Source organism: Alkalibacter mobilis, from assembly GCF_015594845.1.
Lineage (GTDB): Bacteria > Bacillota > Clostridia > Eubacteriales > Alkalibacteraceae > Alkalibacter > Alkalibacter mobilis.
On the sequence record NZ_JADNRK010000005.1, the window covers coordinates 57,197 to 114,867 of the forward strand.

The 57,671-nt window shown below is 40.1% G+C and carries 52 protein-coding genes, 1 tRNA gene and 2 riboswitches (2 of these 55 running past the window's edge); of the genes, 8 read left to right on the plus strand and 45 right to left on the minus strand.

What is annotated here, in order from left to right:
* The 7 genes from IWB18_RS04350 to IWB18_RS04380 form a co-directional block, all read right to left on the minus strand.
* A protein-coding gene (locus IWB18_RS04350; RefSeq protein WP_195682386.1) for an MATE family efflux transporter crosses the window boundary here: on the minus strand, positions 1–991 show its 5' portion. Its footprint begins 431 nt before the window's first position; 991 of the gene's 1,422 nt are visible here — the first part of the coding sequence; the start codon lies at positions 989–991; the stop codon falls past the left edge of the window.
* A 170-nt stretch (positions 992–1,161) separates the two neighbouring features.
* Positions 1,162–2,994 carry a FapA family protein gene (locus IWB18_RS04355; protein ID WP_195682387.1) on the minus strand — a complete coding sequence of 611 codons (1,833 nt, stop codon included), beginning with the start codon at positions 2,992–2,994 and terminating at the stop codon, positions 1,162–1,164.
* Positions 2,995–3,046: 52 nt separating this feature from the next.
* A riboswitch (cyclic di-GMP riboswitch) is annotated at positions 3,047–3,131 on the minus strand.
* Positions 3,132–3,141: 10 nt separating this feature from the next.
* The gene (locus tag IWB18_RS04360; RefSeq protein ID WP_195682388.1) at positions 3,142–5,127 is read right to left on the minus strand and encodes a methyl-accepting chemotaxis protein; all 1,986 of its coding nucleotides are present in this window, start codon (positions 5,125–5,127) and stop codon (positions 3,142–3,144) included.
* Between the two features lie 175 nt (positions 5,128–5,302).
* Complete coding sequence (locus tag IWB18_RS04365) at positions 5,303–8,086, minus strand: InlB B-repeat-containing protein (protein WP_195682389.1); 2,784 nt, start codon at positions 8,084–8,086, stop codon at positions 5,303–5,305.
* A 53-nt stretch (positions 8,087–8,139) separates the two neighbouring features.
* A riboswitch (cyclic di-GMP riboswitch) is annotated at positions 8,140–8,224 on the minus strand.
* Between the two features lie 150 nt (positions 8,225–8,374).
* Complete coding sequence (locus tag IWB18_RS04370; RefSeq protein WP_195682390.1) at positions 8,375–9,334, minus strand: GGDEF domain-containing protein; 960 nt, start codon at positions 9,332–9,334, stop codon at positions 8,375–8,377.
* A gap of 77 nt (positions 9,335–9,411) precedes the next feature.
* Complete coding sequence (locus tag IWB18_RS04375) at positions 9,412–11,253, minus strand: polysaccharide biosynthesis protein (RefSeq protein WP_195682391.1); 1,842 nt, start codon at positions 11,251–11,253, stop codon at positions 9,412–9,414.
* A 129-nt stretch (positions 11,254–11,382) separates the two neighbouring features.
* Entirely contained in the window at positions 11,383–12,468 is a 1,086-nt protein-coding gene (locus IWB18_RS04380) for a hypothetical protein (protein ID WP_195682392.1), read from the minus strand.
* 158 nt (positions 12,469–12,626) lie between these two features.
* Between IWB18_RS04380 and IWB18_RS04385 the strand changes: the two genes are divergently transcribed.
* Positions 12,627–13,628 (plus strand): potassium channel family protein, encoded by a 1,002-nt coding sequence (locus IWB18_RS04385; RefSeq protein WP_195682393.1) that lies wholly within the window; start codon positions 12,627–12,629, stop codon positions 13,626–13,628.
* 51 nt (positions 13,629–13,679) lie between these two features.
* On the opposite strand, the gene IWB18_RS04390 is transcribed toward IWB18_RS04385, so the two are convergent.
* From IWB18_RS04390 to IWB18_RS04415, 6 genes are all read right to left on the minus strand, one after another.
* On the minus strand, positions 13,680–14,846 hold the full coding sequence (locus IWB18_RS04390) for a cohesin domain-containing protein (RefSeq protein WP_195682394.1): 1,167 nt from the start codon (positions 14,844–14,846) through the stop codon (positions 13,680–13,682).
* Between the two features lie 24 nt (positions 14,847–14,870).
* Entirely contained in the window at positions 14,871–16,985 is a 2,115-nt protein-coding gene (locus tag IWB18_RS04395; RefSeq protein WP_195682395.1) for a SpoIID/LytB domain-containing protein, read from the minus strand.
* A 183-nt stretch (positions 16,986–17,168) separates the two neighbouring features.
* Positions 17,169–18,191, minus strand: a complete 1,023-nt coding sequence (locus tag IWB18_RS04400; protein WP_195682396.1) for a calcium/sodium antiporter — start codon at positions 18,189–18,191, stop codon at positions 17,169–17,171.
* Positions 18,192–18,402: 211 nt separating this feature from the next.
* Complete coding sequence (locus tag IWB18_RS04405) at positions 18,403–19,782, minus strand: MATE family efflux transporter (protein WP_195682397.1); 1,380 nt, start codon at positions 19,780–19,782, stop codon at positions 18,403–18,405.
* A complete protein-coding gene (locus IWB18_RS04410) occupies positions 19,779–20,228 on the minus strand; it encodes a MarR family winged helix-turn-helix transcriptional regulator (protein ID WP_195682398.1) in 450 nt (149 codons plus the stop codon). Before IWB18_RS04410 ends, IWB18_RS04405 begins: the two co-directional genes overlap by 4 nt.
* Before the next feature lie 149 nt (positions 20,229–20,377).
* A tRNA-Arg gene (locus IWB18_RS04415) sits at positions 20,378–20,453 on the minus strand.
* An 84-nt stretch (positions 20,454–20,537) separates the two neighbouring features.
* On the opposite strand from IWB18_RS04415, the gene IWB18_RS04420 reads away from it, so the two are divergent.
* Together IWB18_RS04420 and gdhA are read left to right on the plus strand one after the other, a co-directional pair.
* Positions 20,538–21,551 (plus strand): M15 family metallopeptidase, encoded by a 1,014-nt coding sequence (locus IWB18_RS04420; protein ID WP_207740747.1) that lies wholly within the window; start codon positions 20,538–20,540, stop codon positions 21,549–21,551.
* Between the two features lie 148 nt (positions 21,552–21,699).
* A complete protein-coding gene (gene gdhA, locus IWB18_RS04425) occupies positions 21,700–23,046 on the plus strand; it encodes an NADP-specific glutamate dehydrogenase (RefSeq protein ID WP_195682399.1) in 1,347 nt (448 codons plus the stop codon).
* Positions 23,047–23,092: 46 nt separating this feature from the next.
* On the opposite strand, the gene IWB18_RS04430 is transcribed toward gdhA, so the two are convergent.
* The 18 genes from IWB18_RS04430 to IWB18_RS04515 all read right to left on the minus strand — a co-directional run bounded on the left by IWB18_RS04430 (position 23,093) and on the right by IWB18_RS04515 (position 41,776).
* Entirely contained in the window at positions 23,093–23,767 is a 675-nt protein-coding gene (locus tag IWB18_RS04430; protein ID WP_195682400.1) for a DUF1638 domain-containing protein, read from the minus strand.
* A gap of 27 nt (positions 23,768–23,794) precedes the next feature.
* Positions 23,795–25,258: a glycine betaine uptake BCCT transporter gene (locus IWB18_RS04435; protein WP_195682401.1), complete on the minus strand. Its 1,464-nt coding sequence runs from the start codon at positions 25,256–25,258 to the stop codon at positions 23,795–23,797.
* A gap of 84 nt (positions 25,259–25,342) precedes the next feature.
* Positions 25,343–25,987, minus strand: coding sequence for a glycine betaine-specific corrinoid protein MtgC (gene mtgC / locus IWB18_RS04440; RefSeq protein WP_195682402.1), 645 nt, complete (start codon positions 25,985–25,987; stop codon positions 25,343–25,345).
* 22 nt (positions 25,988–26,009) lie between these two features.
* A complete protein-coding gene (gene mtgB, locus IWB18_RS04445) occupies positions 26,010–27,446 on the minus strand; it encodes a glycine betaine--corrinoid protein methyltransferase (protein WP_195682403.1) in 1,437 nt (478 codons plus the stop codon).
* A gap of 35 nt (positions 27,447–27,481) precedes the next feature.
* A complete protein-coding gene (locus IWB18_RS04450) occupies positions 27,482–28,987 on the minus strand; it encodes a glycine betaine uptake BCCT transporter (protein ID WP_195682404.1) in 1,506 nt (501 codons plus the stop codon).
* A gap of 28 nt (positions 28,988–29,015) precedes the next feature.
* Positions 29,016–29,939, minus strand: a complete 924-nt coding sequence (mtgA, locus tag IWB18_RS04455; RefSeq protein WP_195682405.1) for a [methyl-Co(III) glycine betaine-specific corrinoid protein]--tetrahydrofolate methyltransferase MtgA — start codon at positions 29,937–29,939, stop codon at positions 29,016–29,018.
* A 35-nt stretch (positions 29,940–29,974) separates the two neighbouring features.
* Positions 29,975–30,349 carry a B12-binding domain-containing protein gene (locus IWB18_RS04460; RefSeq protein ID WP_195682406.1) on the minus strand — a complete coding sequence of 125 codons (375 nt, stop codon included), beginning with the start codon at positions 30,347–30,349 and terminating at the stop codon, positions 29,975–29,977.
* 229 nt (positions 30,350–30,578) lie between these two features.
* Positions 30,579–31,217 (minus strand): glycine betaine-specific corrinoid protein MtgC, encoded by a 639-nt coding sequence (gene mtgC / locus IWB18_RS04465; RefSeq protein ID WP_195682407.1) that lies wholly within the window; start codon positions 31,215–31,217, stop codon positions 30,579–30,581.
* Between the two features lie 15 nt (positions 31,218–31,232).
* Complete coding sequence (locus IWB18_RS04470) at positions 31,233–32,522, minus strand: PocR ligand-binding domain-containing protein (protein ID WP_195682408.1); 1,290 nt, start codon at positions 32,520–32,522, stop codon at positions 31,233–31,235.
* A 149-nt stretch (positions 32,523–32,671) separates the two neighbouring features.
* Positions 32,672–35,221, minus strand: a complete 2,550-nt coding sequence (locus IWB18_RS04475) for a PEP/pyruvate-binding domain-containing protein (RefSeq protein ID WP_195682409.1) — start codon at positions 35,219–35,221, stop codon at positions 32,672–32,674.
* A 129-nt stretch (positions 35,222–35,350) separates the two neighbouring features.
* Positions 35,351–36,634 carry an O-acetylhomoserine aminocarboxypropyltransferase/cysteine synthase family protein gene (locus IWB18_RS04480; protein WP_195682410.1) on the minus strand — a complete coding sequence of 428 codons (1,284 nt, stop codon included), beginning with the start codon at positions 36,632–36,634 and terminating at the stop codon, positions 35,351–35,353.
* Positions 36,635–36,662: 28 nt separating this feature from the next.
* Positions 36,663–37,580, minus strand: coding sequence for a homoserine O-acetyltransferase MetA (gene metA, locus IWB18_RS04485; RefSeq protein ID WP_195682411.1), 918 nt, complete (start codon positions 37,578–37,580; stop codon positions 36,663–36,665).
* Positions 37,581–37,739: 159 nt separating this feature from the next.
* Positions 37,740–37,928: a CooT family nickel-binding protein gene (locus IWB18_RS04490; protein ID WP_195682412.1), complete on the minus strand. Its 189-nt coding sequence runs from the start codon at positions 37,926–37,928 to the stop codon at positions 37,740–37,742.
* A gap of 1 nt (position 37,929) precedes the next feature.
* A complete protein-coding gene (locus IWB18_RS04495; RefSeq protein ID WP_195682413.1) occupies positions 37,930–38,346 on the minus strand; it encodes a DUF3842 family protein in 417 nt (138 codons plus the stop codon).
* A 51-nt stretch (positions 38,347–38,397) separates the two neighbouring features.
* Positions 38,398–39,138, minus strand: coding sequence for an energy-coupling factor ABC transporter ATP-binding protein (locus IWB18_RS04500; RefSeq protein ID WP_195682414.1), 741 nt, complete (start codon positions 39,136–39,138; stop codon positions 38,398–38,400).
* Between the two features lie 13 nt (positions 39,139–39,151).
* Positions 39,152–39,949, minus strand: a complete 798-nt coding sequence (gene cbiQ / locus IWB18_RS04505; RefSeq protein WP_195682415.1) for a cobalt ECF transporter T component CbiQ — start codon at positions 39,947–39,949, stop codon at positions 39,152–39,154.
* A gap of 17 nt (positions 39,950–39,966) precedes the next feature.
* Positions 39,967–40,968 (minus strand): energy-coupling factor ABC transporter permease, encoded by a 1,002-nt coding sequence (locus IWB18_RS04510; protein WP_195682416.1) that lies wholly within the window; start codon positions 40,966–40,968, stop codon positions 39,967–39,969.
* A 172-nt stretch (positions 40,969–41,140) separates the two neighbouring features.
* Positions 41,141–41,776, minus strand: a complete 636-nt coding sequence (locus IWB18_RS04515; protein ID WP_195682417.1) for a DUF3786 domain-containing protein — start codon at positions 41,774–41,776, stop codon at positions 41,141–41,143.
* A gap of 143 nt (positions 41,777–41,919) precedes the next feature.
* Here IWB18_RS04515 and IWB18_RS04520 point away from each other — a divergent pair, with 143 nt between their 5' ends.
* Together IWB18_RS04520 and rbr are read left to right on the plus strand one after the other, a co-directional pair.
* On the plus strand, positions 41,920–42,174 hold the full coding sequence (locus IWB18_RS04520; protein ID WP_195682418.1) for a glutaredoxin domain-containing protein: 255 nt from the start codon (positions 41,920–41,922) through the stop codon (positions 42,172–42,174).
* Positions 42,175–42,231: 57 nt separating this feature from the next.
* Complete coding sequence (gene rbr / locus IWB18_RS04525; RefSeq protein WP_195682419.1) at positions 42,232–42,768, plus strand: rubrerythrin; 537 nt, start codon at positions 42,232–42,234, stop codon at positions 42,766–42,768.
* A 31-nt stretch (positions 42,769–42,799) separates the two neighbouring features.
* Here rbr and IWB18_RS04530 read toward each other — a convergent pair whose 3' ends face one another.
* Positions 42,800–43,246 carry a MarR family winged helix-turn-helix transcriptional regulator gene (locus tag IWB18_RS04530; protein ID WP_195682420.1) on the minus strand — a complete coding sequence of 149 codons (447 nt, stop codon included), beginning with the start codon at positions 43,244–43,246 and terminating at the stop codon, positions 42,800–42,802.
* 137 nt (positions 43,247–43,383) lie between these two features.
* Between IWB18_RS04530 and mltG the strand changes: the two genes are divergently transcribed.
* Positions 43,384–44,433, plus strand: a complete 1,050-nt coding sequence (mltG, locus tag IWB18_RS04535) for an endolytic transglycosylase MltG (RefSeq protein WP_195682421.1) — start codon at positions 43,384–43,386, stop codon at positions 44,431–44,433.
* Positions 44,434–44,448: 15 nt separating this feature from the next.
* Here mltG and IWB18_RS04540 read toward each other — a convergent pair whose 3' ends face one another.
* The gene (locus IWB18_RS04540; RefSeq protein ID WP_195682422.1) at positions 44,449–45,267 is read right to left on the minus strand and encodes a class I SAM-dependent methyltransferase; all 819 of its coding nucleotides are present in this window, start codon (positions 45,265–45,267) and stop codon (positions 44,449–44,451) included.
* A gap of 15 nt (positions 45,268–45,282) precedes the next feature.
* Entirely contained in the window at positions 45,283–45,975 is a 693-nt protein-coding gene (locus tag IWB18_RS04545) for a Crp/Fnr family transcriptional regulator (protein WP_195682423.1), read from the minus strand.
* 149 nt (positions 45,976–46,124) lie between these two features.
* On the opposite strand from IWB18_RS04545, the gene IWB18_RS04550 reads away from it, so the two are divergent.
* Positions 46,125–46,445 carry a cupin domain-containing protein gene (locus IWB18_RS04550; protein ID WP_195682424.1) on the plus strand — a complete coding sequence of 107 codons (321 nt, stop codon included), beginning with the start codon at positions 46,125–46,127 and terminating at the stop codon, positions 46,443–46,445.
* Positions 46,446–46,484: 39 nt separating this feature from the next.
* Here the strand turns inward: IWB18_RS04550 and IWB18_RS04555 are convergent, their stop codons facing one another.
* The 7 genes from IWB18_RS04555 to IWB18_RS04585 form a co-directional block, all read right to left on the minus strand.
* On the minus strand, positions 46,485–47,288 hold the full coding sequence (locus IWB18_RS04555; RefSeq protein WP_195682425.1) for a tryptophan-rich sensory protein: 804 nt from the start codon (positions 47,286–47,288) through the stop codon (positions 46,485–46,487).
* Between the two features lie 4 nt (positions 47,289–47,292).
* On the minus strand, positions 47,293–48,111 hold the full coding sequence (locus IWB18_RS04560) for a metal ABC transporter permease (RefSeq protein WP_195682426.1): 819 nt from the start codon (positions 48,109–48,111) through the stop codon (positions 47,293–47,295).
* 4 nt (positions 48,112–48,115) lie between these two features.
* Entirely contained in the window at positions 48,116–48,796 is a 681-nt protein-coding gene (locus IWB18_RS04565) for a metal ABC transporter ATP-binding protein (RefSeq protein WP_195682427.1), read from the minus strand.
* On the minus strand, positions 48,793–49,749 hold the full coding sequence (locus tag IWB18_RS04570) for a metal ABC transporter solute-binding protein, Zn/Mn family (protein WP_195682428.1): 957 nt from the start codon (positions 49,747–49,749) through the stop codon (positions 48,793–48,795). Before IWB18_RS04570 ends, IWB18_RS04565 begins: the two co-directional genes overlap by 4 nt.
* A 141-nt stretch (positions 49,750–49,890) precedes the next feature.
* Positions 49,891–50,229, minus strand: a complete 339-nt coding sequence (locus IWB18_RS04575) for a DsrE family protein (protein WP_195682429.1) — start codon at positions 50,227–50,229, stop codon at positions 49,891–49,893.
* A gap of 12 nt (positions 50,230–50,241) precedes the next feature.
* Entirely contained in the window at positions 50,242–51,192 is a 951-nt protein-coding gene (locus IWB18_RS04580; protein ID WP_195682430.1) for a DUF523 domain-containing protein, read from the minus strand.
* Between the two features lie 26 nt (positions 51,193–51,218).
* Positions 51,219–52,061, minus strand: a complete 843-nt coding sequence (locus tag IWB18_RS04585) for a pirin family protein (protein ID WP_195682431.1) — start codon at positions 52,059–52,061, stop codon at positions 51,219–51,221.
* 193 nt (positions 52,062–52,254) lie between these two features.
* Between IWB18_RS04585 and IWB18_RS04590 the strand changes: the two genes are divergently transcribed.
* A complete protein-coding gene (locus IWB18_RS04590) occupies positions 52,255–52,872 on the plus strand; it encodes a C40 family peptidase (protein ID WP_195682432.1) in 618 nt (205 codons plus the stop codon).
* 36 nt (positions 52,873–52,908) lie between these two features.
* Here the strand turns inward: IWB18_RS04590 and IWB18_RS04595 are convergent, their stop codons facing one another.
* The 4 genes from IWB18_RS04595 to IWB18_RS04610 all read right to left on the minus strand — a co-directional run.
* Complete coding sequence (locus IWB18_RS04595; RefSeq protein ID WP_195682433.1) at positions 52,909–53,658, minus strand: exodeoxyribonuclease III; 750 nt, start codon at positions 53,656–53,658, stop codon at positions 52,909–52,911.
* A gap of 228 nt (positions 53,659–53,886) precedes the next feature.
* Positions 53,887–54,996 (minus strand): O-antigen ligase family protein, encoded by a 1,110-nt coding sequence (locus IWB18_RS04600; RefSeq protein WP_195682434.1) that lies wholly within the window; start codon positions 54,994–54,996, stop codon positions 53,887–53,889.
* Positions 54,997–55,124: 128 nt separating this feature from the next.
* Positions 55,125–56,102 (minus strand): biotin--[acetyl-CoA-carboxylase] ligase, encoded by a 978-nt coding sequence (locus IWB18_RS04605; protein WP_195682435.1) that lies wholly within the window; start codon positions 56,100–56,102, stop codon positions 55,125–55,127.
* 89 nt (positions 56,103–56,191) lie between these two features.
* On the minus strand, positions 56,192–57,671 hold the 3' portion of the coding sequence (locus IWB18_RS04610; RefSeq protein WP_332310662.1) for an ATP-dependent Clp protease ATP-binding subunit. It continues 953 nt past the right edge of the window; only the last 1,480 of its 2,433 coding nucleotides appear in the window; the start codon falls outside the window, past its right edge; it ends in the stop codon at positions 56,192–56,194.

Genomic DNA, 57,671 nt, shown 5'->3' on the forward strand with positions numbered 1-57,671 from the left:
AGCCAATTACTCCTATAGCTACAGCTGCGCTGATAGCCAATTTAAGTGCCTCTTTTACACGATCGTACTTTTGTGCTCCGTAATTGAATCCGATGATAGGTTGAGCGCCTTGATTTATACCTATCATGGGCATAAATATCAAAGTCATGACACTCATGGTTACACCCATTGCACTAATGGCTATATCCCCGCCATATTTGATAAGGCTTTGGTTCATTATCATATTTTGAAAGCTGGTTGCCAATTGCATTGCAAATGGGGCAAACCCCAAAGCCGCAATCATTTTAACATTTTGAGACTTTAATCTGAAGTTCTTGGCATGAACCTTTAGCAAGCTCTTCCCTCCAAGAAAATATCTCAAAACCCATGCCATTGAAATGGCCTGTGACAGCACTGTAGCAACTGCCGCTCCTGTCATACCCCATCCAAAAACAAATATGAATACAGGATCGAGCACAATGTTCGAACCTGCTCCTATAAGCATGGTTTTCATGGCTATTTGTGGATTTCCTTCAGCTCTGATAAAATTATTCATTCCAAAACTTACAGTCATGAAAATATTCCCAAGGAGGATCACAAACATATAATCTTTGGCGTATGGCAAAATGGCTTCGGTTGCACCGAAAAGTTTCAACATTGGTTCCAAAAATACCACACCAACAACCGTAAGGCTTAGCGCCGAAACTATGAAAAGCGTTAGTGCATTACCGAGCAGTTCCTCAGCTTCATCCCTCTTATTCTGTCCAAGTCTTATGGAAATCAATGAATTGGCACCAAATCCTATAAGCATTGAAAATGCCATGGTTATAAGCATTACGGGAAATGCCACAGTTGTTCCCCCGATACCCAAAGATCCTACACCGTTTCCTATATATATCCTGTCTACTATGTTGTAAATTGCATTTACTACCATGCCAACTATGGCAGGCACTGAAAATTTAACGAGAAGTTTAGAAATTTTAACCTCTCCCAGTTGTGTTGCATTATCCATATCTTTTCTCCTTGATTTAATTGAAATTCAAATGATTAGCACTCTAATGAATCTTTACTTTTATATGATACTCGTAATGGAACATTAAATCAAGCAGTATTTTTATTTTATTAAAAAACCAAGAACAGAACATGATTTTTTTCATTCCCCTGCGGGTCTTAACGATACAATTAGACTTCGATCGCCGTATAATCTTTTTGTCTGTCCTTTATTATCAACGTTGTTCCCTTATGGAATCTTCCGGTTATATCACCTTCATTTGACAAAACTTTGCAGTATGTCTCTATCTCTCCCGGTGTTCCCACGATCCCCGCTCTGATCTTGTTGACTGCAATCAAAGCGCCTCCCTTGACAACACTTGTAGGTTTTTGAAATAAAATGTTTCCGCCTGCGGTAATTTTTGACTGGTAGGAACCTTCTCCCGTAATAATTACATCACCGCTGGAATTTAAGACGGCACTTTGGGCATATGTGACCTTGATAGTCTTGGAATCTGAAACTTCTTCCTTCATCATTTTTATGTCATCCAATAATCCAATGTAGATCCCATTGAGCTCTTGAAATCCCTCTTGATGCAATAATTTGATTTCTATGAAAGAATGCCTGATATCATTTTTTAACTTGTTGATCTTGGACAACTGTGAATCATTTAATGATTTGGCGGTTCTTTCTATCTCAGAAATGCATTTTTCCAGATTATCTTTTCCATTGTTGATGGTTTCCAACAAATTGCGGACATTTTTCCCATCGAAGGTGTGTAGTCCGGTAAATATTTTTTCCATTTCCTCTACCATGGTTTCCATGTACGGAATCAATATTCTAAATGCTGAACTTTCGTCCCCTGCGCTGATCCTGCCACCGATCACTTTTCCATTGACTTCCACATTTTGTTGAGCAATCAAATTCGAATGATATACAGATCCTATAACGGCAATATTTCCCGTTGCCCTTATAAACATGTTGTCCTGCACATTCCCTTTCACGACTACGTCTCCGTCAAAGTCTATATCATCCGATTCCTTGTCCAAGTCTCCAATGACAGTCAACAGGGGCACTACGCCGATTTTATCCCTTTTGATGTAAGGCCTTCCATCTATCAGTGCATAGACTTTTTCACCCTGAATGATTGCTCCGTCCAAAATACCAAGATTCTTGTCTACTACAGGTTTTACTTTAATTTCATTTCCTTTGACATCCTCCCCGGGAATGCCTACCACTGCTGCCGAAACTTTTTGAGCCAAAAGTTTGCCCCGCATTACCACGGGTTCCAAACCCCTTAAAATTTCTTTTACAAAAATTTCTTCGCAATATTCAAATACAGCTTCTGCACTCACTACGGGTGCTTTACCCCTGGCAGCCGTTACCTTTATAGTATCATTGCTTTCACATGCCCTTTTTATTTCTGACCGATCTATCTTTTCTTCAAGTATACCGTAGTCGAGCAAAACTCTTTTGCACTCTTCGATCGTCAATTCTTCGGGAAAAACAATTTCTTCATTCGGATCGAATACTGTTTTTGAGGTCTTGCCAATGTCTTTCATGCTGAACCTCTTACCATTTATTCTTTCAACAGTAAGATAAGCTTCGACCATTTCATCCGAGAAATCAACGATCAGTCGCCTGGAAGGTAAAATGTCTTCGTATTCAAATTCCAGCTCGTCACCCTTGTAAAGCAGGACTGTGCCTTTAACTTCATTTCCGTTTATTTTCACGCTCATTTGGGGATGCTTGAAGAATACTGATGCAGCAACACCTTTTCCCTTTGGATTGGTTATTATGATTTCCCCATTTTTGACCTCGATAGAACCATTTTCATTTTCCGCATCAACTACTTCGTTTTCGGGCTTTTTTTCTATGCTGAATTTTCCTGTCTTTTTTATCAAGCCCATCATCTTAGAGCTGGGCTCTTCCAAAACAGTGACTTTTAATTTGTCTGCACTGCATTTGAAATGCTCTACAGCTTTTTCCAAGGCATCCTCATAACAAAATGTTTCGAATATCATCGTTTCCCTCCAATCAAAAGGCACCCCTTAGGGTGCCGGTTGCAGGTTACTTTCAGGCAACCCGACTATCATATCCGCATGGACTTAGATTCGTAGCTTTGCGTCACCGTTTTTCAACGGTTTTGCCGATCATTATTTTATTTTTGCTTATATGTTGAACTTTGCTATGATGCTCTGAAGTTCTTGGGCTAGTTTTGCCAATCCGTCACTTGATCCGGCGATTTCCTGAATCGATGCGGATTGTTCTTCCATTGAAGCAGAAGCCTCTTCCGTCGATGCTGAATTCTCTTCGGCTATTGCGGTCAGATTCTGAAGGGTCTCCAATATGGCCTCCTTCATATTCATCATTATTTTTCCGCTATCATTAAGTTTATCGGTGGACTTCATTGCCAACTTCATGGCATCTTCGATATCACTGTATTTTTCTCTGCTTGCAGACACGCTTTCCGCTTGCTCTGAAACGATTGCTGTTACCCTTTCCATGGTCTTTACAGCATTATTGGCATTTGTCTGCAATTCACTGACAGTCTTGTCAATGGCCATTGTGGATTTAGAAGACTGTTCCGCCAATGTTCTGATTTCTTCTGCGACAACAGCAAATCCTTTTCCAGCCTCTCCTGCTCTTGCCGCTTCAATTGCAGCATTCAGTGCCAATAGATTTGTCTGGTCGGCAATACTGGAGATCACAGCGCTGGCTTCGCCTATATCGTTGGCGCTTTTGTTTGTCAATTGAATGATTTGGCCTATTTCAGAAACTGAGTTTGAGCTCTCTCTGGTTTTGTCGAGAAGGTTCATCATTTCCTTTATGCCTTCCTCCACGATTTCAGCTACTTTTAGAGACGCTTCATTGACTTCGATCAAAAATCTGCTGTTATCTTCGATACTTTCTCCGAGTGCAGCTGCTTTTTCGGTTCCTTCTTCAGTATTTTTTGCCTGCTCTGAAGCACCCTTGGCGATTTCTTCAACTGTTTTCGATACTTCCTCAGATGTTACGGCAGACTGTTCTGCACTTGCGGTAAGTTGTTGAGAAGAAGCCGCAACCTGCTGGGAGGAGTCATTCACCTGAGTTATAACTTCTCTGAAGCTCTCCAACAAGGACTGTAATGCTCTGGAGAGATCGCCTGTCTCGTCTTTTGATTTTAAGGCTTTTTCATCTAAATCTTCTCTCAAGTCCAGAGTTGCAATTGTTTTTGCTTTTTCTACAACCGGAATGATGGGTTTAATAATGGCGCTACCAATAAAAAATGTAACTAGCATGGCAGCAACTAGTGCTACGAAAGCAATCAACAAAATGTTGTTTCGCAATTTATCAACGGCACTTAAAACTTCATCCCGCTCAGCCGCCACGGACAGGCTCCAAGGCGTTCCTTCAATGGTGGAGTACGCTGATATCAGGTCCTTGCCGTTGAATTTGTATTCCTGAAATCCTTCATTGTTCTCTATAATATTTGTGAAAAGTTCCGCTACACTCTTCAGACTTTGATCTTCTTTTGATTCTTCTATTGGATTGAATTCACCGTAAACCTTTTCCCTGTCGGGATGAGCTATGACAGTTCCTGAAGCATCGACTATATATGAATACCCGTTTTCTCCATACTTGATTCCATCTGTAAGCTGACTGATGGCATCACCGTCGTATCTGCCGAGGATCGCTCCAACTATATTTCCATCTCTATAAATTGGTGTGGAATAAATCAGTACGATTTCTCCGGTTGCAGGACTTATCCCAAAGTTCAATGCATCTTGATTTCCTTTCAACGCATCGAGAGCGGGATCTCCTGGAGGAAGATTTACTACTTTACCCGAAGCGTAATGCAATGCACCGTCCAGTTGGATTATGCCGATTTCAGCAAAGCTGAGGCTGGTCATTTGTTTCGTTATTATCGGCATCTGTTCTTCAAGATCCATGGATTGCATTTTATCAAGCAATGCAAGCACCTTCAAAGCCTGTCTTTGAGTTTCGATTTCGCTGGCTACGAGGCTTGCTCCCTCATGTGCCATAGATCTCATATTTGTTTCTGCTTCGTCTTGTACTATGCTTCCAGCTGTCAATATAGAAACTATGCCGATGGCAAGTGAAAGTACTACGATCAGAGCTGTAAAGCTGAGAATCATTTTAGTTCTAATTTTCATGTCATCACCCTTCCTATTTCTTCATATCTTTTTTATCGGCTGGTAGCATGAAAATTTAATAGATCCTGTATAAAAAATCTTTTTGACATTATATCTTACTCGTCTCAAAATAATTCTTCCATGTCAAAAAAGAAAGAAGGAGGATATAAAATCCCCCCTCCATAGAAATCTACATTCAGTTCATCTTCTTAAGTTCTTCCAATACGTCCGCCAATGCTTTTTTTCTCTTGATGTTCCATTGAATTTTGGCATCTTTATTTACTATTGTCTTGAATACATTTTCATGTCTTCCTCTTTCGAATTCGACAGGAGGTTCTTCTCCTTTGATCAGATTTCCTGAAAGTACGCTGATCTCAGAATCTTCTCTGTCAAATTTCACATCTTTAATCTTTTTATTGTCATACCCCCATGTTACAGTGTATGTTCCGTCCATGTTGTCGGATACTCCTTCGACCACCGGTATTACTCTGTTTTTCCATAACAGGAAGAAGAAAAACGGCAGTAGAAGCAACAGTAACAACCACCACATATCAAAACCTTCATCCACCGGTGCTTCCGGAAGGGGTTCCTCGTCAACTTCATCGATTTCCACTTGGCTTTCTTCCTGATCTACAGGAGCCTGAGCCAAGTCTTCCTCCTCGACTTCTACCAATTGTCCTTCAGTCTCCGGAGCCGGTTCAGGTTCTGCTTCTGTTGTTGCTACAGGAGCTGCAGGGGTTGTGGGCGTTTCCACTTCTTCCTCTTCGGCTTCCGTTTCAGGCCCATCCACCGGAATCTGAGTATAAGTCACAGTTACTTCAGTGTTTTCTGTAATATTGAACGGCAACTCCAAATCCAAATCGAATGTATACCCCTCAACTTCTTCGATCCCCAGATTCTCCTGATTTACTTCATCGCCGTAATTATAGGTCATAGTTCTAATTGTGGTCGTTTCACCAACTATTTCCGTGATGGTTGCGATCACTGTCTGTATTTGGTATTGAGCGGTTACAGTCGTATCTTCAACTATTTGAGTAAAGTCCGTATCCCAACCTGTAAATGCGAATCCTTCTCTATCGGGATCGTCAGGTGCTGTGGCGCCTTCGTTATAATCTACTGTTTGAGTGTCAATTACCGATCCATCATAATCTACGAAGGCTACCGTAAATGAATCGACTATCCACATTGCGTATACCGTTACATCTCCCGTACTTCCAGTCGGTATCCCTTCCACCGGGCTTCCATCTTCAGCCCCATCGTACCAGCCGTCAAATGCGTATCCTGTTTTTGTGGGCTCTCCAAATATTATGTCATCTGATTCAATGGTGTATGCTGTCGGCGCTCCCGTGTAGTTTGTTCCTCCGTCAAGAACGTAGGTTATGTCGTATTCTGTGGGCGTCCACTGAGCCGTGGCTGTCATGTCGTTTGCAGGCATTGTACCGCTTAAGTCAATGTCCCATCCACTGAAATCGTACCCTTCTCTCGTTGGATCTTCAGGCGCTGAAATCGTATCTCCATATTCCAGATTCAACGGATCTATTTCGCTTCCACCATTAGTAACAAATGATATATTGTAGTCGTTTCTTGTGTAGTATATTTCAACTGCTGTAGAACCGTCTGCCGATATTTCTTCCTGTGTTACATCCCCTGCCGTAAAACCCGGGTAAACATTGGCCGATGCTACAGTCTGGTCTCCAGTTGTTCCCATAAGTTCTTCGTCTTCTTCAAGGGTATATGTGTCGGCATTAAGGTCTTCCAGATAATGCTCCACTTTGTATGCGGTGTTGCCGTTTGGTGTAAAGTAGCCTGTGGATGTCAAATTGTTTGCCGGCATTGTCACTGGCAATTCCGACCACCCGCCGAAAGTATATCCTGCTTGAACAGGCGCTGCTTCCGATGTTATGGTCTGGCCGTACTCATAAGTTTGCGTTGAGTATCCTGCCTGGGCAAAGTAATCACCGGTAATGTCATATGTCACCGTGTAACTATTGACGGTCCACATTGCGTATACCGTTACATCTCCCGTACTTCCAGTCGGTATCCCTTCCACCGGGCTTCCATCTTCAGCCCCATCGTACCAGCCGTCAAATGTGTATCCTGTTTTTGTGGGCTCTCCAAATATTATGTCATCTGATTCTATGGTGTATGCTGTCGGCGCTCCCGTGTAGTTTGTTCCTCCGTCAAGAACGTAGGTTATGTCGTAGTTTTGAGGTCCCCACTGTGCAGTTACCGTCAATTCATTTGCGGGCATGGTTGTCGGCAGACTTGGATCCCACCCGATAAAGTCGTAATTCTCTTTTGTCGGATCTACTGGTGGTGCAACTGTTTCTTCAAATTCGTAAGTCATTCTATCTACCGGACTTCCTCCATTGCTGTTAAAAATTATGTCGTAGTTGTTTCTTGTGTAGTAAAGTTGCAGGACCAGATTTTGATTCTGCTTTATAGTTCCGGATATTATATTCTTTTCATTGTTTTCATCAAATGTGAATCCTTCAAAAGATAATGGTTCTGCGGTCACATTTAAATTTTTGCTACCGGTGTTGTACTCGGTATGACCTAATGTATATTCATCGGTGCCCAGATTTTCAAAATAATGCTCAATTGAATAATCGATGTCATCACCGAATTTTACATTGATCCAGAAATCTTGGTCTGCTCTTACATTTAAAGGATTTTGTGTTGCTAATTCGTCACTCAATGAGAGACTGCTGACCCACCTGTTAAAATCCTTTCCAGGTACATCCGAAATCGCTGTTAATGTTACCATGCTTCCCTTCACAACATCCCTGGTTTGTCCGTGGTCCAATCTCACACCGTTCACCAATACGTGTCCGTTGTAATTTTTGTGCATCGTTATGGTCACATACTCGGTCTCATCAGTTATGTCCATTGCTGTTCCTATATTTGCCGGGATCATTGTCATTATCATCATGATCACCAAAAACATGGACAGCGTCCTGGTTACTCTCGTTTGTTTCATGTTGTATCCCCCCCTCATGAAAATGAGAAATAAAAAAGGCTGCCAAATTAAACATTGGCAGCCGAACCGTCATAGCTAAATAGCCTTAGACTTCACGCTTTGCGACCCGAGCTTTCACTCGGTTTGCTTTTTTCAACTTAAATCATATTATTTTAATCTATTATATTTTCAAAACCAGATATTGTCAATATAAACTATTTTAATCTGTTTTGTTATAATATATATACACCGGCTTTAAAAATTCAAACGCTAAAATTTACTGTTTTAGCAATTATATTATTAATATTATCATTTTACTATATTTTTACCTTCACTTTTAGCCTTTAACAAAAAACTATCGGCACAATTTACCACATCCAAATAGCTTTTCTCTTCTGTATGCCCAACCGTACACAATCCAAAAGATGCGGTGACTTTGAAAGTTCTTCCTCCACTTTCAAATACTTCCCTTTCCATGGTGCTTCTTATCCGTTCGGCAACCTTCATGGCTTGTTCCCGGTTTGTTTCTACAAGACATATCAAGAATTCTTCTCCGCCGTATCTTGCCGCCCAGTCAAAATCACGTCTTATCGACTTTAGAATTATTTCTGAAAACTTTTTGATAACCTTGTCACCCGCCGGATGTCCGTACGTATCATTTATTTCCTTGAAATCATCTATGTCTGTCATTATTACAGTCAATTCCTTTTGGGCACCTCTTGCATTTTGTATTTCCACGGGAAGATTGGTTTCTATATATCTTCTGTTAAACAAGTCCGTCAAACCGTCTTTTACTACTATGCTTTGAAGGGTTTCTGCAATTGTCTTGATTTGTTCAGGACTTTTTTCATCCAACTGACCTTCAATGGCAAGTGAAGCCGTAATATTTTTGATCATTTCGATCACCAGTTTTCTGTCCTTGATTTTGATGGGAACAGATGTGACCAAGTATACCTGGGACTTGGTGTATTTGATTTTGACGAATGTATCCTCATTTTCATATGCTCTCATTGATACGCAATCATCGCACATCTTATTTTGACCCCAAAATTTATAACAGCTTACGTCCTCTTCTTCAACTTCATTTCCCACAGTATATATGACCTTGTTGGCTACAGGGTCTACAACACGGATCTTATCGTATAATTTTTCCAAAAAATCGTATCTTGCCATGATACTCGAAAATTCTTCAAATTTACTTTCATCTCTAGTATTTATTTTCATTTCTTCCTTTCTTCCGTAATCCTTGATCTGAATCCCATTCTGCATGAGGTTCCCCATGCATATAATAAAAAATCCATATGCCAAAAACAGACCCATGATAGAGTCTGCTTAGCTTTGCAAATTTATACTTCTCTGTACACCTTGTAAGTATGAACTATCTCGCTCATTTTTTCCTTTACATCCACATTCTTGTTTTTCATTGCCTCATCCAGTGAATTTAGATGTTCAAGGATTTTGCTGTAATCCGTAAAAATCGGCTTCCCAACAAAAATTTTGTCATGGACAGTATCGCTTATTCCTTCTTCATCAAGCAATAGCTCTTCATATAATTTTTCACCAGGTCGCAATCCGGTTACTTTTATGGCGATATCTATATCTGGTTCAAATCCGGAAAGTTTTATCAAATCTCTAGCCAAATCGACTATCTTTACAGGTTCGCCCATATCCAAAATAAATATTTCCCCGCCTTTTGCCATTGCTCCCGCTTGAAGCACCAGCTGGCTCGCCTCCGGGATGCTCATAAAGTATCTTATTATGTCCTCATGGGTAATGGTTACCGGTCCCCCTTGAGCTATTTGCTTTTTAAACAAGGGAATGACGCTACCATTGCTCCCCAGAACATTGCCGAACCTTACTGCTGCAAATTCGGTTTCACTGGTTCTGTCTATCGATTGAACGATCATCTCGCACAATCTTTTTGTAGCGCCCATTATGTTTGTCGGATTCACCGCCTTGTCGGTAGATATCAGTACAAACTTTGAAACCCCGTGTTTATTAGCCATCTGAGCCATATTCAGAGTCCCGAACACATTGTTCTTGATGGCCTCATTTGGATTTGCCTCCATAAGGGGAACGTGCTTGTGTGCTGCTGCGTGAAAAATTACATCAGGTTTATATTCACCTATTATTTCATCTATCCTGTCCCTGTCTCTTACAGAACCGATTATCACTTTCAAATTCAAATCTTCATAGCGACTTCTAAGTTCATGTTCAAGATCGTAAACGCTGTTTTCATAAATATCGAGTAAAATCAATTTTGATGGCTGGTATAAAACTATTTGTCTGCAAAGTTCCGATCCAATCGATCCTCCCGCTCCAGTTACCATTACAGTCTTGTACTTCAAAAATTCACGAATCTCATCCGTGTCCAACTTGATCTGTTCCCTACCCAATAGATCCTCAATTTGCACATCTCTAATTTGGCTGACTTTTACCTTGCCTCCGATTATCTCAAAGATTCCGGGAAGTATCTTCAATTTAACTTTTGTCTTTTTGCAAACTGCTACAATATTTTGGATCTGGGTTTTGCCGGCTGATGGAATTGCTATTACAATCTCATCAATTTGATATTTTTTAACCAACTTTGGAATATCTTGACTACCGCCAACCACGGGTATTCCATTTATTCTCAATCCTTTTTTTCTTATGTCATCATCAACGAAAGCCACTACTTTGCTGTTCAAATCCGTATGGTTGTTGATTTCTTTGGTAAGCATGGCTCCGGCGTCTCCTGCGCCAACTATCAATACTCTCTTTTTTGTTTTATAACTTTGATATTTCCTAAATTTTGCAGGTATTACCCTATACGCTATCCTTACTCCGCCAACTAGGAAGATATCGATTATTCCAGAGATCACATAGATGCTGCGTGGTAGATTTATGTTGAAAATATCAGCTGTAAAATATACGTATGCTACCACTGCTGCATTTGCGAAAGCTATGGTCAAGATTATTTGTACCAATTCTGTAATGCTGGCATATCGCCAAAGGCTGTGATACATCCTACCCAAAACAAAGACAAGTATTTCTATACCTACAAATATCCCGATGTTTTTTATTAGCATGTCCATGGAAATCTGGGGTATTATATAATCAAATCTCAAAGCCAAGGCTGCGAAAAAAGAAAAGCCCAAAAGTAATGTATCCATAATTATTAAAATCAATATTTTAAGTTGTCGAGGCATCATATCACTCCAATATATGGTAACCGGATCATATATCTGAACATCTCCGGAATCACAAATTTACTCACGTCTTTTAATCATACTATTGATAAAAAGATTTGTAAATATAAAACGAATTTCCTTCTAATTTTACTTTCTCAATTTTAGAAACAACACAGATATCAAGAGAACCATGAAGATCGATCCCATAATAATAAATATGATTTTTACCCCTTTGTCCACCGGGGCAATATTTTGTGTTTCTGATGTGCTTTCAATATAATTTAGGGATATGCGTTGTAATGTCCCTTCTTTTTCATCGTATGAATAGTAATTTTCCTCCCACTTTGAATTATACGCTTTGAGTAGATAAAACCCTTCACTATTGGGATATTTCAACGCCTGGATCTGGCTTTGGCCTATGGTCAAGGTGACATTTTCAAATTCGATCAGTTCAATGTCCATTGGCAGCAAATAATATTCGCCACCTGCTTTCACAGGATGAAAAGCAGAAAAGACGTCTGCCACATCATCATAAATATAGTATTCAAACCCCAGACCATCATCCATCAGATAAAGCAAATGCAAATCGCTCCCCGGATTTTCAGCTGCTTGAATATCCTCTCCCTTGTAGAGGTAATCTATTTTTCGAAAATTTTCCGGCATGGTCGACTCATCGATCTCCCGCCTTATATAAAAAGCTTTCCCGTCGATTTCAACAGGTATATATTCTTCCACCGGAATCGGATCTTCCACCGTCACTTCCTCTTGGGGATTTTCTTCCATAACTTCTTCAGAGATCTTGTTGATTTCCATATTGATGCCTGCTTTTGGATTCCCCAAAAGCTCACCTGTTTCAAGACCGATAAGTTCGCTGTCTGTCACTCTGAAGTTTGCCGTTCCTGATTTTTGTGCCTTGAAGGTTATTGTATAAACCGCATCATCAAATCCCCCCAAATTAAAATCCGAAATAATGCCTCTTCCACTGTCAACGGAAATTGCGTTCCCACTTCCCGATTGATAAGCCAACAGTGACTGATCGTATTCAAATCCTGCAGTAAGGCTACCCATTGATTCTCCAGCCTCAAATCTCAATTCTACATCCACATAATCCCCCACTTCCAAATATGCGGGATTAGAAGTTAATTTAATCGTGGCGTCAGCCGCCAGTACCGGTTCAAACTTCATTAAAAAAACAACCGTTATCAAGATAAATATTTTGCCGTATTTGATCATGATCTTCCACCTTTTATTGTCATGCAGGATCTCGGGCCGTGGCTTGACTACATTATTTCCAGCTAATCAAGTGGACTAAAATTTCCAAAACCTGTTATACTTAGTATAAGCTTTTCGAATAAATTTTTCATCAATAATTATGGGAAACAGGTGATAATATGGACAGCAGAAGAAAATTTGCTGTAATAATAATTACTTTCGTCGTAATAATAACCATAGGGATAATCGGATATATGAACCTGTTGCAGGTAAATTTTATCGACGCCCTGTATATGACTGCCATAACCATTTCAACCGTTGGGTATGGTGAAGTGGCTCAAATGACCACGGCTGCAAAACTGTTTTCAATAGGCATCATTTTTGCAGGTTTGAGCGTAGCCGGATATGGGGTGACAAGTTTGGTTGCTCTGTTCTTTGAAGGAGAATTGAAAGATGCTTGGAGGAAAAAACAAATGGAAAGTAAAATCAAATCATTAAGGGATCACTACATCGTCTGCGGCGCTGGTGAAATCGGTCATACTGTGATCAAAAGTTTTCAGGAAAGCAATGTCCCTTTTGTTGTGATCGAAAAAAACATCAAAAGAGCCGATGAACTGGAGAAGGAAGGCTACCTTACCATCCTTGGTGATGCTACCAACGAGGATACTCTTGAACAGGCGGGGATCGCTTATTCAAAAGGTCTGGTTTCGACACTTTCAAATGATGCCGACAATGTATTTACAGTACTTACGGCCAGGCAAATGAACGACAATGTATACATAGTTTCAAAAGCGATCGACAAAAATGCCCATAATAAACTTAAAAAGGCGGGAGCGGACAACACCATTTCAGCGAACGAAATAGGCGGCAGGCGTATGGCATCGTTGGTTTTAAGACCTTCTGTAATGTCTTTTCTGGATGTTATAACCCAAGCCGGAGATGTTACACTTGACCTGGAAGAAGTGACCATAGGTGAAGAATCAAATCTTATAGGCCAAAAACTTTTCGAAGCCAAGATACCGGAAAGTACCGGCCTGATAGTCCTGGCACTGAAGAGGAGTGGAAAAACAAAGCTCACATTCAACCCCAGTTCAAGCGAAACATTGGAAGTCGGAGATACCATGATCGTATTGGGCAAGGAAGAACAGGTGACCAAACTTCGACAGCTTGCCAAGCGATAAAAATATTTACAAAAGGCGGTATATCTTATGATATGATCCGCCTTTTTAAATTCACGCTTTATTCTTTTGTATCAACATGATCAATGCTGCCGCCAGTCCGGCTGATAAAAGCCCCAATCCGGCAAAGATGCCTGACAGAACAGGATTTCCAAAAATGGTTTCCATGGGGCCTAAAGGTTCGGGTTCTACTTCAACTTCCACCTCAACTTCCACAGTCCTGTCGCTGAATCTCTGCATGGTCCCTTCGATGGTATCGTATATGTAGAAACTTTTCTCGCCCTGGTCATTCATAGCATAAACCAGAGGAAATTCTGAATTTTCTCCACTTTCCATGGCCCATGAATCATATGTTTTATCGTCTATGGTCAAAACCGTTTGTTCCACGTATCCTTCCGGTACGACCACTGTGTCATCGGGTTTTAAAATAACATATGTCTTTTGGCTGGATAATTTCGTATAGGTATAAAACGACTGACTGGCTTTGTCATAAACGTAAAATTCTCCGTTCTTGCCGTCTTGGTCCGTAAAATAAGCAAGCTCGAGATCGATTTTTTCATTTTTGTTTGATGCCACGTCTATTTTATCTTCTTTATAATCAACTTCCACTTTTTCAAAACCATCGGGCAGTTTCACCTTGTCAAGTTCAGGCCATAGAAAGAATGTCTTGCCGTCGACGCTGACTTCAATAGCCTTTTCCATTGGATCCGGCTCTGGTTCTTTCTCCACAACCGGAGCAGTAGGTTTTGGTGTGGATGTTGTCGGTTTAGGCTTGGGTGTAGGTGTTGTTGGGGCTGTTGGTGCTTTAACGGTTATTGTTGTGCTTGTGCTTGCCGAAGATAAAGGATTCATCTCAAAATCCAAAATATCCGAACCTGAAATGCTTACTTTATGACTACCTGCTTTTAAAGTTTTAAATTCCATGGTAGCTGTTAGTGAAGTGGCTCCCTCTGATCCAGCAACTATAGCGATTTTCCCATTTGATGTGTTATTCCCTTTTACATATTGCAAGGAACTAGAATCATATGAAAACGTTCCAGAAGCTGCGCCAATATTTGTGTCTTTAAATGTTACTGTTACAGTGACTGTCTTTCCAACATCAGTTGAAGAAGGGCTTGCTGATGCTGAAGCCGATGCTGCTAAAGCCTGTGATGGCGTTAAACTTAAAAACAAAACCATCATTAAAAGATATACCATTGTTTTTTTGATTTTAAAGTTCATAAATTACTCCTCATGTTGTATGAATTATTGTGCTATCTTTGAAACATCGAGCAAGTGTCTTTGAATTCTTAATAAGTCTGCTATTGTCACTGCATTATCCTTTGATACATCTGCAGCAGAAGAATAAACACCTGGCAGTTTACTCACATCCAAAAGATGCCTTTGAACTTTAAGCAAATCTGCGATTGTTATAGCTCCATCTCCATTTGTGTCCCCATAAATAACTACAGTATAACTTTTGGTTATTTTTCCGGTTGGATCCTTGATGTGCACCACGTCCCCAGTACCTACGGCTCCTGATATTTTGGCTTTATTTGCTGCCGTAACAAGGGATGCGGTTCCGTTGGTTACCTTCAGCCCGCTCATAAAAACGCTGACTTCCGTTTTTTCACTCACTCCGGTTATGCTGTTTGCCTGTATTTTAAGAGTAGTGGATGCTACTGTTGGCACAGGTGTTGTAGAAGGTGCGGTTCCTCTGTTAGGCAACTCCGGAACAGATGTCTCAAATGTAGTGAGTTTTGTACCAACATAGTAAAATGACAGAATTTCCTGATACGTCTTTCCCTCTACAGCCATTTGCTGGGCCCCTCTTTGGCTCATACCTATCCCGTGACCAAATCTGGCATTGGTTACTTCAAATCCTTCAATGCCATCTCTAGAAGCAGCTCTAACACCTCTCATGCGGAGGTTCGCATTTAGGTAATGGTGAGAATATACGTATTTATCATCGTCGTTCTTGTTCATTAAATCGATGGTTACATCTTTGACTGTAACAGGATCACTTAAAGATTTATCGGGCTTCTCGTATTGTAGGATCAGTTCAGCCTTTGCCGTAACAAAGCTTCTGCTTCCTTCATTGGACCATCTTGGTTGTCCATTTACCAGACTTGTTATGGTAATTATTTTGATTTGAGTGGCTGCCGTGACATCGTAGCTGCCTTTCATATTTTCATACGCACGGGTTTGAAGATCCTTAAGTACCGGATCGCTGTATATGAAGTGACCATTCAAGACTTTTTCAGAATAATTGTTGCTCACATATCCCTCAACCAAGCCTCCGTCTTTAGGGTATTTGATTTTATGCCAACCAGTCTGCTCATCAGTAGACACCCATTCAAAAATTTCATCTGGACCGGCCTTGCCAATTATTTCATAATCTGTGGTCGGTCCACTTCTAACATTTAAGTTGGACGTCTCGGTAGTTATCCTTACTATATACTCAGAAACCTCATCGCTGACCAACGCCTTATAATCAGATTCTTCCACCGCCTTTGGCACAAAAAATTCCTCAGTCCAGCTACTCGTATTTTTTACATCGTAGGGATCGTCCTTTTGAACGATATACGGGTAACTTGCATCACTTGCTCCCCAAACGTTAGAGATCCACTCGGTCTGACCCCCATTGGAAGCTGCATAATAGGTTTGGGCTATGGACCCACCATAAGTGACAACCTGACCTTTTGTTCCGTCTACTGCTCCTATTACGTTCGTATAGTTAGATTTGAACCCAACATAAGCTTGTTCATTCGATCTATCTCCAATGTCAAAGTCTTTCGAAGTCGAGGCTTGGATTTTTCTTATGGCATATCCTCTCGCGCAAACTGCTTGCGCTTTTAAAGCCTCAATATACTTTTCAGCCCAATTTCCCATTTCAGCAGAAACAACACCGTAGAGATATTGTTCCAGAGGAATATGATTTGTTATCAAAATATTACCCGAGGATATATGAAATCTCATATTCCCCAAATAATCTAGATAATCATTTACAGACACGTAGTGATCTTTATAAACAGTATTTTTTATTGATAGTGTACTAACTGTGGAACTACTGTATTTTAGCCTCACAAAAGTGGCATCTGGCCCTATGACCTGGTCGATTCCCTGACCCTTTAACCTTAGGTTGGCATTGTCAGGTTCTACCGCCACTGTATAGTCTCCCTGGGGCAGGACCAGTTCCGGCGCTGTAGAGAGCATATAATCTCCGTTGAGTTTGATGGAAGCTGTTTTTATATTTGCCGGATCCATGGTGATCCTGACTCTTATGGTTTTGTAATCATCGGCTGCAAAAGTTGTAGGCAAAAGATTGAAAATAAAAATAATAATGACCGTGAACACTGCAAACTTCCTGGAAGATTTCATTTTATACAAACCTTTCTATAAAAAAGAGATAAGTTCTTGATATTGATCCAACTAATTTAAATAATATAAGATAGAAGCCTTAAAGTCAATGAAACCAAGGCTTAAAGCCACAAAAAAACCCGATTTGGACACCGGGTTTTTCTGTAATTTTCAAATTATTACAGTTAATACATTTATACACATTTAAATCCATAAATAATTCAGAGCAAGATAAACAAAATAGATTCCCATCAGGAAAAGTCCTTCTTTTTTTGTAATGGTGTCGCCCTTCTTCATGGTAAAAAATCTAAAGGCCAGCAAGATAATGATCATGGTCGGGATCTGAAGCTTGTAGTAATTTGTAGGAACGTTGAGCCCACCGGCAGTTACTGCAGCGGCACTTCCTACAACAAACAAAACATTCAATATGTCGGCACCGACAATGTTTCCTACCGCCAATTCTCCGTGACCTTTTCTTACAGCATTCACTGCAGTTATCAACTCCGGCAGACTGGTGCCAAATGCTATCAGCGTGGCTGCTATGACACTTTGAGGTATTCCTACCCGGATAGCAGTGATCTCTACCGATTGAATAAGTATCTTGGATGAGACAATTACCAGTGTAATAGCTGCAAAAATCTTTACGATCTGAAGGACTATATTACCATTGCCATTACCATTGTCATCACTTGAATCCTCATCGGTTTCAATAAAATCTGTGATCCTCGACCATTTGATAGAGACATAAACGTATATTGCCAGCAAAATCAAAAATATGATACCAGCTATTCTGCTTATGTTACCCCCAGGACCGGGAGATAAAAAAGGCAACGATACTACCGCCAAGAGCAGACCTGCCGCAACTTGAATTTTTCCCTGACGTTCCACTACCAGCTGGTCTACCGGCAAGGTTCCTATGATCGCCGCCAAGCCTATTATAAGTCCCGTATCCGCTATTATGGATCCTATGGCATTTCCCAAAGCCATATCCGCATTTCCTTCTATTGCAGCCAACACCGAAACGCTTACTTCCGGCAATGTTGTTCCCAAGGATACGATAGTGGCACCGATGATCATCTTGGGCACTCCCCATCTGATGGACAAATCGACTGCTTGATCTACCAGTACATCCGCTCCTTTGCTCAAGGTAACCAAAGACACTCCGATAATCAACACCAACACAAGGGTGGGTAATACCGTCAAATAACTAAATAACAATTCTTCCATGTTTTCCTCCCAAATTTAAGTTTGATAATTACAAATAAAAAAACCCTGCAGCAACAAGAACGTACAAAAGTACGCCTTTATTGGTGCAGAGTCTCGCCTGACAATTGCCATTAAAGCCGGAAACCTTTCAAGTTTCGTATTGACGACTTTAATCCCTTACGGTTAGCTACTCCCTCTAACTGCTTTATTTTAAATCAATTATATATTTCTGTCAATTTTTATTTGCTTTAAGATTTTTGTTTTCATTCTCAGCAGTTTCAAGACTCTTCATGGCCAATATAAACCAAATTACAGTTACAATGAAAGATACCAAATCGGCAAATGGCGTTGAGTACAAGATACCATCCATCCTCCAAAATATCGGAAAAATCAAAAGTGCTGGTATCAATAGGATCACCTGTCTGGTCAAGGTTAGAAACATGGCAATTTTTGCTTTCCCAATGGCTTGGAAATAGCTGGATCCTATTATCTGAATACCGATCAACGGCATAAACAAAAACCAATAGTTGAGAGCCTTGACTCCGAATTCCAAAAGCTGCGGATCCTGATTAAAAAATCCGATAAGTTGCTCAGGAAAGAGCCTTGTTATAATGAAGCTGAAGGTAGATATGGCCGTTGCTGCAGTTACCCCCAAATTTGCTGCTTTTTTTACCCTAAGGTACTTTTTGGCTCCATAATTAAAGCCGACTATGGGCTGTAATCCCTGTCTTAGTCCAATTATGGGAAGTAACAACAACATTTTTAAACTGTTTATTATGCCCATTGCCGAAACCGCTATATCCCCGCCGTAAAGCAATAATCCCTTGTTGAGTATAACATTCAGAAAGCTGTTGGCAAACTGCAGTGAAGCTGCGGGTATCCCCAGAACGATTATGTGCCTTACCAGTTTCGGATCAGGCTTCAGATTTTCACGTTTTATTTTGACATTGCTTCTTTTGCCCAAGAAGTACGCCATAACCCATGCAAATGCCATCGCTTGAGCGATGATTGTTGCAAGAGCGGCTCCCGCCATGCCCAACTTGAATCCATAAATAAAGATTGGATCCAGGATTATGTTGACTCCTGCTCCAAAAAACATGGTTATCATGGCAACTTTGGGATTTCCGTCCGCTCTAATGAAATTATTCATTCCCATGCTTCCCGTTTGAAATACCGATCCTATAAAAATTATGCGCATATACTCAACCGCATATGGCAGTACAGTTTCGCTTGCTCCAAAAGCCAGCAATATCGGTCTTAAAAAAATCTGTCCCGTTGTAACCAGCACCAGCCCCGTCAAAACTAACATAGCCAGAGAATTTCCTAGAGCTTTTTCAGCAACCGCTCTGTTACCTTCTCCCATTTTCAGAGAAAAGAGAGTAGCTCCGCCCATTCCATACAGAATTCCCATAGACATCAAAATTATCATAATAGGAAATGCAATTGTGATTCCCGCCAATCCATTGGCTCCCAGATCAGGTGCATTTCCTATAAAAATCCTGTCAACTACATTATATAGTGAATTGACTATCATCCCAACCATTGCAGGAACAGAAAATTTTATCAGCAATTTATGTATTTTTTCCACACCCAGTTGATTTTCCTGATTCATCTCTTGTCCTCCGTCTTATTTCTTATATTTCTCTTTTCTACTTTATTGACCATCTCTTCCAGTATTTGTGTCATTTCCTCGATAGACTCACCGCTCATTCCTTCAGTAAGAAGATCGCTCCACCCCGTAATTTTTTTCTTCATTGCCAACTCGATTTCATTTGCCTTTTCCGTTAAAAAAACGTGGTTTACCCTTTTGTCGGAATCGGCCTTCTCGCGAGTTACATATCCCTTTTCTTCCAAAGATTTCACTGCTCTGGCCGTTGCGGCTTTGTCAATGTTCAGATAACATGACATCTCTTCCTGACTCGCTCCGTCTCGACTAAATAAATACAGCAAAAATGGATACTCTGCCGAACTAATGTTTAAATCTTTTAGTGTATTATTATAATATATCTGGCTTTGCCTATGTAAAATGGCCATGAGCCTACCAATGCTTTTTCTCATTCACATACCTCAATTGATTGACATATCAACTATTTTAAAGCAATAAAGTTGATATGTCAACTATCTGTGAAGAAAGTCACATTACATTTTTGATTTTTTAAATTCTTTGGAATATAATGTAGAGATGAATGGAATCATAGAAAAAAAAATGGCGCGCCCGAGATGAATCGAACATCCGACACATGGTTTAGGAAACCATTGCTCTATCCCCTGAGCTACGGGCGCGTGACAATTATTATATTAACACAACAGAAGGATCTCTTGCAAGAAAAATACTAATTGAATTATAGACCATAGGAGGCAAATAAAATGAAAAAAATTGTACTCGTAATGATAATCATTTCGCTACTAATCACAGTTTCGTGTTCCACCAGAAATTCCGAAACGGATAATACCAATAAAACGCCATACCCAATAATTGAAAAAATCGGTTTCAGCTCGGATACGGAAGTAAAAAAAGGAAATTACGTTGCTCCCGGGGAGACCTTTACCATTCGAGCATTGATCGTATTAAAGGAGAAAGACGGAAGCATCTCCACAGTTGAAGATGATGACATCTCCATCGAGATAATAAACTCTGCAGACTATTTATCCTTAAAAGAAAACATAATAACAGTAAAAGAAGACGTAACAAGCGGCGTAATTATATCTCTGAAGGCGACCTACGAATCTCACTCGGAAACCTTGTCTTATTTTATCAAAAAAAATCCTGACAACCATATCGACTCAGATGGGATAGTTACGGATTATGAACAAACCGACTGCCTTGTCAACAAGGAAAGATCTTTGCCACAGGATTATGTACCAGATGATCTGGTCCACATCGAAGTGCCTTCTGTCCTTACGAATTTGGAAGTCAACCAATTGAGAAAATCTGCTTCAGATGCTCTGACGGATTTGTTCGAAGAAGCCCGCACCGCAGGATACACATTAAAAGCCCGCTCAGGTTATAGATCCTATTCAACTCAAAAATCACTTTTTAACAACAGTGTGGCAAGGAACGGATTGGAACATGCTAAAAAATATTCCGCACCTCCAGGGCACAGCGAACATCAAACAGGGCTTGCGATGGACATAACCTCTGAATCTGTAAACAACCAGCTTTACGATTCCTTTGGAGCTACTCCCGAGGGCATTTGGGTAGCGGAAAACGCCCACTTATTCGGGTTTATAATCCGCTATCCCGAGGGAAAGGAAGATATTACCGGATATGAATATGAACCTTGGCACCTCAGATATCTTGGCATTGAACTGGCTACCGATATCTACAAAACCGGTCTGACCATGGAGGAATATTTCCGGGAAAACCCGTCGATTCAATAATATAGTTTTTTTTGTTGTACTTTTGTTATTTTTAAGTCATTTTTTATTGCACTACAGTATTTTCTTATGATAATATGTTTACACAGCAAAGACAAGTGTCTTTAAAATGAAGTCTCAATTAATAATCCAATACAAAAGGAGAGTTGCAATGAACAGCAAAGAGTATGTCCAGTCAGTTTACAAAATGGTGGAAAAGCGTAACCCCAACGAAAGTGAATTTTTGGATGCAGTTAAAGAGGTAGTCACTTCTTTGGAACCGGTTTTTGAAAGACATCCGGAATTTATGGAAGCAGGATTGCTTGAAAGAATTACAGAGCCCGAAAGAGTTATTTCCTTCAGAGTACCCTGGGTGGACGATCAAGGAAAAGTTCAAGTCAACAGGGGATTCAGAGTTCAGTTTAATTCGGCTATAGGACCTTATAAAGGAGGACTTAGATTTCATCCTTCTGTAAACCAAAGTATCATTAAATTTTTAGGATTTGAACAGACTTATAAAAATTCATTGACAGGACTTCCCATCGGCGGTGGAAAAGGTGGTTCTGATTTCGATCCAAAGGGAAAATCAGACAACGAAGTAATGAGATTCTGCCAGGCATTTATGGCTGAATTACAAAAATACATCGGTTCAGATCTTGATATACCAGCCGGAGACATCGGTGTAGGCGGCAGGGAGATCGGATACATGTACGGGTATTACAATAAAATTAGAAATACACGTGCTCAAGGAGTATTGACAGGCAAAGGCCTTACCTATGGCGGAAGCCTTGTAAGGACTGAAGCTACCGGCTACGGTTTGGTTTACTTTACTGAAGAAATGCTCAAAGATGCAGGAAGAAGCTTCAAAAACAGAAGAGTTGTAGTTTCAGGATCCGGAAACGTCGCCATATTTGCAATCCAGAAAGTCCAAGAGTTGGGTGGATTGGTTATTTCCTGTTCAGACTCGAACGGATACATTGTTGACGAAAACGGAATCAATCTTGACCTTGTTAAAGAAATCAAATTGGTAAAAAGAGGCCGAATCAAAGAGTATGTAGACCACGTGCCCACTGCCCAATATTTTGAAGGTTACACCGGAATTTGGACAATTCCATGCGATATTGCGCTTCCATGTGCCACTCAAGGCGAGCTGGATGCAGAAGCTGCACGCACACTTGTTAAAAATGGCGTAATAGCAGTTGCTGAAGGCGCAAACATGCCTTCTACCTTGGAAGCTATAGATGTATTCCTGGAAAACAAGGTTCCATTTGGACCTGGTAAAGCAGCCAATGCAGGCGGAGTAGCTTGTTCAGCTTTGGAAATGAGTCAAAACAGCATGCGTTATTCATGGACTTTTGAGGAAGTCGATGCCAAGTTAAAACAAATCATGCAAGACATCTACACAAGTTCCAAAGAAGCATCAGAAGAATTCGGATTTGGTTACAACCTTGTTGCCGGTTCAAACATCGCCGGTTTCATGAAGGTAGCCACCACAATGATGGCACACGGAATAGTTTAATAAAATCAAGCCCTGTCTTTCGACAGGGCTTTTAATATACTAAATATCACTTCAAGAAAGTGTCTTCCAGTTTGAGTTCTTGACCTTTTTCCAGGATAATGAAATCCTTGTCATCCCAAGGTCCCTTAACGAATTTTTCCATATAACTCATGGTTCCCGGCACTTCTTCAATGGGAAGTTCCATCAGTTCAGATTGTTCCCTGGCTCCATCGTGAAGCTCCGCCATATCAAAAGTTCCAGTGTCGATCAAACCGATCCGTCTGTAATTTCGATAGGTCATTCTGAATATCCTCATAGCCCTTTCTTTACCGTATCTGGCTTCAAGAGCATCCAAATCCCCCATCATTGTCTTTTCAACCTCATTATAACTGTCGATCCAACCTTTCGACAAATAGTAAGTAGGTTTTTCTCTTGAAATCTCGCGTCTTTTTTCAAGAGACCCCAACAACATGGTAATGCAGTCATCGACCCTGGGCACTATAACCCTGCCAAGCCCGGCCTTTAACCCCACCACAGCATTTCCGCAAAAGCCCATTATCACAAGAATATTTTCCACGTTTGAGACCCTGTCTATAACTTCCTGCATAGCAAAATTAAGCTTTTGAGGATCGTTGTGCAAACCCGATTCCAAATATATAACAGGATAATCACAATTTAGTTTTTTCAATGTTTGATCCAATTCAGCCCTGATGGTATTACATGATAAAATAAGATTTTTCAATCGAATGTCACCCCTAAAGTCTTTTTATCAATTATACTCCTCTTTTACAGCTTTGAAAATGGATATGCACATTAAAACAACTATCAACAAAAACGGCAATGCCATAATAATAGAAATACTCTGCATGGCACTTAGTCCTCCGCTTATCAAAAGCACAATGGCTATCATTGATTGAACTACGCCCCAAAGGATCTTCACGCTGTTCTTAGGGTTCAGATCCCCTTTGCTGGAAAACATGGACAGTACAAAAGTCGCTGAATCCGCAGATGTTATAAAAAATGTTGTTATCAAAAATATGGCTGCAAAACTTATTATGCTCCCAAATGGAATGTGCGACAAGGTGGCAAACAGTCCCGTGCTGATATCCGTTAAAACAGCTTCAGAAATATTCAACCCTTCAACTATTTCAAAATTCAATGCAGTTCCTCCAAGGACCGAAAACCAAATAAAGCAGAATATGGCAGGAAGTACTAAAACTCCCAAAACAAACTCCTTGATGGTTCTGCCTCTTGAAATCCTGGCAATGAATGTTCCCACAAACGGTGACCATGATATCCACCATGCCCAGTAAAATATGGTCCAGGCACTGATCCATGGATCCTTTTGAATAGGAGTTATCCTAAGGCTCATTTCAAGGATATTCTGCACGTATCCTCCCAGAGACTGTGTGAAGATCTCAAAAATAAACGACGTGGGTCCCAAAAGCAATACCAAAACCATTATTGCAGTGGCCAGCGCAATATTCGCATTGCTCAAAGTTTTGATTCCTTTGTCAATACCGCTTGTTGCCGATAAAACAAACAAAAGTGTGATGGCAACTATAATGATGATTTGCGTAACGTAACCCACAGGCACTCCAAAGAGATATGATAATCCTCCATTTACCTGCAGTGCTCCCAGACCCAATGAAGTGGCAACACCAAAAATAGTAACCAGTATCGCCATTATATCTACAAAACTGCCAAAAGCTCCTTTGCTTTTTTCTCCCAGCAAGGGATACAACGTTGAGCTGATCAGACAAGCTTTTTTCTTTCTAAAAGTTACATATGCCAATGCCAGACCGACAACTGCATACATTGCCCAGGGATGAAATCCCCAGTGAAAAAATGAAAATCTCATGGCCATGACAGCTGATTCAGCTGATTCAGGCGTTATTCCCAAAGGTGGTTGCAAATAATGATACATTGGCTCCGCAACTCCCCAAAACACCAAACCAATCCCCATACCGGCGCTAAAAAGCATGCTAAACCATGCAAAATTTGAATACTCGGGTTTTTCCGAGTCTTCTCCCAAACGGATCTTTCCGAATTTGCTGAAGGCGATAAAAAGCGAAAACAACAGTATTCCCAATGCGGTCACCAGATAAACCCAACCAAATTGATCCACAATTCCTCCCAAAACCAAAGAGGCTGTACTTCCCAGGGTAGTCGGTGATATAAAACCCCAGACTACAAATCCCAATGCAATTGCCATGGATATATAAAATACCATATTCGACTCTCCTTCAAAGAGAATTTAAATCGTCAAAAACCCCTCGGCGAGGTCTTTGACGATTTATTAATGTTATTTTTCCTGTTAACCTAGAAGTTCCCTGCAAAGATCTACTGCTTCGTCAGCAGTTTCGGCCCATCCGTCTGCCTTGATTTCTTCAGACCATTTCTTGCTTGTAGGTCCTCCGCCGATTATTACCTTGTATTTGTCCCTGATACCTTTTTCCTCAAGATATTCGATCAATTCACCTTGTGATCTCATCGTAGTTGTAAGCAATGAACTTGCTCCCAATACGGTAGCTCCTACTTCATCAGCCTTCTTGATAAAATCTTCAGCCTTTTGATCTATACCTATATCATATACTTTAAATCCTGCCGCTGTCAAAAGAGCTCCTACGATATTTTTACCAATGTCGTGAATGTCTCCCTCTACTGTTCCAAGAACGATCTTTCCCTTGTCCTCATGCTCTTCTCCGCCAGTTCTTGCAAGTTCTGCTTCCAAAAGGCTCATTCCTGATTTCATGGCATCTGCAGCCATCATTACGTCAGGTAAAAATGCCTCTCCCGCTTTCCAGCTTGCTCCAACTTCTTCTATCCCGCTGATGTATCCTTTTTCTATAGCTTCCACCAAGTCCAATTTCTCTTCTATGACTCTCTCTGCCAATTCTATTGCCAGATCCTCGTCTCCATCTATTACAGCTTCTCTTATTTCATCAAATATTGCACTCATTGCATATCCTCCCCGATTTTTATTATTTTTTTAATTCACTAATTCTTTTTTCAATGAAAGCGTCGATTTCCGCTTTGACCTTCTCGTCCAGTGCCGGTGGTGTATAATTTTCAAGAACATCCTGCCATCTTTGAGTTGCTCTCGCATTTGCATCCAATTCGCCATTCTCCCAACCGTCATAAGACTGTCTGTCGCTTAATTGAGGTCTGAAGAATTCTACTTTGAAGTTCTTTCTCGTGTGTTTCTGAGTCAGGTAATGTCCACCCGGTCCAACAGCCTTGATTACGTCAAATGCAAGTTTTTCCTCGGTGAAATCCATTCCTCTAATGTATCTTCCAACCATTCCGGCGATTTCATCATCGACCATAAATTTCTCATAAGACATGGCCATGTAATACTGAAGGATACCAGCGGAGTGCAACACAAAATTTATTCCTGTTGTTGAAGCTCCCAGCAAAGTCATCATCGATTCGTAACCAGCTTGCGTATCAGCGATTTTTGAATCTGTCAATCCGCCGCCCCCACGACTTGGAACTCCGTAGAACCTTGCCATTTGTGCGCTTGCAGATGTAAACAATGAACATTCGGGGTTCCCTATGGAAAGTGAACCTGAAGCCATGTCAGTAATAGCTGATGTTGAACCGTATATGACTGGTGTTCCCGGATTTATGCACTGAGTCAAAGTTATTCCTGCCAAAACTTCGGAGTTTTGAACTGACAGAGCGCCAGCCAGGCTGGCAGGTCCTGTAGATCCGGACATTACCAATGAAGCAATGACCATAGGCTGTCCGTATTCTGCATAAGCCATCAATCCACCCAGCATCCTGTCGTCAAACTTCAGCGGTGTGACTGAATTTACAAGGCAGCTAAGCGCTGGTTTTTCTTTTATCACGTCTAATCCGCCGTGAAGGATGGCTGTTAGTTCAATTACATCTTTTGCCTTTTCATAACCAGACGAACTTCCCATAAAACATTTGTCGGAATTCGTAATGTGACTGTACAACATTTTAAGATGTCTGATCTCGTCAGGAACGTCTTGTGGTTCAACTACGTTACCTCCAGTCATGTGAAGGTTTTTACTTGCCCCTGCAAGCTTCACAAAGTTGTCGTAGTCATTTAATGTTGCGTTTCTTCTCTTTCCGTTGGCATCGTGAATAAACGGCGCTCCATAGCCTGGCATGTAAATAGTATTTTCTCCACCGCAAACCAGGTTGTTTTCAGGATTTCTTGCATGAAGAACGAACTGAGCCGGTGCCTTGGCAACCATTTCCTCTACAAATTTTCTGTCGAAAAATACTCTGTGTCCTTCTACCTTCTGGCCGTTTTTCTTGAATACCTCTACAGCCGGATCGTATGAAAATTCTACACCGACCTCCTCCATGATCTTCATGGTATTTTCATGAATTGCCTGAACCTGTTCTTCAGTCAAAATATTGAATTTTGGCAACAAATTTAACACCTCTTTCTTATTTTTTATGATCTATCAATCATTTGTTATTCCAATTTTGATTTTTTATAATCCTCGTCCAAACCTTTGATTATACTGTAACACATTCCAAGCATTACCAGCATGAACGGGAATGCCGCTGCTATAGAAGCAGTCTGAAGCACCTTGAGTGCAGCAGTTCCTCCGATCAGGATCAATACTATGGTCAATGCTCCTTGTGCCAATCCCCATCCACCTCTTAGCTGTTTGCTTGGATCCATGTCTCCGCCGGAAGTCAACATTGCAAGAACATAAGTAGCGGAGTTGGCCGCTCCGATGAAGCATACAACGATAAGTATTATGGACAAAGGTCCTGTTAATGCATAAAGTGGAAGTTGTTCCAAAGTAGCAAATAATGCAGTTGTGTAGTCAACATTTATAGCAGCCTGGATGGCTCCACCTGAAAGACTGTCTAAATGGAATGCGGCTCCTCCATAGATGCCTAACCAAATCAACGAAAAACCTGCCGGCAACAGTGATACTGCTATCAAAAATTCTCTGATGGTTCTGCCTTTTGATACACGGGCTACAAATTGTCCTACGAAAGGAACCCAAGCTATCCACCAAGCCCAGTAGAATATGGTCCATCCGCCGACCCATCCCAGATTTCCCATCCAGAAAGTCTGACCGATAAAGTTTTGGAAATATTCTCCCAGACCGTTGACAAAATTATTCAGTATTGGCACCATTCCTCCGAAAAGGAATATGAAAATCATGAATCCAACTGACAACCAAATTTTTAAATTTGCAGTCATCTGCATGGCTTTGTGCAAGCCCGAGACAGTAGCCAGTGTAAATAGAACTGTTATTACTGCTATTATCAAGGATATTGTCAAAGGAGTCGATTCGATCCCCCAAAGATATTCAAGACCAGTAGCAATTTGGCTCGAACCCAATCCCAAGCTCGTTGCAACCCCGAATATTGTTGCAAATACTGACAGAATGTCTATGGTTTTTCCTATTGGTCCATGTATTCTTTCACCTATTATTGGATAAAAAGATGAACTGATCAAAAATGGCAAACCTCTTCTAAATTGGAAGTAGGCCAATGCCAAACCACCTATTGCAAATATTACCCAAGGATGTATCCCCCAGTGGAAGAAAGTAACTCTCATTGCTGTAGCCATGGCTTCAGCTGTTCCACCTTCACCTATTGGTGGTGAAAGATAATGCATCATGGGTTCTGCTACAGACCAGAACACCAAGCCGATTCCCATTCCACCACCAAATAGCATGGCGAACCATTGGAAATTTGTAAATTCAGGTTTGTCGTCATCCTTGCCCAACTTGATTTTGCCGTATCTGCTCATTGCGATCCCCAACACGACTACAATGAATATAGCAACAGAGAACAGGTACAGCCAGCCAAATTGATTGGTAAGGAATGCAAACACTGCATTAACAACTGTGTTCATCTGGGTTGGCAGAGCCAAACTGGCCGCCACGAACAGTAAGGTTATTATTCCGGATACATACAATACTGTTTTGCTTGAAGATTTTTCTGAGTTTTTCATAAAAGAACTCCCTTCATATTATTAAATTTTAAAATATCTTTAAAAGCGGATGTTCTTGCGTTCCCAACTTGGTTCCAGTCAGTTTATTTGAATAAGCGATGATTCCATCAGTTGTGGCTACTGCACTGTATACCCATGGTGCGTTGGCTATAGGACCGTATAGTATGAAATCTCCACCTTGTGTTATAGGATATGTGAAAACCGATCCGCCTGCTACTTGGAAATAAGGTGATCCTTTTTCTCTCATCTTCTTCCACAAGTACAACGCGTTTGAAGGAGCACAACCTCCCGGATATCCGTATTGTTCTTTAATATCGTAGATCGCCTTTGTAGTCCAGCTGCTGCTGGCAACGTCCAGTACGCCCGGATCTATCAAAAATTTATCCACTCCGGCTCTTTTGGCTGCGTTCAACAATCCTTCTGATTTTCCGTCGTTACCTGTCAACAAATCAACTCTTTTGTTGGGTTTTAGATGTTTTTTACTGAATGCCAACAACACTGCTGCTGTGACGCCGCTGTCTTTGATAGCCTGCAACTCGTCTTCAGAATAGTTTTCTTCGATCGAATTGTAAATGATTCTGTCTATTACTGCAGGATCATTAGCAAAATTTTTAAGTGCTCCCATTCTTACTTCAGGACTTGGGCTGTCAAACAAGATAGGGGTATCGGTGTGTTTAAGCACAAATTCTGCGTGTCTTGTCAGTGCTTCTACTGTATCTCCCAAAACATCAACTATTCTAGGATTTCCCGTTTCTGCACTTAGCTCCGCTTCTTTGTCTAAAAGTCTCTTAGCCTCGTCCTCATCAAATATGCCTTTTTCTGAATCTTTGACTATTTTGTGTCCCCTGTAAAATATGCTTCCGATCAAAACTGAAGGATATTCTCCAGGTTGACCTCCAACCTTGACTCCTGCAATGTCGTAAACGTGCTGATCTGCTGTAAATCTAAACATAATCTCTCTCCTTTAAATTTATTTTCTATATGTTGTTAATTTGGCCTGACTTTACTGTTGCGATTTGCAAATAATTCCATGGAAAGTATTTCTTCCACAATGGTATCTTCCCTGTTCGTTTCTTCTTCAAGAAAAGATTCCCCCACCAGAGGTTTTAATATTTCTTCGATTTCCATTATGATTTCTCCTGCGTATACGATGTCCCCCACAAAGTAGCTTCCGCTTTCGAATTTTTCAGCAACTCCCTTTATTCCCTTTTTACATGCTTGTATCACCTTTTGGACCTCCTGCGATCCAGGTCTCATCTCTGCAAAATCCTCTATGGTCCTTATAAGTTTATCTTCTTCCAGTGATTCGATCATTTTGGTTATACTTTTTAGATAATCCGTATTTGCTTCAGCGCCATTCATGATTTCCCTCCCATCATCACCTCCGCGTATTTGTATTGTTTATTGTTATTACAACTTCTTTTGACATTTACTATGATACTATCTTTGATTTTGATTGTCTGTAGACGATTACAACACTCTCAGGTAATATTTTGCACAAATTTATGCAAAAAATATAAAAAAGCCAAATCAGATTACAACTTTAGGTAATTTTTTTACCTTTCTCAATCTGTTTTGACTTTTACTCTTTTTAGTTCTCTGTGAGCCTTTTTACTAAATCAATGGTATCAAACAAATGATTTCCAAATCCATCCGCACCAATGGACTCTGCAAATTCGATGGTTACAGGCCCGCCGCCAACTATAACTTTGACCTTGTCTCTCAGCCCTGCCTCCTTCAATTTTGCCACCACCGACTGTTGTTCTGAAACCGTTGTTGTAAGCAATGCCGACAAGGCAAGTATGTCCGGTTTGTGCACCTTTACAGCCTCTACAAAAGTGCTGGCAGGAACGTCTATACCCAAGTCAATAATGTTGTATCCCTGACTCTCCAGAAACATCGATATCATATTCTTGCCAATGTCATGAAGATCGCCGGCCACTGTACCAATGACGATCAATCCCTTATCAAAAAATTTGCTTTGTTCCAGGTTTGCCTTTATTATGTATAGACTGGCGTGCATAGCCCTGGATGACATCAATACATCCGGTATAAAAAGCTCGCCGGCCCTAAATCTTTGACCTATCCCAACCATGGGCGACAATAAACCTTCCTCGATGATCTTTTCGGGATCTATACCCTGCAACAAGGCCATTGTAGTTTTCTCTTTCGTCCTTTGTGCATCCCCCTGGATTATGCCCTTTTGAATCTCTATTATAATATTTTCCATTGGATCCCGCCTTTATCAAACTATGGTTCTATATTGGGTCGGTGACATGCCTTCTTTTTTCTTGAATACCTTGGAAAAATAGCTGGCATCGCTGTAACCCAGCTTTTTTGCAATATAATCGATCTGAAATTCAGGATTTTTAAGCATCTTCTTTGCGTGCTCCAGTTTGACCATGGCTAGATAATCGGTTATTGTTATCCCTTGATTTTCCCTGAAAACCCTGCTTACGTAGCTGGGACTTAAATAAACTGAAGAAGCAATATCTTCCAAAGTCAGGTTCTGATCGTAGTTTGATCTTATGAATGCCTTGATATTTCTGATGATCATCTTGTTTTTACTGTATGTATTGGATTTGATTTCTGAAATGAACCCTTCGAGCATGTTCTCGGCTCCAAGATTTATCTCTTTCATGGTTTCGAGGCCATTCACCTTTTGGAGAAACTCAGTGCTGATTTCCAGGGTTGCGTCCATATCCGCTCCGCCTTCGATGAAAGCTCGCGAGAGAATTACACCCAATTCAAGGACCCTTGCCTTGTAAACACCTATTTTTGCCCCGCTGTTAATAAAAATCTCTCTCAGCAAACTCCTGAAAAGATCCATGATGTTCAGGTCTCCAATTTTTATTTTGCCCGTCAATTCCCTCTCTTTGTCCAACAGGTGGTTTGAACATTGTGCACTTAATTGCTCTTCCAAATACTTTCTGTTGCCGATCTCTTGATTTAGAAGGGTCTTTTGTTTGTCCATCTCTTCCTGGTGCTTGAGATTTTTCCATCCTGAATCCATAATATAGTTGGCTGTCATGTGCAAAAGGTCGGCAGCCCCTTGTACCTTTTCTCCTGAAACCACCTTAAGTTCTTTGGCCGCATCGAACAAGGCACCAAAATCGTCTATTATATTTTTGTTCATTTCTCTCAATTCGATCCAGAAAAACTCTTCGGGCTCCCACATCAGGACCTGACCGCAGATTATTGATCCTAAATGCTTGTTGTCGATCACTATCGGTGCCGCCCATTCTATAAGGCCTGCGGGACATCTGAAAATATACGGTTCTCCGAAAATTGCTGCCTGTTTGCCTGCCCTGGAGTACGCGCCCCTGCATCTATTGACACCTTTTTCCCTTTGTTTTTCCCAAATCATTTTGCAAAACTGACAATTCTTCTGGGCATCTTTTTTGGAAAAAATCGACCTGCCCTCAACGTCAACTATATTGGCAGTCAACCCCGTAGCTTTGGTGAAAGCATCCAAAATATTTTTTAAAAAGTCTTTATCTACGATTTCAAGCAGTTGTTTTCTGTTATTTTCCATAAGCCCCTCCCCATGGTATTTGAAACTTGCATATAATTCGACCAACAGCTCACATATTATATATATACTTTTTATTATAAGTTTCGCAATCGTCTATTTTGTATTTTAGGTAAAATTTTGCTTTTTGTCAAATTGTTATATAAGATCATCTATTTGCAAATAACCTTTTGAGTTATGATATCAGAATATATTTCCATGTCTTTCGCTTGGATCACCTTGACTACTTCAGTCAAAGGATCCGCTCCTGGATCAAATTTTAATAGAAGATTTTCATATTTATTCATGTACTCTGGGTTGTATGATACATTTGGGTAACCCTCGAATATTGCCACGTAAAATATGTCTGATTCCACCATGTCCTGGAAGAAATGACTTCCGTAAGAAAGTTCGGGCATGAATCCACCTATGTTGTATGAAAGTTCGCATATGGCTTTAACATTGCTTATTTCCGCAAAACTGACGGGTACACCCAAGGTGGGCGTGGTCGTTCCCCATCTTCCGGGCCCCATTATCATTACGATTTTATCTTTCAGCGCATTGTTGATAGTACCAATAGTCCTTGCAACGGAATATTTTCCCTGGTTGCCAAGTTCCATATAGCCTTTCGGATCCACGTGAACTATGTAATCCAAGGGCAGTCGGACGTTACCACCCATAAAGTTTCCTTTTATGTCGAACAGACACTGGCTCTTATCCGTAATTTCCGGCATCTCCACCGGATCTCCCGGTCCTTTGGTCTGTAATGGTCTGCATTGAACCAAGTTTATTCTATAGCCACCCTTTTGATCGAAATTGGCGGTAAATTCTATGTCCACGGGATAATCGTACAAAGTTTCAAGAGTTGTCAGCATATCTCTCATTTTCACGGGAAAATCCGACTCCTTCAACAACTTGTCAAATCCGAGAATATAGTTTCTTCTGTTTTTAAATCCCAATTCCTTCATCTTCTGGTTTGTTTTATAATCCGGCTTGGCGAACATACTTTTGTCGGTCCCCAAGTCCTTTTCAATAACATCCTCAAGAGTTTTTTCGGTCAGGATATTTTCTTTAAGATCAAGCAGATCTACCATTCTTTGGGAAAACTTGGACTCGTCCTCGTAGTCTAAAAGTGGGGACTGTTCCGGTCTGTCCAATGATATTATCCTTGGATAATCCCCCATGATCCTGTCCACGGCTCTGGTTCCCAATCCAAATACAAGCCTCAGCATTCCGGCATTTCTGTCGATACTGTCGTCCCAAACATAAAGATTGGAAGAGTTTCCGACACCTGCTATATGCGGAAAGAAGTAATCTTCGTGGTAATCTCCGGATACCCGCTGTACCAGTATTGCCATCTGTTCGTCCTTGTCAAACAATCCCCTTTTCAGCCTGTATGCAAGCGCTTCTTCTTTCATTGTGCTGGCATATATCCTCTTGACAGCATTTTCAAAGGCTTTATATCTTTCCTCGGGCGAACCTTGATTAACACAGAATACACTTTCATATTTGCCGGCAAACGCATTTCCAAAGTCATCCTCCAGTAATGAACTGCTTCGAACGATTATCGGTGATTGTCCGAAATACTCCAGCATCTGCTGAAATTGCTCCCGGATAACTTCCGGAAAGCTCCCTTCCAGCATTTTTTCCTTCAATATCTTTGCATACTCAAAATATCCAGACATCTTCTTTTGATTTCTCCTTAACTTCCACCATCCATTTTGAACTATGTAGGTGTAGAAGATGTCAGAGCCCAGATAAAATGAGTCGTGTTGCTCAAGAACTTTATCAAAATCATATTCCTGTCTTGTTTCCAGTATCTTCCTTGCTAAAAGCATTCCTACCGATTTGCCTCCTATGAAGCCTGTTCCGATCTGGCGTGTCTGCAAATTCAACAAATCAGCCAATGTCATATATTTTTTCACCATTTCGTTGATCCTGTCACTTCTTCCGATGATCAAGCCAATTATCAGATCCTTCATTTTATCCTGTTCTTCCTCAGACAGAAAAAGACTGTCTCTTGCCTCTTCAAACAGGTTGTTCCAATGGTCTTTTCTTTCAGGTTGTATGCCTGTAAATGAAAATATCTCCGCCAAGTCCGCACTGGCTGTAACGGGAGTAAATTCCGTCATCGTGGACTTGTGGGGTATGAACATGGTAGATGAGTATCTTTCCCAAACCTTGAGAGGGTGCACATAATAATTGTTTTTTATGTGATAGAGATCAAATAAAACCTGTGTGGTTTCTCTGATTCGGGCTATTGTCGAATATGTATGGCGGTTCCTGAGAAGGGCGAAATATGCAACAGTCTCCAGTTCGAAAAGATACGGACAAGTGATCTTGAAAAAGTTTCCAATCATCAGGTCAGAATGCCAAAATTGCAGCAGTTCGCTCAAACAGTCGAATATGTAAAACACCTCTTTACCTTCACTGGTGATTATGTCGTAAACCTGAGTCCCGAATGACTCGAACCCTTGATCCGGGTCCAAATCATACCATACTACATCAACATTGTTGTCGATGAGAGGCTCATGTTGACCAAAGTGCATGTATACGACTCTTCTTCCCTCCTTAAGGGATCTTTTTAAAAATGGAGCCACATATCCTTTGTAATCATAAATGGAATCCACTTGCCACACCACATTGTCACCCATTCGCAACATGCCTATAGCCTCGTCAAAACCTGTGATTCCAGTACTGACCTTGTTGTATGCCTTTGCCATAATTTCCCTCCATTCGGATCCAAATTCTCAGTACTCCTATATTTCCTATTTTATCAGAATATACTGAAAATTAAAATTCATAAAAAACAGCAGCCTTCATTTATGATATGATGGCTGCTTGATTTGTATTTATATTTGATTTAATGCCTTGTCCAAGTCCTCGATGAGGTCATCCACATTTTCAATTCCCACAGATAACCTGATCATATCAGGTCTGACACCGGCCCTTATTTGTTCTTCTTCGGTAAGTTGCGAATGAGTAGTGCTTGCAGGATGTATCACAAGAGATTTGGCGTCAGCAACATTGGCAAGCATTGAGAAAAGACTCAACCCGTTGATAAATTTTTTACCTTCTTCCGTTCCACCCTTGATTCCAAATGTAAATATGGAACCTACTCCTTTTTTGAAATATTTTTTACACAATTCGTTGTATTTGTTGTCTTTCAATTCCGGATAATTCACCCAGGATACTTTGGAATGACCATTTAAAAATGCTACTATCTTTCTGGTGTTTTCAACATGCCTTTCTACTCTGAGCGACAATGTCTCCAAACCTTGAAGAAGAAGAAATGCGTTAAATGGACTTATTGATGCTCCGGTGTCTCTCAACAACTGAACCCTGCATTTTACTATGTATGCCGCTGGTCCAAATGTCTCTGTGTAACTCACTCCATTGTATGTAGGATCAGGATTTGTTATCTCTTCAAATTTGTCATTCATGGTCCAGTCAAATTTTCCGGAATCAATGATCACTCCACCAATAGAAGTTCCATGACCGCCTATAAACTTGGTTGCTGAGTGAACTACTATGTCTGCACCATGATCGATTGGCCTGATCAGGTAAGGGGAACCAAAAGTATTGTCTACTATCAGGGGAATCCCGTTTTCATGGGCTATTTTGGCAACCTGCTCCAAATCTATTAGATTTATCCCTGGATTTCCAATTGTTTCAATATAAATTGCTTTTGTATTTTGATCTATTCCCTTTTGAAAATTTTCCGTTTCATCCGGATCCACAAAGTTGACTTTTACTCCCATTTTCGGCAAAGTGTTTGCAAAAAGAGAGTAAGTACCCCCGTAGAGCGTGCTTGCAGCAACAATATTGTCTCCTGCCTTGGCAATATTCAGCACTGCATAAGTTATAGCTGCGGACCCTGAAGCAACAGCCAATGCAGCAATACCGCCCTCAAGAGCCGCCATTCGTTTTTCAAAAACATCCGTAGTCGGATTCATTATCCGGGTATATATGTTCCCTGGCTGTTTTAGCGCAAACAGGTCTGCTGCATGTTCTGCACTGTCAAAAACGTATGATGTGGTTTGATAAATCGGCACGGCCCTTGAACCGGTCGTAGGGTCAGGTTCCTGTCCTCCGTGAACCTGCAGTGTTTCAAATTTGTAATCTTTGTTGCTCATGACTTCACACTCCTTTTCGGATTAATTTTTAAGATAAACTTTCCAGATCGAACGGTGTTTCCTGATAGACGTAATAATTCAGCCAGTTGCAAAAAAGGAGGTTCGCATGACCTCTCCATCTGACCACCGGATCTCTTCCGGGATCATCATCAGGATAATAGTTGACGGGCACTTTTATATTCAAGCCTTGAGAAATGTCTCTATCGTACTCGCTTTTAAGGGTATCCCCATCATATTCTGCATGACCTGTTACAAACACCTGCTTGTTATCCCTGCTTCTTACAAGATAAACTCCGGCAATATCAGACTCTGAAAGGATCTCAAGTTCGGAAATCCTTTCAATGTCGGATTTTCTTACTTCCGTATACCTTGAATGTGGCGCATAAAATTCATCATCGAATCCCCTTAAAAGCATTGTTGTATTGTTTGTTGGATGATGGGAAAAGATACCGAACATTTTATCCTTCAGCGGATATTTTTTAATGCCGTAATGGTGGTAAAGTCCTGCCTGGGCAGCCCAGCAAATATGCAATGTTGAAAATACATGGTTTTTGCTCCAATCCATTATCTCGGTAAGTTCCTCCCAATAGTCCACATCTTCATATTCCAACTTTTCAACAGGTGCACCGGTTATTATCATTCCATCATATTTCTTTTGTCTGATTTCATCAAATGTTTTGTAAAATGTTTCAAGGTGATCTGCAGATGTATTTTTCGACACGTATGTCCTGGTCTTGAGAAGGTCCACTTCCACTTGCAATGGAGTATTTCCCAACAAACGCATCAACTGGGTCTCAGTGATGATTTTGGTGGGCATCAGATTCAGAATTATTATTTTTAATGGTCTGATGTCCTGGTGGGCAGCTCTTTCCTCTCCCATCACAAATATATTTTCCTTGGCCAGCATATCGATGGCAGGCAAGTTGTCGGGTATTTTAATAGGCATAAAATCACTCCTCGATTATTTTGTCGTGCACTAAACAAATTATTCATATCGAAAAAGTAAGATATGAAATGTATTATAACACCAAGTATTAATTTTGAAAAGAAAAAAATAAATATATAAAGAAAAAACCGGGAAAATTATTCCCCGGGTAATTTCTGGTTACTCTCCCAGCAAAATGCTGTGATCCACAAGAGTCATTTCTTTTATGTGGCCCTTTACAGTTTTTCTTTCACCAAAAATATTTTCCAAGAAAACCTCTGTGTCGCTAGGAATTATCTTGTCTACCGACTCCATCACTAAAGTTTTTTCTCCATCAGCGCCCAATACGTAAACATTAGATTCGCACATTTTATTTTCCTCCCATAATATCTTTTAAAATTTTAATACAATAATCTATATAGTGAGGTAAAGGCTCGTTGACCGCACCCGCTATATAAATGTCGCATTTATTCAAAGGTACAAATATTTTTTTAGCCTTGCTCTTTGCTATGGCAGAAGCCATCTTGTCAGTCAATTCGCCGGTCATGGAATCAGGAACTAATATAGCTATGCTTCCCATAATTACATCCACATTTCCAGAATTGACCACTATGGCATTTTCTCCCGTGCCGCCTTCATTGGCTCCAGCCTTCAACATTGCCGCAGTTGCCAAAGCATTGGTTCCAAGTGCAATTACATGTGCATCCTGACCAAATTCCTGTCTAATCTTGTCAATAATGACCCGGCCTATTCCGCCGCCTTGTCCATCGATCACAGCTATCTTCATTTATGTAAACACCGCCAAACATTGATATTTTAATACATTATATCACATACTTCAGTTATTTTGCCCCTGTAAAATCAGCGGTCTTTCCAGGCTGCATTTTTCAAGCAACTCGTCATTTACCATTATATCTTTTGTTCTTCCATCTGCTACGACCGTACCCTGATTCATAACTATGGTTCTGTCGCAAACATCCAAAGCCATGTCCAAATCGTGGGTGGCAATTATTTTTGTGTGTGCAAACTCTTTCAAAATCCCTATAAGTCTTCTACGACTTTTTGGATCTAATGCTGCTGTGGGTTCATCCATGAGAAGTATATCGGGATCCAAAGATAACGCAGTTGCTATTGAGACAGCTCTTTTTTCTCCGCCGCTAAGCTTGTAAGGCGGCCTGTCCTTCAAGTGCAGTGCATCTACTTTTTTCAACGCCCCAATCACACGCGCGTCCACTTCTTCTTCGTTAAGTTTGTAATTTCTGGGTCCGAATGCCACATCCTCGTACACCGAATTCATAAAAAGCTGGTCATCCGCATTTTGAAAAGTCATTCCTATCTTCTGCCTAAGCAAGGGAAGTGTTTCTTTTGACAAATGAGTGTCTCCAATTATTATCTCTCCCTTTTGAGGCATCAATATACCCACCATCAAACTTAAAAGAGTTGATTTTCCAGCTCCATTTGCCCCTACTAATGCCACTGACTCACCGTGAGTTATGTTTATACTAAATCCATTTACCGCTTTTTTCCCGTCAGGATACATATAATCCAAATCTTTTATATCGATTTTATGATGACTCATAATTTCCTCCAGTTCATATTAATAAATCTAAAATCATGGTGATCACAGACAAACGGATAATTAAAAATCCTGCAAGGGCTATCAAAAGGAACAAATACGAACCTATTCCGGTGACGAAAGCTGTACCCATGCGAAAATCGCCGTCAAATCCGCGTAAAATCATGGCATCATAAACCCTTATACCTCTGTCATATGTTCTCAGCAACAGCTGTCCCAAAAGCGGGCCCCAAACATCGTGTCTGATCCCTTTCTGACCCGGTGCCCTGAGTTTGTACGCAGTCCAAATGCTTGCGGCCTCTTCCATTAAAACTGAAATATATCTATAGGTCAAAAGTATCAGCACAACAAATATTTTCGGCATCTTTAGGATCCTCATGCTGTGAGCAATATTTTCAATGCCCGTAGTTCCTACGAGTATTATGGCTGAAGAAACGGTCAAAACACCTTTAACTATCAAAGTCAGGAAAGAAATCCAGCCACCCGATATTCCGATCCCCAAAAAATATGTCATAATATCTCGGTCAAACACCGGATTAAATATTCCGACCCCCATTACAAAAGGCATTGCTACAACCACTCTTTTAATAAGTTCCTTAGCGGGCATTTCCGCCAAGCTCAACATGATCAATGGATAGGCTGACATTGCAATAACTCCGCCCAACTGATACTTCCCGAAGGAAACTACCAGGAGAATATAGATCAAAGTCACTATCAACTTGATGGTCGGGCTTAGTCGGTGCATCAAGGTTTTCTTTCTCGAAAACTCATCCAGATATCTAATTTTATATAAAGCACCGGTTATATTTGACATTTGAAATCTCCCGTTTGTTAAGATTTTATTCTCTTAAATACAGATATCAGTTTCCCGACTCCAAGAGCCAATACCATGGTAATTATACCACCGGTCACCCCGGAGAATGAAGTTCCGGAATTTCCCGCGCCTTCCGATGTTTCTTTAAATCCGTAATCCGGTAAAAAAGCTGTCTTTTCCTGAATTCTTGCGAAAAACTCGTTTACCGGGTTTGATCCTTCCAATTCTTCAGTTCCCGTGGTATTGAATATTGCCCATTCCAAACCGTCCGGATTTTCAGAAGCAAACCATGAAAGAAAGCCGCCTACAACTACGGTAGCTATCAGCACACCTACAATAACCTTTCTGATATCGATGTTTTTAAGCGGCTTTCTCTCGTTTGCGTGAGTTATGATCTCCGGTCTGGCATTCCAAACAAAAGACACTACAGCCGCAGTTATCAAACCTTCCACCAAGCCTATGGCCAGATGTATAGGTTGCATGAGCAATAAAAATGAAGTAAATGGCAGTTCAGTCTTTCCTGAAAAGAATGTTTGTAAAACAACGCTGAACGCTCCCAGTTGCAATGCTACAACTACCGATATGACCGATGCTGCGATCAGCCTCCCCCTGGTGTATTTGTTTGAGATTATTTTTTTGTAGATAAGCGGATATGCAACGTAGCAGGTGAAAAAACCCAAATTGAAAATGTTTGCCCCCAAAGCGAGCAAACCACCATCGGCAAAGAACAATGCTTGTATCAACAGTACCGATGCCATGGTCAAAAACCCTGCATGCCCCCCCAGTAAAATAGCCAATAACATTCCACCGCCAATATGACCACTGGAACCAGTTGCCGGTATGGTAAAGTTTATCATCTGGGAAGCAAATACAAACGCCCCCATGACTCCCATCAACGGGATCTTCCTGTCATCTAGATCTGTCTTTAGCTTATTTGCCGAATAAGCTGCTCCCCCCGAGGCTGCAGCCCACATGGCGCCACCCACCGCAGGTGATAATAAAGCGTCTGCCATATGCATTATCAACATCTCCTTTGATTAAATAATAAAAAACTCATGAAGACATACCCAAATAGGCCTCTTCATGAGTCTGGTTTCAAAACATTTCATTTAACGCAACTAAGATCTTCTTGATCTCTCTATACAAAATATAACACTTCGCTATTTATTTGTCAATGATTTTGATTTCGCTTTAATCGTACATCCCAAATGACGTGGGCAACTTGCAGCCATTACTAAAATATGCTATTCCCAAGTCAGGAAGTACCGCCAAATCTTCGGCATTAAAATAGTTGCTGATGTTTTGGTCGAAAAGGATGTTTGCTTCTGGTCCGAATTCGTCATCTCCAAGCCAACAGATAAACGTCATTGGAACATGGTCCACGATCATGAATTCCCTTCCGTCATCTCCAGTTTTAGTTTTTCTAAATTTATTTGGATCCGCAAATCTGAATAAATCTTTGTTTTCTTGAAATTTTTCAGCCAACTTGTCCAAGGTTCTTTTTTTAAAATTGGGATAATAAATTTGACCATCGGGTATTTCTTTGTAGGTTATGCACTTTTCTTCCAATGGTACATGCACCCCATTTCCCAGAAATCTCAAAACCAATATTCCGATCACGTATGAATCGACAACATCACCCGACTGATCACGAATGATCCCATCAGGCCAGCTGACTTTATATTTTTCTCCCATTATATGTATTTCAAATTCATTCTTGTCCGCATCATAGGGAACATGCAGTCTTTTTTCGATTTCCGACGGATCTCTCCTGCTGAAATTTTTTAAGGCATATTCAAAGGGAACCCTTCCCTGTCTGTCATCCATAAAATTTCCCCTTTACGTACTCTTTTCTACATAGTATAATTTTTTTGACAAAAATTCAACATAATAAGAAATTTTCATGTTTAAAAAGTATAAACTTCGGGTAAAAAAAAATTCATGGTGCTGCTGGGAGGTATTTAAAAAAGATGAAAGAAGTAAAACTATATACCTGGAGCTATTGCCCTTACTGTAAAAGAGCGATTGCCCTCTTGGACAAAAAGAAAATAGACTATGTAGAAATCGGTATTGACGGAGATTCTCAAAAATTTAACGAACTGTCTTTAAAAACGGGTCACAAGTCCGTACCGTTCGTTTTTATCAACAATGAATTCATCGGAGGCTTTGCAGAATTGAAAGCCTTGAATAACTCTTCAGCGCTGGATAAAATCCTGGGGAAATGATATAATTTCATCACGATTAAAAATCAAGACAACTGAAATCACTTAGGAGGTATTTTAATGAAAGACTTAAAAGGCACACAAACAGAAAAAAATCTATGGACAGCTTTTGCAGGCGAATCTCAGGCTAGAAACAAATACGATTACTTTGCCAGCGTTGCAAAAAAAGAAGGCTATGAACAAATAAAGGCGTTCTTTGAGGAAACGGCCGGCAACGAAAAAGAACATGCCAAATTGTGGTTCAAGTATTTAAAAGGCATCTCCACAACGGAAAACAATCTGGCTGCTGCCGCTGAAGGTGAAAATTACGAGTGGACAGACATGTACAAGGAATTTGCTGAAACTGCCAAAGCAGAAGGTTTTGACGAATTAGCAGAAAAATTTGAAGGAGTTGCAAAAGTCGAAAAACTCCATGAAGAAAGGTACCTAAAACTTTTAGCCAATATTAAAAGCAATACTGTCTTTAATAAACCTGAAGAACAAGTATGGGTTTGCCGAAACTGTGGTCACGTTCATACAGGAAGCTCCGCACCGGACGAATGTCCTGTTTGCGATCATCCTCAGGCCCACTTTGAGCTTAGATGCACTAATTATTAAAAAAAAGCGCCCAGGCGCTTTTTTTATTGATCTACTTTGCTGTAGAACCCAGATTGATCTTCATTTTGGTAAACAACCTTCCCAGCTGTTTGACTTCATCGGAATCAAATCCCGATAAGGCCTCTTCGCTTATGACATTCATGATTTTTTTTGTCTTCATAACTGTATCCCTACCGTATTCGGTGAGAAACACTCTGGTTACCCTTTTGTCTTCGTCGTCTTGAACCTTTTTTACGATACCGTTATTTTCCATGCATTTTAACATGGTCGTCAATGTAGATGGTTTGATGTTTATTTTTTTGGCCAGTATTTTTTGACTGAGTCCGCCTTCCTTTTCCAGGATAAACAGAAGGGGAGGTTGCCCGGGATAAACGTTTATCTCCTCCAGCAATTCATGAAGTCGTTTGTAATGATGTCTAAGAACCCCGCTAAATTCGTTGTAAACCTGATATTTCATGCTCAGTATGTCATCGCTCATCATTTCTCTCCCAATCTCATCGATTTTTATTATATAATTATAACATAAGCCAAACTTTAATTGTGAAACACAATTATTCTGATTTTTAAAAAAATTTATGATATCATGTATTTGACTTTCATTTTGTGAGGTGTTATATGAAGAAAATTTTATTTTACATTGCAATAGTCGCCGTTGTCGTTTTAATTGCCGGAAGTACCTTAGCCTACTTCTACTACAACTCCATGTTGGAGCCTGTCTCTGCAGAATGTGACCCTGTGGTATTTGAGGTAGAATCGGGTAGCACAGTGGCATCCATGGCACAGAGCCTGGAAGACAAAGGGTTGATAAAGAATGCTCTCGCTTTCAGGATCCATGTAAAGCTTGAAAATCATTTGAATCTGCAGGCTGGGCACTATGAAATCTCGCCTTCAATGAATATACCTGCTGTGGCAGAAAAGATATTTTCAGGAGACGCCGTATTTCCCGACACTGTTATCGTCACATTCCCTGAAGGGAAAACCCTTGACGAGATGGCCGAGATTTTCGCTAACCAAACCAATAATACCAAAGAACAGGTCATGGACATTTGGAACAGCGATGAATTTGTACAGAGCTCAATAGAAAATTACTGGTTCGTAACCGAAGAAGTAAAAAATCCTGATTTGAAATATCCTCTGAACGGATATTTTTTTCCAAATACTTATCATTTTAAAGATAAAGATGTTTCTCCTGAAGAAGCTGCAGAAATTCTTTTAGATGAAATGGACAGGGTTTTGAGCAAATACAGGGATTCCATAGATTCTACCGATTTGAGCGCACATGAAATTTTGACCATGGCTTCTATAATCGAATACGAGGCTATCTTTGACGAAGACAGACCTATTGTTTCCGGTGTTTTTTACAATAGACTTGAAAGCCGAATGAGACTTCAAAGCTGTGCCACGCTTCAGATGGCTCTTGGCATCCATAAGCAAATCTATTCCAATTCAGATATGGCCGTAGATTCACCTTATAATACATATCTTGTTGACGGTCTACCTGTCGGTCCGGGAAATTCTCCCGGTGAGCCATCGATTGATGCAGCAATCAATCCGGCCGAACACAATTATTTTTACTTCCTTTCCGATATTTACGGCGACAACAAGACATACTTCTCTGAGACATACGAGCAACATAACAAATTAAAAAACGAACTGCTGAAATAATTTGGTGCCCGATTTTTAACGGGCACCACTTTTTTTTGACTCCCAATACAACCAAGCAACTTTAGCGGTGTAATTTTGTCGAATCATTCCATCAGGGTCAATTTTGTTTTCAAGGTAACTGCTTAATCGATCCCACTCTTTTGCATCCAGTGACAGTTCCTTTCCATATAATTCCACAGCTTCTTCCAGAGTATAATTTCTAATTATAGTAGGATCAAAATAAAATATTTCAGGATAAATACCCATGTGCCAAAGAATATTGAAAGCAATATATATTTTGTTTCTGGCAGGGTCTTCCGGCTTGGATATTTTCAAGTGATCGCAGATATCACTTTTAAGATCTCTCCTGTAAACAAAAGAACTCAACATGCATACTTCCCTGCTGGCTTCGTTCATTTTCACAAGTTGCTCACCACTGCTGATTCCAGGAGTCATGGAAGCTACTACCACATCAAAGTTATTTTCCCAGCCAATCTCTTTCAGATTTATTTTTTCCCATGGTGCATTTATGAATTCAACATTTTCAATCCCCAATTTCGCAGCATTTTCTCTGGCATGAGTTATCATATTTTCAGAAATATCTATCCCCACCGCCTTTTCAAACTCTTTTGAAAGGTCATTTACGCATTTGCCAGGACCGCAGCCGATGTCCAAAACAGACTTTCCCCTTCCGTCAAAATTTTTCAAATCTAAAACCGTTTTAAGTTCGACACAATTGTCTCTGCCCCTGTTATTGAACTCATCCGCCCTTAGATTCCAATAATCCTTCAAGTCATCAAGTTCCTTCTCGTTGGGTTCTCTGTCCCACAACTTATAGAAATCATTGACATCCATTCTAAACCCACCTTTTCAATCAGCCATCTCTTTTAAACTCTCCAAATCCAGGATGGTGATTTGATTTTTTTTGTAATCTATAATACCTTCCTCTCTTAATTTTGCCATTTCTCGTGACATGGAAGGCCTTGAAACATTGAGAAAATCCGATAGCTCATTCCTGTTCATATCAAGGTTCAAAACCTTTCCTTTTGCTTTTTTCTGTTGATCTACAAAATATGCACTCAGTTTTCCCCTCATGCTTTTTATAGAAAGATATTCGACTTTTTTGTTGAGCATCAAAGCTCTGTTCGAAACTATTTTGAGCATATTCTGTATCAGGCTTTTATGCCACGAACACATTTTAGGGCATTGCCCCACTATGGCCGATTTGTCCAAAAGCATTACCGTAGTGTCTTTTGTTGCCTCAACCGTAACAGGATATATGGACTGATTCGAGAACGCTATCATCTCACCGTACATTTCGCCTGGATTTAAAAGGGATATCACTATTTTATTTCCCGCCATGTTTTCTTTGGTGACCGTTACCTGCCCTTCCAAGATGACTCCTATGGATATAAATGGATCTCCTGCCATGGCTATCAATTCATTTTTTTTGTATTTTTTTATTGCAGGTTTTAGACATGACAACAGTTGATCTATGCTGTAATCGTCGATATCTTCGAACAGTGGATTTTTTTCTAAAATTTTATAGTATTTATTTATCATATTATCTCCTCGTTTTTTGTATCTCCAGATACACAAAATATGAATTCATTATAATATAATGGGTATATAAATTGCAACCAAGGGATTTGTTAAATTTAAAGCTTGATATTTAAAAAACTTTAATATCCCACATACAAGGAGGAATTAAAATGCTGGAAAAATTATTCGGTTACACTTTGAAAACAGAAAAGACAATTGAAAAAATCGTTGATGATGCCAATGTAAACATCAACCACATGGTACTTCCAAATGGCGAGGGGTTACCTGAACATTTTGCCAACTCAAATGTATACATGATCGTAACAAATGGGACAATAACATTGCAATTGGACGAACAGGAAAAACACAGATATGATAAAGGAAGCATTATAAACATACCTTTCAAGACCAAGATGAATGTATTCAACGACAGCTGCGACCTGACAGAAATTTTCGTCGTCAAGGCACCCGCACCTTCGTCCATGAAATAAAAAACAAGCGCCTCACAAATTGATCGTGGGGCGCTTGTTTTATCCAAAAAATCTAGATTTTATTTTTTTTCTTTTCCTGATATTCAATAAAAACAAGACAAAAATCACAGCTACACTGGCATAAGAGGCCACTACCACACCTGGGTACGCAAATTCAAACTGAAATTGATGTTTGTAAATGATCCCGGAAAGTGTCCAAATATAAACAGCTCCGTAGACAATATCGTTCTTTTGTACAACAAAAGTCCCAATTATAAAAGTTGCAACCATCAAAATCAAGATAGTCCACAGTTCCTCTGATAATCCAAATCCACTCCACTCCAAATGAACAAGCAAAGCTGTAACATTTGCAATGGTGGCAACAGTTATCCAACCCGTATATAGTGAAAACGGGATCCCCACAAAAAATTTATTGTTTGGATCAGCAAATATATTTGAATGTATCTTATCGTAGATCAGCAACAATACAAGCAACAACAAAATCATGACGACGAGACTATACTCAACATAAAGATAATGCCATAAAACCAGCCACGCCGCATTCAATACGCAACTTATCAAAAAAAGCCACCCGATGTTTTCCACTACTTTTTTATCAGATTTTCTTCCAAAAAAATCATATCCATATACTACGAAAACAATCAAAAAAAAGTAGATCAATCCCCAGATCGAAAATACATATCCTGAGGGAGTGAATAGATTAGGGTAAAAATCAGAAATCTCGCCTGTGTTAAACCCATTTATAGGCAAAATGTTAGCCAGTGCATTTACAACAAGAACCAAAATCAAACCCAATGTATTTGCCGCTTTTAGTTTTGCGGGAACTATTCTATCGTTGAACACATAATCACACCCTTTTTTTTGAAATGATCCTGCTAACAGGATATGTCAAGGCGTAAACCAATATGGAAACCATTATTATTGATGCTCCTGAAGGAATATTGTACATGTATGAAAACCACATTCCTCCGATACTGGTAATAGAACCTATCAAAGTAGAGTATATCATAATTCTACCCAAATCTCGGGAAAAAATTTTAGCAGTTGCAATTGGGATGGTAAGCATGGCTATTGAAAGAACTATCCCTACGACCTTTATCAAAAAAACGATTCCGACTGAAATAGAAATGTATAATAAGTATTCCATAAAAGTTGTATTGATACCCAATATTTTCAGATACTCTTCATCAAAAAGATATCCTTTCAGATACCTGAAAAGGCTTATCGACAATAGGACGGTCATGAATGCTGTCAGCGCAAGTATCTTGACAAATCTTGATGATACTGTAAGGATATCTCCAAAAAGATAAGTCGTCATATCGGGAGGATATCCCGGAGTCAATGCTATGAATATTACTCCCAGTGCCATTCCCACAGCCCAGAACATACCGATAAGCGTATCAGCTTCAGTTGATGTTCTTCTCTTAATTGAAGCTATACCTAACGCTGCAGACACCGCAAACCCAACGCCCCCTATGAGAGGTTCTATTCCTAATAGAAATCCCAAACCTATCCCGCCAAAGGATGTATGCGCTATCCCGCCACTCATGCTTACAAGCTTTTTTTCAACTATTATGGTTCCTATTATACCGCATATGACACTGGACAGCAGTGCGCTGTAAAATGCATTCCGCATAAAATCGTATTCAATAAGCACTCCAATCATTCTTTTACGTCCTTTCTCCATGGTAGTGTTCGTGATTGTTTCTGCGTGAGTCTCCACTATATATTATTTTCTTGTTGAGCAACACTACGTGCCTCTTATTGTTGTTCAAATATTCTATATCGTGAGTCACCAGGATCACAGCTTTATCTTCATTAAATTTATGGAGGATCTTGTATATTTCATTTTTATTCTCGGCATCCAAATTTGCAGTCGGTTCGTCAAGAATCAACAAATCAGGCTCGGTGACCAATGCCCTTGCTATGAGAACTTTCTGAAGTTGTCCGCCGGACAACTCGCCAATCTGCCTATTTTTCAAAGTTTCAAGCCCTAATCTCTCAATAATATCATCGGTCAACCTTTTATCTTCCTCGGAATACCTGCTGAACATTCTTATTTTGGGTTTGATCCTGCCGGTTATTATCACATCATGCACGCTTATGGGAAAATTTCTGTCGAATTTAGTGTGTTGAGGTACGTATCCGATGCGCAGACCTTTTTTGATCTCTACTATTCCTGAAGAAGGTTTTACCAATCCAAGAATCGTCTTTATCAGAGTCGTCTTGCCTCCTCCATTAGGCCCGATTATGCTCAAAAATTCCTTATCGACAATTGAAAGGCAGACGCCTTCCAAAGCTTTTGTCCCAAAATATTCCACACTGATGTTATTGATGTCAATTATGTTCAAAGCCCACTCTCCTCACTTAGAACTTGTAAAAATGTATCTTTGATCTTCTTGAGATTTTCAATGTAGTCCGGCGCCAACGGTGCGAATTCCATCACGGTTCCACCGATCTCATCGGCAATAGTTTGAGCCTGCCCTTTATCGTGCTCCTGCTGGTAGAACACTACTTTTATCGAGTTTTCGTTGGCGTAATCGATTATTTCCTTTAATCTGGTTGCCGTTGCCTCCTTGCCTTCGGACTCGATTGGAACCATAGTTAAATCATAATCATTTGCAAAATATCCCAAGGATGGATGGTATATCAGAAACTTCCTGAATTTCAAGCCTTCCAGTGCTGTTTTTATATCCGCATCCGTTTCTTTCAGCTCATCGATATAGGCTTGCGCTCTTTCATGATAAGTTTTACTATTTTCAGGATCCGTCTCGGATAATTTGTCTCTGATGGCTTCAACCATGATCACAACTCTTTTGGGGGACATCCAAATATGGCTGTCCCTTCCCTCGTGTGTATGATCATCTTCATCTTCATGTGAGTGATCATCTGCAATTGCATCCACAGGTATTTCAGTACTATAATCGATGTGGGGATATACGTCGTCTACAATCTCATCGAGATGTACGATTTCCATATTTGGATTCAGATCTGCTGCCGTATCCAACAAACCTGCCTTTTCAGCTTCAACTCCTATGGCAAAATACAGATCTGACTTGCTAAAAACCATCATTTCCTTAGGACTCGGCTCATAGTTTTCCGGATTGCCTCCAGGCGGAATCATTGTGACAACATCCACAAGGTCGCCGGCGACCTCTTTAACGAATGTCTCTTGAGGAACTATCGATACTGCAACAACTACATTGTCAGCAGTATTGTCCAAGTTTTGCTGCCTGTCGCAGGACACAAGAAACAAAGCAAAAAATATTGCCAGTGATATATTGATGAATTTTAGTGTTTTCATATGCACCTCCAAAAATCTGTCATTTGCATTTAATTCTATTCTACTTTTTAAAAATTTCATCGTCAACTTAAAGGGTGAAAATCTCTGATCAAATTTCAGGACTTTGCCAATTTCACATTAATAAAGACGGTTTTACCGTCTTTAAAGAGTTATGACATCATAACCATTTTGAATGAATTTCATCATGGAAGGATGGCCTTTAAGATCATCCCCAAGGGGAATACCCAAAGTGGAATTGAATTCCAAAACTCCCATCTTTGCCGAACATGCTTTGCATATGCATTCGATCAATCCCAATTCCTTGGCTTTCAAGTACATGTTGTTTTTACTTTCTTCCAAGATTTTCGGCAGTAGAACCGCCTCTCCTTCAAAAACGATTTTTACCTCTCTTCCCTTTTCATGCATGTCTAAAGCATTTAGTAAAACATGTACAAAACACATTTCCTCACCTTTAAAAGCAAAGAATACAGTTTTTCCCATAATAGTCCCTCCTCAAATTCTATCTTTTTCAATGCGCTTGACATCTCTGTAAATAACCGGTGCAGTTCCGAAAAACACTTCCTTATCATAAGATGCCCGTTCCATCAACGACAGCTCCCTGGCAACCGTAGTTATGTTTCGTTTAGTATCGGGTTCTAGAATCCCTTGGATAGTTTCGCCGGTTTTTCTCCTGTAGTAACTATAATTTTTCCATAGACTGTTTATGATCTTATTTGTTTTCGATGGTTTTCGAAGCAAATCCATAATCTCTTTCTTGAAAAATTCTATATATTCTTCGTCGGGATCATGGTCAAGATTGGCAAGTTCATTTCCCTTTTCTCTTGCCCATGGCTCATCCAGCTCCTGGCAGATAAATTTGTACCTGTACCAAACCTCATAAATATCTCGTTTGTTTTTGATTTCAGCACTATCGATCCATAAAAATGCCAATAGCCTTCTCTTACAATCCCACCATTTTAAAGGGCTCTGCAAATCTAGAACAGGTATCAAAAAGTATCCTCTTTCAAATAGATGAGCGCCAAAAACCCCAGGTGGCTTTCCAATTCTTTTGTTTTTCAGGCTAGTCCTATAAACTCCACAGGAAGGACTGCCATCCAAATATACAAATGCCTTGACTTTTGATTTCTCCAAAATTTTTGCTCCAATATTGCATCCTTCAATGACATCTGAAGTCACATCCGATCTCGATCTTCCAATCACTCTTCCAGTACCGTCCCAAACATCTTTGCCGCTCTCTCCTGCTATATGAATGGGATCTCTCGGAACACCCAATCCTGAAAAGAGTTCCGGACAAACGGGAACCCAAATAAATGAACTTTTGTCCCTTCCCAAGTTGTCCAACATGTTCCAGCCTTTGCCATTATATCTTACTGGACTGCCCATACAACAAGCACTTATACCAAGTACCGGCTTTTCCGTATACAAAAGAGGTCCTTTATCCATATACAAAGTTCCCACCACCTATCTGCTCATTTGTGTTTAATAAATGTTCCCTTGTCGAGCTCCTCAAACGCCAATTGCAGTTCCTTTTGAGTATTCATTACAATAGGCCCGCCCCAGGCTACTGGTTCATTAAGTTTTTTACCTGAAAAAACAAGGACTCTGACGTCTCGGTCACTTGCTGCGAATTCAATGAAATCGCCGTTTTCGTATAAAAAACCTGTGCGTTTTGGATATACTTTCCCCTGGAAATTGCCGTTGCCGTCAATTATAAAAGCAAAAACCGTATCATCATGTCTGGTATTCAACTTAAACGTTTTTCCCGCTCTAACAATTACATCTAAAAAAATCGGATCCACTGACAGGTCTTCAACCGGACCCTTGTACCCATTGTAAATACCTGCAATGATACGCACTTCGCAAATTCCATCATTTCTAGCCAACACAACATCTTCTTTTCTTATGTCTCTATACGCTGGTTCCGACATCTTTTTCTTTGACGGCATGTTTACCCATAACTGGATACCCAGCATCCGGTCGCTTGCTTTGGGCATCTCTTGATGAATTATCCCGCTTCCCGCACTCATCCACTGAAAGCATCCTTCGTCTATGGTTCCTGAATTGCCCAAACTGTCGCCATGTTCTATTTTGCCGTTCAGCAGGTAAGTTACGGTCTCGATCCCTCTGTGCGGATGCCACGGAAAACCTTTTATATAATCTTGGGGATCTGTAGAGTCAAAAGAATCCAACAACAAAAATGGATCCAGATCTTTTACCTCGCCGTGAGCAAACACTCTCTTCAAGTTGACCCCTGCTCCATCTCTACTATCTTTCCCATGAATTTTGTTCTTGATTTTCCTCTCTATTGGCATGGTGCCACCCCCTTTCATATGAATAATACGCCATGTTGTCTAGATACCCGCCTTTGTGCAGAAATAAACTTTACAATTATCAATGATTTTATATATAACACCCTTTTTTAAATAATATATACACTTAATTTTAATTTACCCGAATAAATTTTTCTGGTATAATCAATTTATCAATTAAACATAAGAGGTAGCCATGAAAACATCATATCGATTATATATTCTTCTGACTGATACAGGTACTGTTTTAAACAGACTGATAAAAATGTACACCAAAGATCCTTATAACCATGTATCTATCGGTTTCGACAAGGAATTAAAGGATCTCTACAGCTTTGGAAGGAAAAAAACCAACAACCCCATCATCGGTGGATTTGTCAAGGAGAATATCAACAGCGGGATACTTTCGAATGCAAACTGTGCTGTATACGAAATGGATTTTATAAGCCCCATTCAGTACTGGAAAGTCCGTGAGTACATTAAACAGTTTGAACTCAACAGGGATAATTACCGCTATAATCTATTAGGATTATTCGGTGTTATGTTCAATATCAACATCGAACGTTGCGATGCGTTTTTTTGTTCACAATTCGTAGCTTCTGTATTTGAGTACAGCAAAATACCCTTATTCAATAAACCTTGTGTATTTGTCACTCCAGGTGATTTTCTGGAATCTCCGGCTCTTAGACTTGTTTACACGGGAAAAATGTGTGATTACAGACACTTCATATCCATCGGGGGAGGAACAAAAAAATTGAATTTTATCGATGATATACCGTCTCCCGACTTGGCAGGACTATTGCAAAGCAACTAAAATAAACCCCGGAAAATTCCGGGGTTTTCTTGCGTCCTAAATCAAAAGGCCAATGGGGCAATGATCCGATCCCATAACGTCAGAATAAATTATGGCATCTCCCATTTCTTTTTTAATACTTTCCGATACAAGAAAATAGTCGATCCGCCATCCGGCATTATTTTTTCTCGCATTGAACATGTAAGACCACCAAGTATATGCACCAGTTACGTCTGGATAAAAATGTCTGAACGAGTCGACAAATCCTGCTTTCAACAATTCTCTAAACTTTTCTCTTTCATCGTCTGAAAATCCCGCATTTTTTTTATTGGTCTTGGGATTTTTTAAATCAATTTCCGTATGAGCCACATTTAAATCACCGCAGAGTATCACTGATTTTGATTCCTTTAGAGTTGATAGATATTTTCTGAAATCATCTTCCCATTTCATTCTGTAATCAAGACGTGCAAGTTCCTTTTGTGAGTTAGGGGTGTAAACATTCACCAGGAAATAATCTTCAAATTCCAACTTGATCAATCTGCCTTCCCTGTCATGTTCTTCTATTCCCATGTTGTATTCTACGGAAATCGGTTTTTTCTTGGTAAACACCGCCGTTCCCGAATATCCCTTTTTATCAGCATAATTCCAGTAGGCATCATATCCATCAAAATTCAAATCCACTTGCCCTTCTGACAGTTTGGTTTCCTGCAGGCAAAATATATCCGCATCTTCATTTATGAAGAAATCTTCAAATCCTTTTTTTAAGCATGCTCTTATTCCGTTTACATTCCATGATATAAGTTTCATCAAAACATCTCCTTCCGTCGTTTCTATTATTATATATCTATTTCAAAAATTTTAAAACTTTTTGGTTGCCTTGTGGGTATATATAATAGGATGGCAAACATCAAAATCATGTCATGTTTCGGCATTAAAAATATACAGTGGAGGGCTTATTATGGAAACTGAATTGATCGAACGCATAAAAGGTGGATAATTAAAAAAAGCCCAACTGGGCCTTTTTTAATCAATAAGTTATTTTCCAAATAGATTAACAGCGGCATATTTTTCATATTCCAAAGCCAAACCTGCTGTCAGGGCGCATGCACCAAAAAATATGGTTCCTCCTTGGGGAGTCATGATGATAAAATCGACCATTCCATGAGACAGTATCAATATTTGAACAGCTCCAAGCAATGGAGCCACTCTATGACCCCTCCTTAGAAGCATCAAAAGACTTTTGTATGTTGATATTTTCATTATGGTGTACAATATAAATCCAATGGATCCAAAAAACACGAGTGTGGTGATCCATATATTATGCCCGTGGATATTTCCAATATTTTCTAAAATGCCCATCATTCCCCATCCAAAGAACGGTTTGACCCTGAACATTTCCAGACATTGGATCCACAATCCATTTCTACTGTTCAATTCGTGATTTACTTCCGGAGATAGCAATGCAAGAACTACAATTGCTAAAAAAACTCCCAACAATGCCTTTTTTGTCCTTTTTTTCCTTGTAAAGAAAGCGTATGCAAGCAGGGCAAACAAAAGTCCCAAAGTAGCCCCTTTAGATCCTGTAGCCACCACCGCCAAAGCAAATACGGCAATGGATGCCAAATATTTCTTCCTATTGTCCTTGTTCACCTCAATCAAGTATATTGCAACGAGAACCATGAACGCAAACCATCCCCCAGCAACATTGGGATTTCCAAATGTGGAATATATCCTGAAATTTTCGGCTTTTGGAACGTAGTTGGGGCTCCAAAAATAATTTGCTATCCAGGTCATATCGTAAAAATATGAGGCTAGCTTCTCGACTATACCCAAGATCCCGATTGGAAATGAAACCTTCCAAATCAGCTTGAAAAGCCCTTCAACTGAATTTTCCGTTTTGTAATTGTTTTGAAGATATATTCCCATTCCCCAAAATGCCAGCATCCCTAAAGAAGAAAGAGTTGACAGAAGGCTTTTATTCATTGCCCCTGTCAATAATGCCAAAACAAATAAAAGAAACAAGCTTGAGTTGTACGGTGTAAGTTTTATGGTGTACTTATTTTTTAAAGCAAGTGATCCTGAAGCTATAATCGGCAAAAAAGCCAAATAAGGCGATATGACAATTAATATTATTCCTATAAGCATATTTTTTCCTTTTCACATGAAATGTCATTTATTTTGTCTAATTGACTCTACTCTGATACATTTTAGCTTTTATCAACAATGTTTTCAACTGATCTTCATATTGTTTACTAAAATTTTACTTGATAAATTTACCGTTTTCTCACGCTTACTTCGCCTGAATCCAGAATTCCAGTATCTCCATTCTCATATCTTACCAACAAGCCGCCGTTATTCTCAATTCCCAGAACAGTTCCCTCTCTATTCCCATCATGTCTTATCACTACAACATCCTTACCTGTCAAATAAGACTTTTCCCTGTATTCTTCGATAACTGAATCAAATTCATCGTTGTAGTAAATATCTTCAAAGTTGTTCAAAAACCTTGCTGCAATTTCATTTCTGTTTAAATCAACTTTTGCAGATTCAGACATAAATGCAGCCGTATCTTTTATTTCATTCGGCAAATCCTCACTTTTGCCTGTAACATTTATTCCTATTCCCACTATCACATACTCAAGTGTCCCGCTCTCCATTTCCAGAGAAGCCTCGGTCAGGATCCCTGCTACTTTTCTGCCATCCACAAATACATCGTTCACCCACTTGATCTGAACATTTCCGGAAACGAATTCTTCAATTGTTCTGGAAGCAGCAACAGCCGCCTTCACTGTAATACTCAAAGACTGTGCAGGGTCGGATTTAGGTCTTAACAATATACTCATATATATTCCCTGTCCCTTTGGTGAAAAGAATGTCTTTCCTCTTCTTCCCTTGCCCTTAAGTTGTTCTTCCGAGATTATTGCCGTTCCTTCCGAAGCTCCATCTTTTGCCAGTTGTTTAAGCATATCATTGGTGGATTCCACCGATTTGTGCAGATACAGTACTTTACCTAATTTTTTAGTGTTCAAATTGTTGCCGATCAATGTTTCTGATAAAATGTCCGACAAATATTCCAAATAATAACCTTTATTGGGCAGAGATACCACAGGGTGTCCATCTTCTGCCAATTTTTTAATGTTTTTCCAAACAGCACTTCTGGTAATGCCCAATTCTACTGCCAGTTCTTCCCCGGAAAATACTTTTCCCGGGTTCAATTCAAAAAATTCCAAAATCTTTTCTCTGTTTGTCATTATAACCTCCAAGGTAAAGTTTTAGCGCTTCGATACTGATATCCTTCTTTAAAAAGCGGCTTCGCCTTCATGCGACAGCCGCTTTCTTTCTATTTTTTGTTTTCAAATGTAAGTTCGTCATCAATATAATCTACCAGAATTGATTGTCCTTTATCAACATTTCCCATCAACAATTCTTCCGACAGTCTATCTTCGACTTCTTTTTGGATCGTTCTTCTCAAAGGTCTCGCACCATACTCCAGGTTTGTACCTTTTGCTGCAATATACTCTTTGACCTTAGGCGTAAATTCCAACTCGATATCCATATCTTTCAATCTCTTCGACAGTTGATTCAAAAGAATGTCGATGATATCCCCGATGTGTTTGTCATCCAACTGATGGAAGACGATCACTTCATCGAGCCTGTTTAAAAACTCTGGTCTAAATGTCCTTCTGAGTTCCTCCATCACATTGTCTTTCATCTTGTCGTACTCGTCCAAGCTTTGATTTTCTGAAGCTGAGAACCCAAGAGTTTTTCCCCTTTTGATCGTATGAGCACCCACGTTTGATGTCATTATAATAACTGTGTTCTTAAAGTCCACAGTTCTGCCCTTGCCATCTGTAAGACGTCCATCTTCGAGTATCTGAAGCAATATATTAAAAACATCCGGATGTGCTTTCTCGATTTCATCAAGCAAAATCACAGAGTATGGTTTTCTTCGGACTTTTTCGGTCAACTGACCGCCTTCGTCGTAGCCCACATATCCCGGTGGTGAACCTATCAATCTTGAGACTGCATGTTTTTCCATGTACTCGGACATGTCAACACGAATCATAGAATCTTCATCGCCAAACATTATCTCCGCCAAGGCTTTACTAAGTTCTGTCTTACCTACACCGGTAGGTCCCAGGAATACAAATGAACCAATCGGCCTTTTAGGATCCTTCAATCCCACCCTGGCTCGCCTTATGGCTCTTGAAACTGCTTTCACAGCTTCATCTTGGCCGATGACTCTTTTGTGCAGGATCTCTTCCATATTCAGCAGTTTTTCCGATTCTTCCTGAGCCAATTTTTTCACAGGAACTCCAGTCCAGCTCGACACGATTTGAGCTATGTCATCTCCTGTTACTTCTCCGGCAGCACCCAAGTCGTTGTTTTTTTTCCACGATTGTGTCACTTCATTCAATTTTTTCTTTGCCTTGTTTTCCAGATCTCTGATTTCCGCTGCTTTCTCATAATCCTGAGACGCAACCGCCTCTTCTTTCTCATGCTTGTATTTTTCGATCTCTTCTTCAAGATCCTTTATGTCCGGTGGTGCAGTCAACAAACTAAGCCTTATCTTTGAAGCTGCCTCATCTATAAGATCTATGGCTTTATCCGGAAGGTACCGATCATTGATGTACCTGTCGGATAGTTCAACTGCAGCCAGTAAAGCTTCATCTGTTATGGAGACCTTGTGGTGAGCTTCGTATCTGTCTCTTAAGCCTTTTAGTATCTCTAGGGCTTGCTCTTTTGTGGGTTCTCCTACTTCCACAGGTTGGAACCTTCTTTCCAAAGCAGCATCTTTTTCCACATATTTTCTATATTCA

Coding starts and splice junctions, on each gene's coding strand:
- IWB18_RS04355 (WP_195682387.1), bottom strand. CDS start 2,994: ATGATATTCGAAACATTTTGTTATGAGGATGCCTTGGAAAAAGCTGTA.
- IWB18_RS04360 (WP_195682388.1), bottom strand. CDS start 5,127: ATGAAAATTAGAACTAAAATGATTCTCAGCTTTACAGCTCTGATCGTA.
- IWB18_RS04365 (WP_195682389.1), bottom strand. CDS start 8,086: ATGAAACAAACGAGAGTAACCAGGACGCTGTCCATGTTTTTGGTGATC.
- IWB18_RS04370 (WP_195682390.1), bottom strand. CDS start 9,334: ATGCAGAATGGGATTCAGATCAAGGATTACGGAAGAAAGGAAGAAATG.
- IWB18_RS04375 (WP_195682391.1), bottom strand. CDS start 11,253: ATGCCTCGACAACTTAAAATATTGATTTTAATAATTATGGATACATTA.
- IWB18_RS04380 (WP_195682392.1), bottom strand. CDS start 12,468: ATGATCAAATACGGCAAAATATTTATCTTGATAACGGTTGTTTTTTTA.
- IWB18_RS04385 (WP_195682393.1), top strand. CDS start 12,627: ATGGACAGCAGAAGAAAATTTGCTGTAATAATAATTACTTTCGTCGTA.
- IWB18_RS04390 (WP_195682394.1), bottom strand. CDS start 14,846: ATGAACTTTAAAATCAAAAAAACAATGGTATATCTTTTAATGATGGTT.
- IWB18_RS04395 (WP_195682395.1), bottom strand. CDS start 16,985: ATGAAATCTTCCAGGAAGTTTGCAGTGTTCACGGTCATTATTATTTTT.
- IWB18_RS04400 (WP_195682396.1), bottom strand. CDS start 18,191: ATGGAAGAATTGTTATTTAGTTATTTGACGGTATTACCCACCCTTGTG.
- IWB18_RS04405 (WP_195682397.1), bottom strand. CDS start 19,782: ATGAATCAGGAAAATCAACTGGGTGTGGAAAAAATACATAAATTGCTG.
- IWB18_RS04410 (WP_195682398.1), bottom strand. CDS start 20,228: ATGAGAAAAAGCATTGGTAGGCTCATGGCCATTTTACATAGGCAAAGC.
- IWB18_RS04420 (WP_207740747.1), top strand. CDS start 20,538: ATGAAAAAAATTGTACTCGTAATGATAATCATTTCGCTACTAATCACA.
- gdhA (WP_195682399.1), top strand. CDS start 21,700: ATGAACAGCAAAGAGTATGTCCAGTCAGTTTACAAAATGGTGGAAAAG.
- IWB18_RS04435 (WP_195682401.1), bottom strand. CDS start 25,258: ATGGTATTTTATATATCCATGGCAATTGCATTGGGATTTGTAGTCTGG.
- mtgC (WP_195682402.1), bottom strand. CDS start 25,987: ATGAGTGCAATATTTGATGAAATAAGAGAAGCTGTAATAGATGGAGAC.
- IWB18_RS04450 (WP_195682404.1), bottom strand. CDS start 28,987: ATGAAAAACTCAGAAAAATCTTCAAGCAAAACAGTATTGTATGTATCC.
- mtgA (WP_195682405.1), bottom strand. CDS start 29,939: ATGTTTAGATTTACAGCAGATCAGCACGTTTACGACATTGCAGGAGTC.
- IWB18_RS04460 (WP_195682406.1), bottom strand. CDS start 30,349: ATGAATGGCGCTGAAGCAAATACGGATTATCTAAAAAGTATAACCAAA.
- mtgC (WP_195682407.1), bottom strand. CDS start 31,217: ATGGAAAATATTATAATAGAGATTCAAAAGGGCATAATCCAGGGGGAT.
- IWB18_RS04470 (WP_195682408.1), bottom strand. CDS start 32,522: ATGGAAAATAACAGAAAACAACTGCTTGAAATCGTAGATAAAGACTTT.
- IWB18_RS04475 (WP_195682409.1), bottom strand. CDS start 35,221: ATGGCAAAGGCATACAACAAGGTCAGTACTGGAATCACAGGTTTTGAC.
- IWB18_RS04480 (WP_195682410.1), bottom strand. CDS start 36,634: ATGAGCAACAAAGATTACAAATTTGAAACACTGCAGGTTCACGGAGGA.
- metA (WP_195682411.1), bottom strand. CDS start 37,580: ATGCCTATTAAAATACCCGACAACTTGCCTGCCATCGATATGCTGGCC.
- IWB18_RS04490 (WP_195682412.1), bottom strand. CDS start 37,928: ATGTGCGAATCTAATGTTTACGTATTGGGCGCTGATGGAGAAAAAACT.
- IWB18_RS04495 (WP_195682413.1), bottom strand. CDS start 38,346: ATGAAGATAGCTGTGATCGATGGACAAGGCGGCGGAATAGGCCGGGTC.
- IWB18_RS04500 (WP_195682414.1), bottom strand. CDS start 39,138: ATGAGTCATCATAAAATCGATATAAAAGATTTGGATTATATGTATCCT.
- cbiQ (WP_195682415.1), bottom strand. CDS start 39,949: ATGTCAAATATAACCGGTGCTTTATATAAAATTAGATATCTGGATGAG.
- IWB18_RS04510 (WP_195682416.1), bottom strand. CDS start 40,968: ATGCATATGGCAGACGCTTTATTATCACCTGCGGTGGGTGGCGCCATG.
- IWB18_RS04515 (WP_195682417.1), bottom strand. CDS start 41,776: ATGGATGACAGACAGGGAAGGGTTCCCTTTGAATATGCCTTAAAAAAT.
- IWB18_RS04520 (WP_195682418.1), top strand. CDS start 41,920: ATGAAAGAAGTAAAACTATATACCTGGAGCTATTGCCCTTACTGTAAA.
- rbr (WP_195682419.1), top strand. CDS start 42,232: ATGAAAGACTTAAAAGGCACACAAACAGAAAAAAATCTATGGACAGCT.
- IWB18_RS04530 (WP_195682420.1), bottom strand. CDS start 43,246: ATGAGCGATGACATACTGAGCATGAAATATCAGGTTTACAACGAATTT.
- mltG (WP_195682421.1), top strand. CDS start 43,384: ATGAAGAAAATTTTATTTTACATTGCAATAGTCGCCGTTGTCGTTTTA.
- IWB18_RS04540 (WP_195682422.1), bottom strand. CDS start 45,267: ATGGATGTCAATGATTTCTATAAGTTGTGGGACAGAGAACCCAACGAG.
- IWB18_RS04545 (WP_195682423.1), bottom strand. CDS start 45,975: ATGATAAATAAATACTATAAAATTTTAGAAAAAAATCCACTGTTCGAA.
- IWB18_RS04550 (WP_195682424.1), top strand. CDS start 46,125: ATGCTGGAAAAATTATTCGGTTACACTTTGAAAACAGAAAAGACAATT.
- IWB18_RS04560 (WP_195682426.1), bottom strand. CDS start 48,111: ATGATTGGAGTGCTTATTGAATACGATTTTATGCGGAATGCATTTTAC.
- IWB18_RS04570 (WP_195682428.1), bottom strand. CDS start 49,749: ATGAAAACACTAAAATTCATCAATATATCACTGGCAATATTTTTTGCT.
- IWB18_RS04575 (WP_195682429.1), bottom strand. CDS start 50,229: ATGGGAAAAACTGTATTCTTTGCTTTTAAAGGTGAGGAAATGTGTTTT.
- IWB18_RS04580 (WP_195682430.1), bottom strand. CDS start 51,192: ATGGATAAAGGACCTCTTTTGTATACGGAAAAGCCGGTACTTGGTATA.
- IWB18_RS04585 (WP_195682431.1), bottom strand. CDS start 52,061: ATGCCAATAGAGAGGAAAATCAAGAACAAAATTCATGGGAAAGATAGT.
- IWB18_RS04590 (WP_195682432.1), top strand. CDS start 52,255: ATGAAAACATCATATCGATTATATATTCTTCTGACTGATACAGGTACT.
- IWB18_RS04595 (WP_195682433.1), bottom strand. CDS start 53,658: ATGAAACTTATATCATGGAATGTAAACGGAATAAGAGCATGCTTAAAA.
- IWB18_RS04600 (WP_195682434.1), bottom strand. CDS start 54,996: ATGCTTATAGGAATAATATTAATTGTCATATCGCCTTATTTGGCTTTT.
- IWB18_RS04605 (WP_195682435.1), bottom strand. CDS start 56,102: ATGACAAACAGAGAAAAGATTTTGGAATTTTTTGAATTGAACCCGGGA.